At 66.6% G+C, this 56,530-nt stretch carries 55 protein-coding genes, 1 tRNA gene and 2 pseudogenes (2 of these 58 only partly in view); 35 read left to right on the plus strand and 23 right to left on the minus strand.

The window, feature by feature from the left end; all coding sequences use genetic code 11:
• Positions 1–937, plus strand: the 3' portion of a protein-coding gene (locus NA10_RS08480) for an LLM class flavin-dependent oxidoreductase (RefSeq protein ID WP_067565597.1). The gene continues 209 nt to the left of window position 1, outside the view; 937 of the gene's 1,146 nt are visible here — the last part of the coding sequence; its start codon lies off the left edge, out of view; the stop codon is at positions 935–937.
• Here NA10_RS08480 and NA10_RS08485 read toward each other — a convergent pair.
• Positions 934–2,214: an oxygenase MpaB family protein gene (locus NA10_RS08485; RefSeq protein WP_067565600.1), complete on the minus strand. Its 1,281-nt coding sequence runs from the start codon at positions 2,212–2,214 to the stop codon at positions 934–936. The two genes, NA10_RS08480 and NA10_RS08485, sit on opposite strands and share 4 nt — an antisense overlap.
• Before the next feature lie 61 nt (positions 2,215–2,275).
• Here NA10_RS08485 and NA10_RS08490 point away from each other — a divergent pair, with 61 nt between their 5' ends.
• The 3 genes from NA10_RS08490 (at position 2,276) to NA10_RS08500 (ending at position 4,214) form a co-directional block, all read left to right on the plus strand.
• On the plus strand, positions 2,276–2,890 hold the full coding sequence (locus NA10_RS08490; RefSeq protein ID WP_067565603.1) for a TetR/AcrR family transcriptional regulator: 615 nt from the start codon (positions 2,276–2,278) through the stop codon (positions 2,888–2,890).
• Between the two features lie 32 nt (positions 2,891–2,922).
• The gene (locus NA10_RS08495) at positions 2,923–3,831 is read left to right on the plus strand and encodes a LysR family transcriptional regulator (RefSeq protein WP_067565605.1); all 909 of its coding nucleotides are present in this window, start codon (positions 2,923–2,925) and stop codon (positions 3,829–3,831) included.
• A gap of 98 nt (positions 3,832–3,929) precedes the next feature.
• Entirely contained in the window at positions 3,930–4,214 is a 285-nt protein-coding gene (locus NA10_RS08500; protein ID WP_157556223.1) for a hypothetical protein, read from the plus strand.
• Between the two features lie 20 nt (positions 4,215–4,234).
• On the opposite strand, the gene NA10_RS08505 is transcribed toward NA10_RS08500, so the two are convergent.
• Positions 4,235–4,804, minus strand: a complete 570-nt coding sequence (locus tag NA10_RS08505) for a hypothetical protein (protein WP_169812549.1) — start codon at positions 4,802–4,804, stop codon at positions 4,235–4,237.
• 340 nt (positions 4,805–5,144) lie between these two features.
• Here NA10_RS08505 and NA10_RS08510 point away from each other — a divergent pair, with 340 nt between their 5' ends.
• From NA10_RS08510 to NA10_RS08520, 3 genes are all read left to right on the plus strand, one after another.
• Positions 5,145–5,555, plus strand: a complete 411-nt coding sequence (locus tag NA10_RS08510) for a hypothetical protein (RefSeq protein ID WP_067565611.1) — start codon at positions 5,145–5,147, stop codon at positions 5,553–5,555.
• Between the two features lie 143 nt (positions 5,556–5,698).
• Positions 5,699–6,472, plus strand: coding sequence for an ANTAR domain-containing protein (locus NA10_RS08515; RefSeq protein WP_067565614.1), 774 nt, complete (start codon positions 5,699–5,701; stop codon positions 6,470–6,472).
• A 59-nt stretch (positions 6,473–6,531) separates the two neighbouring features.
• A complete protein-coding gene (locus NA10_RS08520) occupies positions 6,532–7,269 on the plus strand; it encodes a GAF and ANTAR domain-containing protein (protein WP_067565617.1) in 738 nt (245 codons plus the stop codon).
• A gap of 224 nt (positions 7,270–7,493) precedes the next feature.
• Here NA10_RS08520 and NA10_RS08525 read toward each other — a convergent pair whose 3' ends face one another.
• The gene (locus tag NA10_RS08525; RefSeq protein WP_157556225.1) at positions 7,494–7,847 is read right to left on the minus strand and encodes a hypothetical protein; all 354 of its coding nucleotides are present in this window, start codon (positions 7,845–7,847) and stop codon (positions 7,494–7,496) included.
• A gap of 363 nt (positions 7,848–8,210) precedes the next feature.
• Here NA10_RS08525 and NA10_RS08530 point away from each other — a divergent pair, with 363 nt between their 5' ends.
• Together NA10_RS08530 and NA10_RS08535 are read left to right on the plus strand one after the other, a co-directional pair.
• On the plus strand, positions 8,211–8,618 hold the full coding sequence (locus NA10_RS08530) for a hypothetical protein (RefSeq protein WP_067565624.1): 408 nt from the start codon (positions 8,211–8,213) through the stop codon (positions 8,616–8,618).
• A 75-nt stretch (positions 8,619–8,693) separates the two neighbouring features.
• Positions 8,694–9,350 (plus strand): TetR/AcrR family transcriptional regulator, encoded by a 657-nt coding sequence (locus NA10_RS08535; protein ID WP_245677099.1) that lies wholly within the window; start codon positions 8,694–8,696, stop codon positions 9,348–9,350.
• Here the strand turns inward: NA10_RS08535 and NA10_RS08540 are convergent.
• Positions 9,347–9,928, minus strand: coding sequence for a TetR/AcrR family transcriptional regulator (locus NA10_RS08540; RefSeq protein WP_067565627.1), 582 nt, complete (start codon positions 9,926–9,928; stop codon positions 9,347–9,349). The genes NA10_RS08535 and NA10_RS08540 overlap by 4 nt on opposite strands.
• Positions 9,929–10,013: 85 nt before the next feature.
• Between NA10_RS08540 and NA10_RS08545 the strand changes: the two genes are divergently transcribed.
• The 9 genes and pseudogenes from NA10_RS08545 (at position 10,014) to NA10_RS08580 (ending at position 18,020) form a co-directional block, all read left to right on the plus strand.
• Positions 10,014–11,057 (plus strand): beta-ketoacyl-ACP synthase III, encoded by a 1,044-nt coding sequence (locus NA10_RS08545; RefSeq protein ID WP_067565629.1) that lies wholly within the window; start codon positions 10,014–10,016, stop codon positions 11,055–11,057.
• Positions 11,058–11,070: 13 nt separating this feature from the next.
• On the plus strand, positions 11,071–11,613 hold the full coding sequence (locus tag NA10_RS08550; protein ID WP_067565632.1) for a YaeQ family protein: 543 nt from the start codon (positions 11,071–11,073) through the stop codon (positions 11,611–11,613).
• A gap of 367 nt (positions 11,614–11,980) precedes the next feature.
• Positions 11,981–12,694 carry a GntR family transcriptional regulator gene (locus NA10_RS08555; RefSeq protein WP_067565635.1) on the plus strand — a complete coding sequence of 238 codons (714 nt, stop codon included), beginning with the start codon at positions 11,981–11,983 and terminating at the stop codon, positions 12,692–12,694.
• Between the two features lie 3 nt (positions 12,695–12,697).
• Positions 12,698–13,210 (plus strand): annotated as a pseudogene (locus NA10_RS08560) (biotin carboxylase N-terminal domain-containing protein); the annotation flags it as partial.
• 65 nt (positions 13,211–13,275) lie between these two features.
• Positions 13,276–13,392 carry a biotin/lipoyl-containing protein gene (locus NA10_RS38550; RefSeq protein ID WP_245677100.1) on the plus strand — a complete coding sequence of 39 codons (117 nt, stop codon included), beginning with the start codon at positions 13,276–13,278 and terminating at the stop codon, positions 13,390–13,392.
• Positions 13,393–15,120, plus strand: coding sequence for an allophanate hydrolase (gene atzF / locus NA10_RS08565; protein WP_067565641.1), 1,728 nt, complete (start codon positions 13,393–13,395; stop codon positions 15,118–15,120). It begins immediately after the preceding gene.
• Positions 15,121–15,187: 67 nt separating this feature from the next.
• The gene (locus tag NA10_RS08570; protein WP_084514434.1) at positions 15,188–16,243 is read left to right on the plus strand and encodes an ABC transporter substrate-binding protein; all 1,056 of its coding nucleotides are present in this window, start codon (positions 15,188–15,190) and stop codon (positions 16,241–16,243) included.
• Positions 16,240–17,262 carry a FecCD family ABC transporter permease gene (locus NA10_RS08575; protein ID WP_067565644.1) on the plus strand — a complete coding sequence of 341 codons (1,023 nt, stop codon included), beginning with the start codon at positions 16,240–16,242 and terminating at the stop codon, positions 17,260–17,262. The genes NA10_RS08570 and NA10_RS08575 overlap by 4 nt, the downstream gene beginning before the upstream one ends.
• The gene (locus NA10_RS08580; RefSeq protein WP_067565647.1) at positions 17,259–18,020 is read left to right on the plus strand and encodes an ABC transporter ATP-binding protein; all 762 of its coding nucleotides are present in this window, start codon (positions 17,259–17,261) and stop codon (positions 18,018–18,020) included. The genes NA10_RS08575 and NA10_RS08580 overlap by 4 nt, the downstream gene beginning before the upstream one ends.
• Positions 18,021–18,104: 84 nt before the next feature.
• On the opposite strand, the gene NA10_RS08585 is transcribed toward NA10_RS08580, so the two are convergent.
• From NA10_RS08585 to metG, 8 genes are all read right to left on the minus strand, one after another.
• Positions 18,105–18,458 carry a hypothetical protein gene (locus NA10_RS08585; protein WP_157556229.1) on the minus strand — a complete coding sequence of 118 codons (354 nt, stop codon included), beginning with the start codon at positions 18,456–18,458 and terminating at the stop codon, positions 18,105–18,107.
• 356 nt (positions 18,459–18,814) lie between these two features.
• Positions 18,815–19,105, minus strand: coding sequence for a hypothetical protein (locus NA10_RS08590; protein WP_067565653.1), 291 nt, complete (start codon positions 19,103–19,105; stop codon positions 18,815–18,817).
• Between the two features lie 206 nt (positions 19,106–19,311).
• Complete coding sequence (locus NA10_RS08595; protein WP_218021483.1) at positions 19,312–20,262, minus strand: CPBP family intramembrane glutamic endopeptidase; 951 nt, start codon at positions 20,260–20,262, stop codon at positions 19,312–19,314.
• Between the two features lie 486 nt (positions 20,263–20,748).
• Positions 20,749–20,994 carry a hypothetical protein gene (locus NA10_RS38125; RefSeq protein WP_218021484.1) on the minus strand — a complete coding sequence of 82 codons (246 nt, stop codon included), beginning with the start codon at positions 20,992–20,994 and terminating at the stop codon, positions 20,749–20,751.
• Positions 20,933–21,574, minus strand: coding sequence for an alpha/beta fold hydrolase (locus NA10_RS08600; protein ID WP_218021485.1), 642 nt, complete (start codon positions 21,572–21,574; stop codon positions 20,933–20,935). Before NA10_RS08600 ends, NA10_RS38125 begins: the two co-directional genes overlap by 62 nt.
• A 1,041-nt stretch (positions 21,575–22,615) precedes the next feature.
• The gene (locus tag NA10_RS08605; RefSeq protein WP_157556231.1) at positions 22,616–23,131 is read right to left on the minus strand and encodes a hypothetical protein; all 516 of its coding nucleotides are present in this window, start codon (positions 23,129–23,131) and stop codon (positions 22,616–22,618) included.
• A 720-nt stretch (positions 23,132–23,851) separates the two neighbouring features.
• On the minus strand, positions 23,852–24,481 hold the full coding sequence (locus NA10_RS08610; protein ID WP_067565658.1) for a helix-turn-helix domain-containing protein: 630 nt from the start codon (positions 24,479–24,481) through the stop codon (positions 23,852–23,854).
• 145 nt (positions 24,482–24,626) lie between these two features.
• Positions 24,627–26,345: a methionine--tRNA ligase gene (gene metG, locus NA10_RS08615; protein WP_067565661.1), complete on the minus strand. Its 1,719-nt coding sequence runs from the start codon at positions 26,343–26,345 to the stop codon at positions 24,627–24,629.
• A gap of 331 nt (positions 26,346–26,676) precedes the next feature.
• Between metG and NA10_RS39450 the strand changes: the two are divergent.
• A pseudogene (locus NA10_RS39450) lies at positions 26,677–27,081 on the plus strand (pyridoxal-dependent decarboxylase); the annotation flags it as partial.
• A gap of 129 nt (positions 27,082–27,210) precedes the next feature.
• Here the strand turns inward: NA10_RS39450 and NA10_RS08625 are convergent.
• Together NA10_RS08625 and NA10_RS08635 are read right to left on the minus strand one after the other, a co-directional pair.
• A protein-coding gene (locus NA10_RS08625; protein ID WP_157556234.1) for an IS3 family transposase occupies positions 27,211–28,478 on the minus strand; the annotation gives its coding sequence in 2 pieces (ribosomal slippage) (positions 27,211–28,205 and positions 28,205–28,478; 1,269 coding nt in all).
• A 231-nt stretch (positions 28,479–28,709) separates the two neighbouring features.
• Positions 28,710–28,786: transfer RNA gene (locus NA10_RS08635), tRNA-Arg, on the minus strand.
• Between the two features lie 204 nt (positions 28,787–28,990).
• On the opposite strand from NA10_RS08635, the gene NA10_RS08640 reads away from it, so the two are divergent.
• The 8 genes from NA10_RS08640 to NA10_RS08675 all read left to right on the plus strand — a co-directional run bounded on the left by NA10_RS08640 (position 28,991) and on the right by NA10_RS08675 (position 41,465).
• Positions 28,991–31,030 (plus strand): bifunctional copper resistance protein CopD/cytochrome c oxidase assembly protein, encoded by a 2,040-nt coding sequence (locus NA10_RS08640; RefSeq protein WP_067565668.1) that lies wholly within the window; start codon positions 28,991–28,993, stop codon positions 31,028–31,030.
• A complete protein-coding gene (locus tag NA10_RS08645; protein ID WP_067565671.1) occupies positions 31,027–31,986 on the plus strand; it encodes a threonine/serine dehydratase in 960 nt (319 codons plus the stop codon). The genes NA10_RS08640 and NA10_RS08645 overlap by 4 nt, the downstream gene beginning before the upstream one ends.
• Positions 31,987–32,115: 129 nt before the next feature.
• Complete coding sequence (locus tag NA10_RS08650; RefSeq protein ID WP_067565675.1) at positions 32,116–32,562, plus strand: single-stranded DNA-binding protein; 447 nt, start codon at positions 32,116–32,118, stop codon at positions 32,560–32,562.
• Between the two features lie 10 nt (positions 32,563–32,572).
• On the plus strand, positions 32,573–34,249 hold the full coding sequence (gene ettA / locus NA10_RS08655; RefSeq protein WP_067565678.1) for an energy-dependent translational throttle protein EttA: 1,677 nt from the start codon (positions 32,573–32,575) through the stop codon (positions 34,247–34,249).
• 361 nt (positions 34,250–34,610) lie between these two features.
• Positions 34,611–39,512 (plus strand): NAD-glutamate dehydrogenase, encoded by a 4,902-nt coding sequence (locus tag NA10_RS08660; protein WP_067565681.1) that lies wholly within the window; start codon positions 34,611–34,613, stop codon positions 39,510–39,512.
• Positions 39,509–39,958 (plus strand): acyl-CoA thioesterase, encoded by a 450-nt coding sequence (locus tag NA10_RS08665; RefSeq protein WP_281180158.1) that lies wholly within the window; start codon positions 39,509–39,511, stop codon positions 39,956–39,958. Before NA10_RS08660 ends, NA10_RS08665 begins: the two co-directional genes overlap by 4 nt.
• A gap of 13 nt (positions 39,959–39,971) precedes the next feature.
• The gene (locus NA10_RS08670) at positions 39,972–40,649 is read left to right on the plus strand and encodes a DUF8185 domain-containing protein (RefSeq protein WP_084514435.1); all 678 of its coding nucleotides are present in this window, start codon (positions 39,972–39,974) and stop codon (positions 40,647–40,649) included.
• An 84-nt stretch (positions 40,650–40,733) separates the two neighbouring features.
• Positions 40,734–41,465, plus strand: coding sequence for a dienelactone hydrolase family protein (locus NA10_RS08675; RefSeq protein WP_067565684.1), 732 nt, complete (start codon positions 40,734–40,736; stop codon positions 41,463–41,465).
• Positions 41,466–41,518: 53 nt separating this feature from the next.
• Here NA10_RS08675 and NA10_RS08680 read toward each other — a convergent pair whose 3' ends face one another.
• Together NA10_RS08680 and NA10_RS08685 are read right to left on the minus strand one after the other, a co-directional pair.
• The gene (locus tag NA10_RS08680) at positions 41,519–41,836 is read right to left on the minus strand and encodes an AzlD domain-containing protein (RefSeq protein WP_067565687.1); all 318 of its coding nucleotides are present in this window, start codon (positions 41,834–41,836) and stop codon (positions 41,519–41,521) included.
• A gap of 83 nt (positions 41,837–41,919) precedes the next feature.
• Positions 41,920–42,891, minus strand: a complete 972-nt coding sequence (locus NA10_RS08685) for an AzlC family ABC transporter permease (protein WP_084514436.1) — start codon at positions 42,889–42,891, stop codon at positions 41,920–41,922.
• 176 nt (positions 42,892–43,067) lie between these two features.
• On the opposite strand from NA10_RS08685, the gene NA10_RS08690 reads away from it, so the two are divergent.
• Entirely contained in the window at positions 43,068–43,640 is a 573-nt protein-coding gene (locus NA10_RS08690) for a helix-turn-helix domain-containing protein (protein ID WP_067565690.1), read from the plus strand.
• A 26-nt stretch (positions 43,641–43,666) separates the two neighbouring features.
• Here the strand turns inward: NA10_RS08690 and NA10_RS08695 are convergent, their stop codons facing one another.
• Complete coding sequence (locus NA10_RS08695) at positions 43,667–44,362, minus strand: HNH endonuclease (RefSeq protein WP_174562489.1); 696 nt, start codon at positions 44,360–44,362, stop codon at positions 43,667–43,669.
• Between the two features lie 326 nt (positions 44,363–44,688).
• Here NA10_RS08695 and NA10_RS08700 point away from each other — a divergent pair, with 326 nt between their 5' ends.
• The 5 genes from NA10_RS08700 to NA10_RS08720 all read left to right on the plus strand — a co-directional run bounded on the left by NA10_RS08700 (position 44,689) and on the right by NA10_RS08720 (position 48,359).
• Positions 44,689–45,102 carry a globin gene (locus tag NA10_RS08700; protein ID WP_067565693.1) on the plus strand — a complete coding sequence of 138 codons (414 nt, stop codon included), beginning with the start codon at positions 44,689–44,691 and terminating at the stop codon, positions 45,100–45,102.
• A 157-nt stretch (positions 45,103–45,259) separates the two neighbouring features.
• Positions 45,260–46,867, plus strand: coding sequence for a glycoside hydrolase family 13 protein (locus NA10_RS08705; protein ID WP_067566119.1), 1,608 nt, complete (start codon positions 45,260–45,262; stop codon positions 46,865–46,867).
• 77 nt (positions 46,868–46,944) lie between these two features.
• Positions 46,945–47,226: an aa3-type cytochrome oxidase subunit CtaJ gene (gene ctaJ, locus NA10_RS08710; RefSeq protein ID WP_067565696.1), complete on the plus strand. Its 282-nt coding sequence runs from the start codon at positions 46,945–46,947 to the stop codon at positions 47,224–47,226.
• Positions 47,213–47,680 carry a DUF5130 family protein gene (locus NA10_RS08715; RefSeq protein ID WP_067565700.1) on the plus strand — a complete coding sequence of 156 codons (468 nt, stop codon included), beginning with the start codon at positions 47,213–47,215 and terminating at the stop codon, positions 47,678–47,680. The genes ctaJ and NA10_RS08715 overlap by 14 nt, the downstream gene beginning before the upstream one ends.
• Positions 47,681–47,897: 217 nt before the next feature.
• Positions 47,898–48,359, plus strand: coding sequence for a helix-turn-helix domain-containing protein (locus tag NA10_RS08720; protein WP_084514437.1), 462 nt, complete (start codon positions 47,898–47,900; stop codon positions 48,357–48,359).
• Positions 48,360–48,372: 13 nt separating this feature from the next.
• On the opposite strand, the gene NA10_RS08725 is transcribed toward NA10_RS08720, so the two are convergent.
• From NA10_RS08725 to pepN, 3 genes are all read right to left on the minus strand, one after another.
• On the minus strand, positions 48,373–48,963 hold the full coding sequence (locus NA10_RS08725) for a ClpP family protease (protein ID WP_067565703.1): 591 nt from the start codon (positions 48,961–48,963) through the stop codon (positions 48,373–48,375).
• Entirely contained in the window at positions 48,960–49,565 is a 606-nt protein-coding gene (locus NA10_RS08730) for a ClpP family protease (protein WP_067565707.1), read from the minus strand. The genes NA10_RS08725 and NA10_RS08730 overlap by 4 nt, the downstream gene beginning before the upstream one ends.
• A 165-nt stretch (positions 49,566–49,730) precedes the next feature.
• Positions 49,731–52,319: an aminopeptidase N gene (pepN, locus tag NA10_RS08735; RefSeq protein ID WP_067565710.1), complete on the minus strand. Its 2,589-nt coding sequence runs from the start codon at positions 52,317–52,319 to the stop codon at positions 49,731–49,733.
• A 128-nt stretch (positions 52,320–52,447) separates the two neighbouring features.
• Here pepN and NA10_RS08740 point away from each other — a divergent pair, with 128 nt between their 5' ends.
• Positions 52,448–53,320 carry a phosphoribosylaminoimidazolesuccinocarboxamide synthase gene (locus tag NA10_RS08740; RefSeq protein ID WP_084514438.1) on the plus strand — a complete coding sequence of 291 codons (873 nt, stop codon included), beginning with the start codon at positions 52,448–52,450 and terminating at the stop codon, positions 53,318–53,320.
• A gap of 199 nt (positions 53,321–53,519) precedes the next feature.
• Here NA10_RS08740 and NA10_RS08745 read toward each other — a convergent pair whose 3' ends face one another.
• Positions 53,520–54,194, minus strand: coding sequence for an NAD(P)H oxidoreductase (locus NA10_RS08745; protein WP_067565713.1), 675 nt, complete (start codon positions 54,192–54,194; stop codon positions 53,520–53,522).
• 117 nt (positions 54,195–54,311) lie between these two features.
• Between NA10_RS08745 and NA10_RS08750 the strand changes: the two genes are divergently transcribed.
• On the plus strand, positions 54,312–55,235 hold the full coding sequence (locus NA10_RS08750) for an AraC family transcriptional regulator (RefSeq protein WP_067565716.1): 924 nt from the start codon (positions 54,312–54,314) through the stop codon (positions 55,233–55,235).
• A gap of 1 nt (position 55,236) precedes the next feature.
• Here the strand turns inward: NA10_RS08750 and NA10_RS08755 are convergent, their stop codons facing one another.
• Together NA10_RS08755 and NA10_RS08760 are read right to left on the minus strand one after the other, a co-directional pair.
• Entirely contained in the window at positions 55,237–56,496 is a 1,260-nt protein-coding gene (locus tag NA10_RS08755; RefSeq protein WP_067565719.1) for an RNA polymerase sigma factor, read from the minus strand.
• Positions 56,497–56,504: 8 nt separating this feature from the next.
• On the minus strand, positions 56,505–56,530 hold the 3' end of the coding sequence (locus NA10_RS08760; RefSeq protein WP_174562490.1) for a YciI family protein. 376 nt of this gene lie beyond the right edge of the window; only the last 26 of its 402 coding nucleotides appear in the window; its start codon lies beyond the right edge, outside the window; it ends in the stop codon at positions 56,505–56,507.

A 56,530-nucleotide genomic window follows, 5' to 3' on the forward strand; every position in this document is an offset into this window, starting at 1 on the left:
GCTGGCGGGGACCACCGAATCGCTGAAATTCCTTGTCGCGCTGCGGCCCGGACTGATGAGCCCCACCCTGGCCGCGCAGATGGCGGGCACCTTCCAGCGGCATTCGCGGGGACGACTGCTCCTGAATGTGGTGACCGGCGGCGAACCGGCCGAACAGGCGGCCTTCGGCGACTTCGCGGACAAGGAGGCCCGGTACGCGCGCACCGGGGAATTCCTGCACGTGGTCAAATCGCTGTGGCAGTCACACGAACCGTTCTCCTTCGCGGGCGAACACCTCCGGGTCGAGAACGCACTGCTGTCCAATCATCCCGATCCGATTCCGCCGATCTTCTTCGGCGGCTCCTCCGCACCGGCCGGACCGGTCGCCGCGCAGTACGCCGACACCTATCTCACCTGGGGTGAGCCGGTGCTGGCGGTGAGCCGCAAACTGGAGTGGATTCGCGGGCTCGCGGTGGATTACGGCCGAAAGCTGGACTACGGCTTGCGGATTCATGTCATCACCCGCGATACCTCGGAGGAGGCGTGGGCGGTCGCGGACAAGCTGCTCGCCGGTATCGACCCCGCCGATATCGAACGCGTGCAGGCCGCGCTGGGACGCAGCGAATCCGAGGGCCAGCGCCGTATGTCGGAGTTGCACGGCGGCAGCGTAGATCGCCTCGAGATCGCCCCCAACCTGTGGGCGGGCGTCGGTCTGGTGCGCGGCGGCGCGGGCACGGCACTGGTCGGCTCGCACGAAGAGGTCGCCGAACGACTGCTCGAATACGCCAAGGTCGGCATCAAGCACTTCGTGCTCTCGGGCTACCCGCACCTGGAGGAGGCGTACTGGTTCGGTGAGGGCGTGCTGCCCATCCTGGAGCGAAAGGGCCTGTGGCAGCATCCCACTCGCCGTCCGTCCGCACCCGCCTCGATTCCGTTCGCGGGCGCGTCCAGCAGCTAACGCCGGAACTCCTGCACCGGCTCGAACTCCGCGTCCCGGTCGCCGACCTCATTGCGATACCAGCGCTCCCGGCGATGGCGTTGCACCCGGTCGGCGACCGTGTCCAGACCGGGGACGGTGCGGCGCAGGGTTTCCGCGCCGAAGACCAGGGGTGCCTGCGCGATCGGATGCAGCACCCAGGGGAATCTGCGCGGCATCCGGTGCCGGGCATAGGTCGCCGGTGGCAGCCAGAATCCGGTGTAGCCGATCTGGATCCGGTAGTTGAATTCGTCCCGAACACGTTTGGGCCACGGGGTATTCGGCTTCGGTGCGAAGGCGGGCAGATAGGACTCCACCAACTCCTCGCCATCCGCGCCCGCCGTGTGGGCGCGCTTGACGAAGGCTGCGAACATGAGCCGCACCGACTCCCGGAAATCGCGCGGATACCACGGCGGCTGCACACCCAGCAGGTGACCGACGTAGCGCCAGAAGTGCAGCGTCGCTTCGATTTCCCGGATCGTGGTCTGATGGCCCACGCTCCACAGCGCCAGTCCCGGCACCACACTGCCGCCCATCAGGGTGAGGGTGGCGTCGCCGACGCTGATCGGCACACCCCAGGCGGCGGTATCCCATTCGGGCCGCCGCATGAGTTTGCGGCGAATGAAGACGTGCATGATGCGCACCCGCATGGCGGTCTGCCTGCCGCGCGCGCCGGGTTCCAGACCGCCCGGATCCGATACGTCGATCCAGAAGCGCACGGTCTCCAACTGCCGTTTATGCGCCTTGTCCCCGGCGTAACCGCCGGCGTACGACAGCGGTTTGGCGATCGAGCTCTCCGAGTACATCTCCAGGGTGCTGGTGGTGGCGAAGCTGAAAACCGAAGTGCCCCAGCGGCGGAACACCCGGGCGCCGGTGGTGACCAGTTCCGGGTCCAGCCACGGCGGGGGCGTCTCGAACTCCTGGAACAGCCGGATCAGGGTGGGCGGTGCTTCCGGAACCGAGTCGATGCCGTGCGCCAGTGCCCGATCCAACATGGCCCGGCCCGCCTTCGGCCCGAGTGCGCCCAGGTACACCTCGTCGACGAAGGCTTCGGCGACGGGGTCGGCCTCGTAGTAGGCGGCGGCGAAGCGGCGCACCAGATCGTCGTCGGGTTGGGGATCGAAGCCGAACACGCCGCGCCAGATCCGCCGCAGGCGCTGTACCCGGGGATCGTCGCGGCGCTCCCAGTATCGGAATTCGGTCGGAATTCGGTCCGGCGCACCGGTTTCGATGGCCGCCGGAACCTTCTCGCGAGTCATGTCCCGAGCGTAAAGTGAGCTGGTGCTCGCTTACTACTCACTTCCGCGGTAGGGATCGACGATGCCTGAAACACGCGCTGCCCAGCGACATAAGCCGAGCCAGGCGCGGGCCAGGGAGACCCGGGAGCGGATTCTCGACTCCGCCGCTCAGCTTTTCAGTGCGCACGGCATGGCCGAGGTCTCCACGAATCGTATTGCCGCGCACGCGCATATGAGCATCGGAGCGCTCTACCGGTACTTCGACGACAAGGCCGCCATCGCCGAGGTCCTGCGTGCCCGCCTGCTCGCCGAACTCGAGGAGTGTTTCACCGCCGCGGTGATCGGCAGCCTCGGCCTACCGGTCCGCGAATCGGTAGCCACCAGCTTGCGGATCATTATGGGCGCACTGGTCGACCGCCGGCATCTGGTGCGCGCGCTGGCCGCCGACGCCACCGTCGAGGGAATCGGATTCGGCGGCCTGGAGCGCAGACTGCTGCTGTTGACCCGTGCCTATCTGCTGCAACAGCTGGGTCCGCTGCCCGATGACGAGCTCGATATCAAGGCGTTCGTCATGGTCAATGCCGGGTTGGCCGCCAGTCTGCGGATCGCGCTGCAACCACCGGCGGGCCTGGATGTCGACGGGGTGATCTCCGAGACCGCGACCATGCTGGGGGAGTGGCTCGGTGCCCGTTCGTAGCGGTGGATTAGCCGCAGGCATAGGGTGGGTCTATGCCACTGTCCCCCCGGGTGCCCGACCTCGCCGCGCTGGACCTGCTGCTGTCGGTGATCGAGTTGGGCAGTCTGGGCCGCGCGGCCAAGGCGCACGGGATCAGCCAGCCATCGGCCAGTTCGCGGATTCGATACCTGGAGCAGCTGGTCGGGGTGCCGGTACTGGAGCGGACCACCCTGGGATCCCGGGCCACGGCGGCGGGGGCATTGATCGCGGAGTGGGCGCGCGATGTGGTGGAGGCGGCCGCGCGCCTGGACGCGGGCATCGAGACCCTGCGCGAGCAGCGGGATTCGCGATTGCGGGTGGCCGCCAGCCAGACAGTCGCGGAGTATCTGTTCCCGAAATGGCTGATGGCGCTGCGAACCCGGATGCCGGAGATGGCCCTGGCCCTCGAGTCCGGGAATTCCGCGGAGGTGGCCCGGGCGGTGCTGGACGGGCGCGCGGGCATCGGATTCGTGGAGAGTCCGGTGGTGCCCGGGGAGTTGGAGACCCATATCGTGGCGCGGGACCGCCTGGTCGTGGTGGTGCCGCCGGGGCACCGCTGGGCACGCGGGCGGGCCATCACCGCCGAGGAGCTGGCGCGCACCCCGCTGATCTATCGCGAACCCGGCTCGGGCACCCGAATCTCCTTCGAACGGGCTATGACTCGCGTTGTGCCGGAGTGGCGGCCGAGCGTGGTGCTCGAGCTGTCCTCCACCACCGCCATCAAGACCGCGGTGGCCGAGGGCGTCGGACCGGCGGTGCTGAGTTCGCTCGCGGTGGCGGGTGAGCTCGCCGAGGGCACGCTGGTGTCCCCCGAAGTGACCGGTCTGGATCTCGAGCGGGATCTGCGCGCGGTCTGGCCCAAGGGGCAGCGCCTCACCGGACCGGCTCGAGACCTCTACAGCATCGCTGGTCGCCCCGCGTAACACCGGTTCTCCTACCGGGCGTTCCCCTCCGGCGTGCCGCGAAGGCTCAAGTGCGCCAACGCCTCACACGCCACGCGGGAACGGGTTATGGTCACGACATGGTGCGATCAGCCGTCGCCGCCGACCCGGATGAGCCAGATGATCCGGCGTCTGCTCAGCGTCCTCATCTCGAGGTGGTGCCCGGGGAGCCCGGGGCGGAGTCACCTCCCGCGGCGGACGCCGAGCCGCCGCAACCGCCGCTGGGTGAGAATCCCCTGAAAGCGGCCGATATCGCGCGACTACCGGCGGCGGCAAGGCATCGCATTGCCGCCTTCATTCACCTGCAGATCGCCGCGCTCGAGGAGATGCCGGAACCGCTGCCCGGCAGCGATCCGAATCCCTAACCGGCGCAGCGACGTTCGAACTAGGCGCAGAAGTAGCAGATCCCGTTCGCGGGCAACTGGATGAAACACTCCTGACACAGCGCCTCACGCACCGGTTCCGGCTTGGGCTCGGACTGCGGTGTGGCGATTGTCATTCGACGCTTGGCCGCCACCTTCGGAGTGAGCGGCGGCACACCGCCATCGGCCGGAATCGCGGCCCCGTAGAACTGGTAGCACTGCCAACGGGCATAGGCGGCGTGCAATTCCAGATCCTCCGGAATCGGCAGCCCCGCCAATTCGAGCACATATTTATAGGCATCGCCCACGGTGTGGTTCTGCCGCACGCACAGCGCCGACAGCGGCGGTTCGCCCGCGCCGTGACAGCGCCGCGCCACCTTGCGCAGAATGGCGTCCATCCAGGTGCGCGTCGGGGCCTTGGTGTGCACGCCGGACACTTCCTGCACGCGTTCGGCCAGCTCGTTCACGGTGACGAAATGTCCATACCCGGTTGCGGTTTCGGCCAACTCGGCATGCGCTGCCAGCGCCCACGCCACGGTTGCCTCCCGGAACGGCACCGCGGTGCCGTCACCCGCCCGCCATGCTCCTGCCATCGTGGTTACGGAATCCTTCATCACCTGTCCAAGTTATCGCGTCGACTGCCGAACAATCCAATGGCCTCCCGGGCCGCGGCCGGATCGGTCGTGGTGTATCGACCGCGATTCGGATGCGCGCGGCGGCGGTCTGCGATATCTCAGCGCATACCGACCGGTGTGGGGTGAGTTTGTTTGTGCGGCAACGAGTTTTACGTCGGCCCACATACTACCGCGATAGACTGGTTTCGGTTCGGTCCGACCCGACCCGTGGAATACCAACGGCTCCGGTGCCCGGACTGTACCGCTCCAGACCCCGGCGGTTCGACATGCTTGATCGAGCCTGCCCTGAGGGGGCGTGATGCACGGCACCGCGAATTCCGGTGATTCGAATTCCGAGAACGCCGGGGGAGACGATTTCCGGCAGTGGACCGTGGTGGCCGTCGTCCTCGATGCCGACCGCGTCGGTCTGCTGCCCATCGGCATGGTGATGGCCGCCGATCTGGACCTGGCCGCCGCGCAGGTCCGTGATCGGCTGCCCGCACCCGATGGCAGACCCGGCGCGCATTACCTGGTCGCGTCGCCGTGCACGCTGGAGGTGGATATGCGCGTCGGTCGGGTGATCACCGTGCCGCAGCTGACCTGGGTCAATCGCATGCACTGGGGCGAGGACGTCTGGAACGCCACCGAATGGGTGCCCGCCGAGGGCGGTCTGCGCCTGCTCGACCCGCAACGCTGGCACGCCACCCAGCGCCGTAGGGCGGGGCTCTGAGCGGCGTCCGCCCGAACGTCCCCGATGGTTCGCCGCGACTGACCTAAAGTGGCGCGAGTACACCACGGTTCAGCCGCTGTGATGCGGGAACGCGGACGGGAGCGGGCGATGGTAGACAGCGGGCGTGTCCCCGGTGAGTCCGCGTGAACCCGACGCACACCGCCGTCTCCCGATTCTTGGCCACCCTGCGCGAACTCGGCTCGGATGCCGATTCCGCGCCCGTGCACGGAGAGCGCCTGTGCGCCGCTGTCATTCGGGTACTGCCGGTCGACGAGGCAGCACTCACTCTCGCCATGCCGGACAACCGGTGGGAGGTGCTCGGTGCGGTGGGCGGCGCTGCCATCCGGCTCGCCGATGCCGAGGCCGTGGTGGGCGAGGGTCCCGGCCCGGAGGCGCATGGGGCGGGCAGTCCGGTGCGCGTACCGGACTTCGGGCGTGCCGTGGCCGGTGGTCGCTGGCCGCTGCTGGCACAGTGGGATCGGCTGCCCGAGTCACTCGGATCCATCTGCTCGGTTCCCCTGCGCCTGGGCGCGATCCGAGTCGGGTTCCTCGACCTGATCGATGCGGACGCCCTTCTCGACGATGTCCAGTCCTATACCGATGCCGTCCGCATCGCCGATGTGATCACCACCGTGCTGCTGGCCGCCCTGACCCCGTCCCCGCGCAATGGCATCCACGACCTCAATGGGCTCGCGCTGGGACCGTGGTGGGAGCAGTCCGTTTCCGCGCGCCAGATCCACCAGGCGACCGGAATGGTTGCCGTACAACTGGATTCGACCGCGGCCGTCGCCTATGCGAGGCTGGTCGGACATGCCTTCGCCACCGGAGCGACCCTCGCCGAGATCGCCGCCGCCGTTGTCGCGCGCCGATTGCGCTTTCCGTCCGAACACGACCCCGACCCGGAACCGGTGTCCTAGCGCCGACGCGTGCGGACGAATCGGCCCATAGGATCGAAGAGAGAAGAGGTGAGTGCAGGATGGCAGGTCGAGACCGAGCGCTGACCACCGCGCTGGTGCGGATGGTGGACACCCTGGTCGTGGACTACGACCCGGTCGAGCTGACCCAGGAGCTCGTCGACACCAGCGTCGATCTGCTGCCCGCCGATGCCGCCGGCCTGCTGCTGGCGGACGCGCACGGCGAACTCCAGGTCTTCGCCTCGACTTCCGAGGAGACCCGGCTGCTGGAGTTGCTCCAGGTGGAGTCCGCCGCCGGACCCTGTCTCGAGGCGTACCGGACCGGGGAGCAGGTGCTGGTCGCTGATCTCGAGCGCGGTACGCAGCGCTGGCCCGCATTCGCCGAGCGCGCTGCCCAGGAGGGTTTCCACGGTGTCTGCGCGCTGCCGCTGCGGCTGCGCAACGATCGCATCGGGGCCTTGAATCTGTTCACCACGCGCGCGGACGCGCTCGGTATGGACGATGTGCGCATCGGGCAGGCGCTGGCGGACTTCGCGACCATCGGCATCGTGCACGCCCGCATCCTGGCCGATTCGATGACCGTGAACGATCAGCTCAATGCCGCGCTGAACAGCCGCGTCGTCATCGAACAGGCGAAGGGCATGCTCGCCGAACGCGCCCGGCTCGATATGGATGCTGCGTTCGGGGCGATGCGCAAATACGCCCGCGATACCAATCAGCGGCTGGCCGATGTCTCGCGTGCGCTGGTGGACCGGGAGATCCAACTCGAGACCATCCTCGCGCACCGGGTCCGCAAGTGAGCTCCGGCTCGCGCCGAGGGTTCATTGTGGATGCCTCGCGGGAGCGCCGGGGGTAGAATGCGAACAGCACGTCGATACGCTCCGGACCCCGGTGGTCGATCTGCGCACGGCAGGAAATCCCCTGCTGTTGACGCGAAACTCGGAGCGGCGCAATGTACTTCCGAAATTGCAATCGTGCTTGCCTGTGTACGAACAGAACCCGGGGCGCGGCTTCGAGCGGTGCGTCAGTGCAGGCGTTTCCGCGATGCGGTGTGGCTGATCCGCAGTTCGGTCCCCACGAACCGGTCCCCGGCGATCGCGAGCATGACGCGGCTGGCGTCATGGATGAGCAGATCCAGCTCCACGATAGCCTCGGACACCGCGACTCCGGCGGCACGTACCTGAGCCGGACTCGATTCTCTGCGGTGGAAAACCGCCCGCAGCTCGCGCAACTCCACGCCGATGTCGAACAACTGGCGCACCAGTCGCTCGCTGGATTCGGCGAAAGTTGCCGTCCCCGTGGGGAAATTTGTCTTCGAATCGGTTCCGGTGGGCGGCGGCTCCGGCGCACCCGGGTGGGACACTCCAGGGTCGGACATTTCGATCTCCTGGGTTGATCGCGCGAAATCCCGAGCGACGCTAAGGAACTCGGCGCGAAAGTAATTCCGAGTCTACGCCTGCTCGAGCCTCGCGTTCGGAGTCGTACAGGCTTTCACTACTCCATTATCGAATGGGAGTTCACCCAATGGTGGGTATAGGGCTGGAGCAGGCCGTGATCGCGGCGACGGCGCGGTCGATGGCGCGGGATGTTTCCGTATCGCGAGCATCGAATACCGACCGGTGGGAAGTTGGCTGGAATTCCATGAGTTTACTTGTGCGGCAAAGAATTTTACATTGCACGACGTACTGTCGCTATAAGATCGGAGCTGCCCGGTTCGGTTCGGATCCGCCCAGGGGTCGTGATGAACAGTAGCGAAAACACCGGCGGCAGTACGAGATCGGATCGTCTGCTCATCGAGGACGACATCGGTGACCCCTACCGGCAGTGGACGGTGGTCGCGGTCGCCGTCGAGGCGGACCGCGTCGGACTGCTACCCATCGGCACGGTGGTGGCCGCGGACCTGGAACTCGCCGCGGGCCAACTCTGCGACCGGGTGCCCGAACCCGATTCGGTCACCGGCGCGCCCTATCTGGTCGCCTCGTCCAGCGTGCTGGAGATGGATCGGGATGCGGGCAGGGCGGTCCCGGTCCCGCAGGCCAGCTGGGTGAATCGCGTGCAGTGGGCCGGGAACGGCTGGTCGCCGGGGCGATGGGTGCCCGCCGCCGGCGGATTGGGCAGGCTCGAACCGCGGCGATGGCGCACCGCATAGCACGCGGAGTGCCCCATCCTCTATACAGGTGGAGGCCGCGCTCCGGCGGCATCGCAGAGGAAGGGGCACCGCGCGATGGCACGTGGCACCGGCGCGGGAAGTCCGGGCGTGCAGCCGACCGCCGCCCTTGACAAGTCCGGGCGGCGCGCGGCGATCTGCGGGGCGGCGCTGGATCTGGCGGCGGCGGGCGGTAATCGGGCCATTACCCATCACGCCATCGACGACCTGCTCGGCATCGCACGGGGATCGACCTCGTACTACTACCGGACTCGGCAGGAGCTGTTGCGGGCGGCGGTGATTCATCTCGCGGCCACCTCGCGGGCGGCCTTCCGGGTCGCGCTGGACTCGGGTGATCGGCGGGCTTGGGCCCCACCGTCGATCGATGCCGCGGCCGAGCTGATGGCCGGGCAGGTGGATCTGCTGCTGGGCGCGCGCCGGCGGGACGCGCTCGCGCGCTATGCCCTGGCCGCCGATACCGCCGGGGACCAGACGCTCCGGACCGAGCTCGCGGTCTGCCTCTTCTCGCTGCCCGCCGCGACCGCGCTGATGGCGGACCTCGGCGCCGCCGATCCCGGGCAGGCCGCACACGATGTGATCAGTCTGCTCGAGGGCCTGCTCTTCGATCGCCTGCACGGTCATCGCGCACTGCTCGGCCTCGAGGCCGGGACGCCCGCCAGTCTGGCGGATCTGCGTGGCCCGCTGCGTCTTTGGCTGGCGCGGGCGGTCCGCTAATCCGCCTTCAGATGATGGCGTAGCAGCACCGCGAGTTGAATGCGCGCGTCATCGAAGGGATGACCGGATTTGAGCGCGCGGCTCTGCACGATCGCGCCCTCGATCACCGACAGCAACAGTCCGGAGAGCGAAGACGCCGTGGCGCGTTCGATGCCCGCCGCGACGAGTCCGTCCGCGAGCCGGGCCGTCCATTCGGCGAAGGCCTGCCCGGCCGTGGACTGCACCGACGGATCGAGTTCGTCCAGCGCCGCGGCCATCATGAAGGATCCGGCGCGGTAATCGCTGGTCTCCAGTCCCACGCGCCAGAAGGCGAGCAGATCGTCCAGCCACCGTTCAGCCGAGGGTGCGCCGGGCAGGGCATCGGCCATCCGGCTGACGTGCTGGTACACCACCCGGGACACGATTTTCGCCGCCGTCTCCACCAGTTCGCCCTTGCCCGAGGGGAAGTGCTGATAGAGCGAATTGCGTGAGGCATTGCTGCGCTTGAGCAGTTCACTCAGTCCCGCCGCGTGCACGCCGTGTTCCTGCACCGTCGCGATGGTGCTCGCGATCAATCGAGCACGCGGTCCCGCCGTCATGGAACTCCTCCGACCCTTGCTTGAACCGATCGGTCCATGTTAAACCTATCCATGTGAACCGATCGGTTCATGTCGAGAGGAAGTCATGCCCGCGCAGATCGCCACCGCACCGCCGGTAACCCACGCCACCACCCTTGGCCTCGGCGTATACCGCCCCCGTCGGATCGTCCCCAATGCCGAGATCGTCGACCGCATCGACTCCTCGGACGAATGGATTCGCACCCGCTCCGGAATCGAGGCGCGCCGCTGGGCGCAGGACGACGAGACCATCGTCGCCATGAGCACCGCCGCGGCCCGCGAGGCGCTCACCGCCGCGAACATCCCGGCCGAGCAGATCGACGCCGTCATCCTGGCGACCTCGTCGCAGATGGTGCTCGGCCCGTCGGCGGGCGCGGTCGTCGCCACCGAACTGGGCATGCACGACACCGCGGCCTTCGACGTCTCCGCGGGCTGTGCGGGCTTCTGCTACGCGCTGGCCAATGCCGCGAATCTGGTGCGCGCCGGACAGGCGCGGCATGTGCTGGTCATCGGCGTGGAGCGGCTCTCGGATCTGCTCGATCCCACCGATCGCACCTGTGCGTTCATCTTCGCGGACGGTGCGGGCGCGGTGGTCGTGGGACCGTCCGAGGTCGAGGGCATCGGCCCGGTCGCCTGGGGTTCGGACGGCAGCCAGACCTCGGCCATCAAGCAGGACAAGGACTTCGCGCAGTACTTCGCCGAGGTCGCTGCGGCCGAGGCCAGCGGCGGCAGCACCGAGCGACCCTATATCCGGATGAACGGCACCGCCGTATTCCGCTGGGCCGTAACGTTTTTGGAGAAGGCGTGCCGCGATGCCCTGGACCGCTCCGGGGTGTCGGTCGACCAGCTGGACGCGTTCGTTCCGCATCAGGCCAACAGTCGCATCACCGACGCTCTCACCCGCGCGCTGCATATGCCCGATTCGGTCGCCATCGCCCGCGATATCGCCGAGAGCGGCAATACCAGTGCGGCCTCCATCCCCATGGCCATGGAGCAGCTGTTGCGCTCGGGCGCGGCCAAGCCGGGCGATACCGCCCTGCTGCTGGGCTTCGGCGCGGGTCTGGCCTACGCCGGTCAGGTGGTGACGCTCCCGGCCATCACCGCCGGTTAAGCTGCTCCCCACTATGGCCCTCAGCGCAACCATGCACACCTTCGCCATCCAGCTCGCCGATATCGATCGCGGGGTCTACCAGGATCTGGAATTGCGGGTGGCCCGGCATCCGTCGGAGTCGGCCGAATTCATGGTGACCCGGCTGCTGGCGTATCTGCTCGAATATGAGGAGGGCATCACCTTCAGCGAGGGCGGGGTCTCGGCCACCGATGAACCCGCGGTGCTGGTGCGCGATCTCACCGGGCGGATCACCGCCTGGATCGAGATCGGCGCACCCGATGCCGAGCGGGTGCATCGCGGCAGCAAGCTGGCCGGGCGCGCCGCCATCTACACGCACCGCGATCCGGTGAAGGTGCTGGCGCAGTTGGCGGGCAAGAAGATTCACCGGGCCGAGGCCATCCCGCTCTACAGCTTCGACCGGGAATTCATCGATTCGGTTGTGGCGGTGCTGGATCGGCGCAATACCGCCTCACTCTCGATCACCGAGCGGGTGCTGTACCTCGATATCAATGACGCCAGTCTGCGCGGATCGGTGGCGGAGCAGCCGATCGGATAGGCGATCCGGTCGGCGAGACCGCGGAAATGCCCAGATCGTAGGCGGATTCGGCATGTTCGGCCTCATCGATGCCGGTCACCTCGGCCTCATGGTCGACGCGGAATCCGATGGTCGTGTGGACGAGCCGCGCCGGGAGTGCCGGATTCGGTTGTCGGCGTGGAGTAGTCGAAGCGCAGTACGCCCACCCGGTTGTTCAGCGGAATGTCCGCGAGTGCCTTAGCGGTCGGAATAGTCGCCGGACCCAGCCTTTTCTCGCACAGGGCAATCCGGCCCGCCGCGGCCGGAGGGGGCGGCGGTGAGGTCTTGCTAACCCAGTGGTTACGTACTGTGATCGCGTGGAAATGGCTGGTCCATAGCGTATTCAGGCATGTCGACACCCTTGGGTACACGGTCGGACACCGGGGGCGGGCATTTGCGCGACACGGTGTACGGCATCCTGCGTGACGAGCTCATGAACGGGCAGATCAAGTTCGGGCAGCGGCTCACCGAGCCGAAAGTGTCCGGGCGGTTCGGGATTTCGCGGACCCCGGCGCGGGAGGCGCTGGCCATGCTGTGCTCGGACGGGCTGCTGCGGCGCGAGGACATCGGGTTCAGTCCGGTGCGGCCCAGCATTCCGATGATCCGCGATCTGTACGAGCTGCGAATCACCTTGGAGCTGGCCGGAATTCAGCGAGTGATGGACAATCCCGAGCTGCGGCATGATCACGAACTGCTGCGACTGGAGCGGGACCGGTGGCTCGCGCTGCGCGATGATCCACCCGCGCAGGAGCCCGGATTCGTGGTGGTGGACGAGGAGTTCCATATCGCGCTGCTGTCGGCCTCGGGCAATGGTGAGCTGGTGCGGACGCTGGCCTCGATCAATGCCCGGATCCGGCATGTGCGGATGTACGACTTCATGGTCAACAACCGGGTCGAGGTGACCATCGAGGAACACCTCGCGATTCTGGAAGCCGTGCTCGCCGAGGATCTGCCGCGCGCACTCGTACTGCTGCACCGGCATATCGGCGAATCCCTCGATGTCGTGCTCGATCGGGTCACCCGGGCGATTGTCGCCATGTCCATGGCAAGCGAACAGGAGTAGCCGGTGAGCTCGAACTTCGACACCGTGCTGATCGCCAATCGCGGTGAGATCGCCTGCCGGATCATGCGCAGTGCACAGGCCCTCGGCTTGAAAACCGTTGCGGTGTACTCCGATGCGGACCTGGGCGCGGCACATGTGCGCATGGCCGATGCCGCGATCCGCCTGGGTCCGGGACCGGCGGCGCAGTCCTATCTGCGCGCGGACCTGGTGATCCAGGCCGCCCTGGCCTCGGGTGCGGGCGCCATTCATCCCGGCTACGGATTCCTTTCCGAGAACGCCGATTTCGCGGAGTCGGTGGCGGCGGCCGGACTGGCATTCGTCGGCCCGCGCCCGGAGCAACTGCGGGTATTCGGTGACAAGCACACCGCGCGAGAGGCGGCCCGCGCCGTGGGCGTCCCACTGGTGCCGGGCAGCGGAATCCTGGAATCGGTCGACCACGCGATCGCCGAGGCCGAGCTGATCGGCTACCCGGTCATGGTGAAAGCCGTTGGCGGCGGCGGTGGTATCGGTATGCAGGGCGCATCGACATCACCCCCGGCGCCAGACTCACCGAGGGAGACCCCGTTGCCGTCCTGGAAGCCATGAAACTCGAACTGCCCGTGCCCAGTCCGGCCACCGGCACCGTCCTGAAGGTGCTCGCCGCACCCGGTGCCACCGTGGAACCCGGAACCCCTCTCGCCGTGATCGGAGTCGACTGAATGAATGCCCACCAGACCGATAGCGGTGCGAGCCCCTCACCCTCCGCGCGCGTCGCGGCCGCCTACGCGCGGATCGCCGAGACCGATCGGCCGGAAGTGTGGATCACCCTGCGGGATGAGGCCGAGGTGCTGGCCGAGGCCGCCGCACTCGAAGAACGCCTTGCCGGTGGAGCGGAGTTGCCGCTGGCCGGACTGCTGGTCGCGGTCAAGGACAATATCGATGTCGCCGGACTGCCCACGACGGCGGCGTGTCCCGAATTCGCTTACATGCCACAGGAAACCGCGTCCGCGATAGCGCGGCTGGTCGACGCCGGGGCCATTGTGCTCGGTAAGACCAATCTCGATCAGTTCGCCACCGGGCTGGTCGGCACCCGCAGCCCCTACGGCGCGGTCCGCAATGCGCTCCATCCCGAGCTCATCTCGGGTGGCTCCTCCTCCGGCTCGGCGGTCGCCGTCGCGCTGGGTATCGCTGATATCGGAATCGGCACGGACACAGCGGGTTCCGGGCGCGTACCCGCCGCCTTCAACGGGCTGGTCGGGATCAAGGCCACCCTGGGAATCATCCCCGCGCACGGCGTGGTGCCCGCCTGCGCCGACTATGACGCGGTGACCGTCTTCGGCGCGGATCTCGATCTCGCCACCCGGGCGGCCGCCATCATGGCCGGACCCGAACCGCGCGATCCACGCAGCCGCACCTGGCCCGCGACTGTGCGGTTCGCCGCCGCGCAGTCGCCGCGACTGGCGATTCCCGTGCCCGCCAACCTGACTCCGCTCAGCCCGGCCTATCGGGAGGCGTTCGACAAGACCGTCGCCGCGACGCTGGAGGCCGGATTCAAGATCGATAACGTGGATATCGCCCCGCTGCTCGACGCCGCGCTGCTGCTCTACGACGGTGCGATCGTCGCCGAGCGGTACGCGGCCGTCGGGGCGTTCCTGGACGGTCGGCCCGCCGGGGCCGATCCCACTGTGACAGCGATTATCTCGGCCGCCGAGCTGCCCAGCGGGCATGCCTTCGCCGCGGATCTCACCACGCTGGCGCGGGCTCGATCGGCCGCGCTGCGCCTGCTCGAATCCATCGACGCGCTGCTGCTGCCCACCACCACCGAGCACCCGACTCTCGCCGCGGTGCAAGCGGATCCGATCGGGATCAACCGGCGGCTGGGCACCTACACCAATTTCTGCAATCTGCTCGATCTCGCGGCCGTGGCGATTCCCGGTGCGACCACCGCCGGCGGCGCGCCCTTCGGCGTCATGCTCGTCGTGCCCGCCTTCGGCGACCAGGTGGCCATCGATCTCGCGGCGCGGCTCCAAAGTGACTCCGCCACACCGCTACTCGTCGAGTCCGGGGTCGAATTGGCGGTCTTCGGGGCGCACCTGCGTGACCAGCCGCTGCACTGGCAGCTGGAGGAGCTCGGGGCGCGCTTCGCGGGATCCATCCGCACCACCGACACCTACCGCCTGACCGCCATGGACACCACGCCGCCCAAGCCGGGCCTGGTGCGCACCGCGCCGGGGCAGGGTGCGCCGATCGTCGGCGAACTGTTCCGGCTCTCCGAAGCGGGGCTCGGCCGGTTCCTGGCCGCCCTGCCCGCGCCGATGGCATTGACCGCCGTCGAACTCGAGGACGGGCGCACGGTGGTCGGCTTCACCGCGACCCATGACGCGACCGCCGCCGCGGTGGACATCACCGAATACGGTGGCTGGAAGGCATATCTGAGCGCCCGTTGAGCCGGTGGAGAGAGCGGCGTCGGCTTGCTGCGGCGTCGCTATCCTTCCGATTGGTACGGTTCTGGGCATGACGACGAAGCTCTCGATGCGGCTGCTCTCCGCGTTCGGACTGGTTTGCTGCCTCGTCGCCGGTCTCACCGCCTGCGGCAAGTCCTCCTCCACGACCGAGGTGGGCGACGGTGGCGCCTCGGATCGGCCCGGGCGCACCGCCTATCCGTTCACGCTCGACAACTGCGGCGTCAAGGTCACCTTCGACAAAGCGCCCACCCGCGCGGTGTCGCTGTACCAGGCTTCCACCGAGATCCTGCTGTCGCTGGGTCTGGCCGATCGCATGGTGGGCACCTCGACCTGGTTCGATCCGGTGCTGCCGAACCTGGCGGCCGACAATGCCAAGGTGCCGCGGCTGGCCGACAATGATCCCTCGTTCGAGGCGGTGCTGGCCACCGAACCGGATCTCGTGAGCTCGGCCAGCGCGCACACCTTCACCTCCGCCGTCGTCGCGGAACGCTCGCGGTTCGCGCAGCTCGGCATCGCGACGTATCAGTCGCCGTCGGTCTGCACCGGGGCCACCGTCGAGGGCGAAACCGTCACTCGCACAGCGCCGCTGGCGGTCGACACGCTGTTTCAGGAGATCACCGAGCTGGCTCGGATCTTCGATGTGCAGGAGCGCGGTGCACAGGTGGTCGCCGATCTGAAGGGGCGTTTGGCGGCGGCGAAGAAGGATGCGCACCGCACACCCGAACCGACGGTCGCCTTCTGGTTCTCCGGTGTCAAGACGCCATACCTGGCCGGATGCTGTTCTGCACCGGGGATGTACGCGCGCGAGGCGGGGGCTCGCAATGTCTTCGCCGGACAGCGGGAGGACTGGCCCGAGATCAGCTGGGAGGCCGTCATCGCCGGTGATCCGGATGTGCTGGTGCTGGCCGACCTCAGCCGCCAGCGCATCGACGGGGATGCGCTCACCACGAAGATCCAGTTCCTGGAATCGAATCCGGCGACCAAGCAGATGCGCGCCGTGCAGGGGAAGCGCTATGTCGTCATGACCGGTTCGGAGTTGGATCCCGGTATTCGCGAGATCGACGCCATCGAGAAGCTGTCGGCCGGTCTCACCGCGGCGCGTTGACCGTCTCCCGGCGTGCGGTCCTGCCGATTTGCGTGGGCTGCGCTGTGCTGCTGGTCATTTCGATCGCGATCACGGTGTCCATCGGCCCCGCGAACATCTCCCTGCGCGATGTCTACGGCGTGATCGGCGGTCACCTCGGCCTGGGAACCGCCCCGGCCGGACGCCTGGCCGACGGCATCGTCTGGCAACTGCGGCTGCCGCGGGCGGTACTGGCCGCGATCTGCGGCGCGGGGCTCGCACTGTGCGGCGCGATTCTGCAATCGCTGCTTCGCAATCCGCTCGCCGACCCCTTCGTGCTGGGCGTCTCCTCCGGGGCCTCCGCCGGGGCGGTATCGGTCGCGGTGCTGGGCGTCGGAGCCGGAGCCGTGACCCTGTCCGGCGGCGCGTTCGCGGGCGCGGTCCTGTCCTTCGCCCTCACGCTCGCCCTCGCGTACGGCGCGGGCGGCACCCCCGACCGGGTAATCCTCGCGGGCGTGGCCTGCACCCAGTTGTTCTCCGCCGCAACCTCTTTGATTGTGCTGTGGTCCGCCAACGCCGAACAAACCCGCGGCGTTCTGTTCTGGCTGTTGGGCTCCCTGGCCGGTGCCACCTGGAGCGATGTCACCGCCTGCGGCCTGGTCTTCGCTCTCGGAGGCGTGATCTGCCTCTGGTACGCACCGACTCTCGACGCCTTCGCCTTCGGTCCCGACGCCGCCGCGGGGCTGGGCATGGCGGTCACCCGTACCCGCGTCATCCTCCTCCTGATCACCGCCCTGGTGACCGCGGCCCTTGTAAGCGCCGCCGGCGCAATCGGTTTCGTCGGCCTCGTGCTGCCCCACGCCGCCCGCTTCCTGGTCGGCCCCGCCCACGCCCGGCTCCTGCCCGTCACGGTCCTGATCGGCGCGGTCTTCATGGTCTGGGCGGATACCATTGCCCGCAGTGCGTTCGGAGCCAGAGAAGTCCCGGTCGGTGTCGTCACCGCTCTCCTGGGCGTCCCCGCCTTCGCCCTGCTGTTGGCCCGCCGCAGGCGGCTCGCATGACCCTGCGCGCCCTCGACATCTCCTGGACCCGCTCCGGCCGCCTGGTCCTGGACGGCGTAACCCTCACCCCCGCACCGGGATCCACGGTGGGTCTGCTGGGCCCCAACGGTTCCGGCAAGTCCTCCCTGCTCCGTCTCATGGCCGGTCTCGACCATCCCGACTCCGGCCGAATCCTGCTGGACGACACCAATATCCACGACATCCGCCGCAGGCGGGTGGCACGCCGCATAGCCCTGGTAGGCCAACACGCCGACACCGACCTGGACCTCACCGTCCACGACGTGGTCCACCTCGGCCGTATCCCGCACCGCACCCTCTTCGGCACCGACCCCACCGCCGACACCTCTGCCATCACTCAGGCCCTCACCGCAACCGGCCTCTCCCACAAGGCATCCGCCCCCTGGCACACCCTCTCCGGCGGCGAACGCCAGCGCACCCTCATAGCCGGCGCCCTGGCCCAACAACCCCGAGAACTCCTCCTGGACGAGCCGACCAATCACCTCGACATAGCCCACCAACTCGAAATCCTCACCCTCGTCCACTCCCTCCCGGTCACCGCGATCCTGGCCCTGCACGACCTGAACCTCGCCGCCATGTTCTGCGACACCCTCCTGGTCCTCCACGAAGGCCGAGTAGTGGCAACGGGCACCCCCGCCCAAGTCCTCACCGAATCCCTGATCTCCGAGGTCTACAAAGTCCGCAGCCAGGTAACCACCACCCCCGCGGGGCACCCCTCAGTCCTCTTTCTCCGCAACTGATTTCAGCTTCGGCTGTGGACTGCTTATCGGCCGAACGGCAGGCCGCCCACCCGGGTAAGAAGTGCCTCCGGGGTGGGCGGCCTCCTACTTCAGAGTCGCTGCCACAAGGCCGGAGTGAGCGGCGGAGTCCAGTTTGGTGCGCAGGCGGTGTGAGCCCGTCAGTGGTCGATGAACTTCTTGTGTCCGAACAGGCACGTGCCGGTAGTCGAAGCCGTAGTCGAAGACCGCGTTCAGGTTCCAGTGGGATCGGCAATAGGAGCGGTCACAGGTCGCGCGGTAATACGGAGCGTATTCCTTGTCGAGTGCGTAGAGCACCGATGCGACGCGGTACCCCGCGGCATGCACCAAGGCCACGACCGCTTCATATCGAGCGACATGGGTGGAGAAACCCGTGAAGGGGAGGAACCCGCTGAGTCCGAAGGTGCCATGCTCGGACATACCGGGGATATTCAGCTCGTGCCGGAGGTCCTTGTGCCCGTCGGCGTACGTCGCTCCCCGCGGATCAATTCGACGACCGCCGCGACGTCTCCGCACCCTTCGAATTCGCACGGAATCTCGGCCCGTGCCCGCGCCGGCCGCTCACCTGTCATCGGCCATCCCGGTGTTGGTCCCGCCCGGGTGTGGGTACCACTGAGCCTGGCGACTAAGTCGCAAGGGTCAGGGTGGAAGCGCCCCCGGCAGGAATCGAACCTGCGACCTAGGGATTAGAACAAGAGTCGGCTACTCGACGCTACGTTCTGCTGTCAATAGCATTCGAAATCGGTTGTCCGCCTGTCGATCTGCCGGTCTGATGACTACGCGGCGTGATCGAACACATTCGGAAAACGCTGACGGACAACGAATTTAGTGGGAGTTTGTTGGGTGTGACCCGCCCTGAACATCGCAGCATTGGCAGGCGCCAGCTCCAGATCTTGCGCCTGAGCGACAGCCAAGCAGTCCAATAGCATCGACCCGATGAGGAACGGACAAGCAACGAACCTTTTGAGTATGAAAACTCTTCTTTCAGTGGACAAATGCGCGCCGATAGTGTCCCGGATGGCGTCGTAGGTCCGGTGCGGCAGCGCGGTCCTCTTGCGATCGAGCACCGGAATGCCCTTCTTATGGAACGCGTTTCGCAACCGGCCACGCAAGGTCTATGGCGGCCTAGGGCCGGGGCACGTTCGCTGTCCTAAGCGGTGGTGAGTCGAATCTGATTCCACTACCAGGTGATTCACCTGCAGGCTCATTATACGCGCGCTGGTCGCCGTCTGGAGTCGACAGGTCAGTAGCGGTGGCGGTGTGCGGTTTTCGTTCAGGCGATCTGTCGTTGGTCCTCGCTCTCGTCGACCGGGTGGAGAGCGCCTGGACGCAGGCGACCGGTGAGCACGATCCATGTCGCCACGCCGCTCAGTGGTAGGGCGATGACGGCGATGAGCACCATGTCTCCGAGCTTGGTGGCAAGGAGTTGGCCCGCCAGGAGCGACAGCACCATGTTGTTCCCGGCGTGGGCCAGGCTCGCGGTCCAGATGCTGCGGCTGTGTATGTAGAGCCAGGCGAGGATGGTTTCCTGGCTTAGGAATGAAAAGGTCCAGATCGCCAGGCCCAGTGCGACATTGCTGAAGTTGATGTAGCCGAGGAACGCTAGCGGGTAGTGCCAGATCGCCCAGACGAGGCCTGTGACCAGAACCGAGTTCAGCGGACGATCCGGGTACACGCGGGGCCTCAGATAGCTGGTCCAGCCGAATTCCTCACCCCAGTAAAGCGGCGTGAGCACCACGACCACGACCAGCAGGATCGGAATTTCCGCTAGTAGGGACGGGCTCGAATCCGATCCGGGCGCAGCGGAACCCGGCCGCCACAGGCCGGTGACCACTGCCACCGCGACGGTGGCGGCGGCCAGCCCCAACGGCGCGAGCCACGCGACCAGATACCACCTCCAATTCCGCCGCACTCGCGGTCGCAGCCCGGCATCCCCGAAGCCCTCGCGAGTGATCCAGCGCCGCACGATCACCGCTGCCGCACCCGGTGCGAGAGCGAACGGTAGCTGCACCGCCGGATTGGTGGCCGAGTATCCGAGCATCACCACCGCCAGCAACAGCCACAGCCACGCGACTCCGAAAGATATCAGCACGAACGCCACCACCCCGCGCTTGTTCGCGACTACGGTCCGATCCAGCCTATTGTTCTTCTTCACGGCCCAATTGCACTGGAAGACAACAACTGTGGTCAGCAGTGACAGCACCCGAACCCATGGTGTTGCCACCTACACCGGGCTCGTTCCGAGGATCCCACCGGAGAAGTCGATCCCCATCACGTAACCGGTCACATACCTACCGGCTCCTGCTCCTCGACGGTGCTTCCAGACGCAACGGTCCTGCTCCCACTTGCCGTTGCACCCACCCCGGATCGCCTCGGCCGCGGGCTGTTCACCCGCTACCCGACCGCGTATAGCCTGGCGCACAGCTACTTTCGGACGCGAAAGCGCACGCATCGGCACCAAATGTCCTAGTGTTTTGTGCTGCGGGTAACAGATGTCCGGGTATTCGCCTAGCAGCGTCACGGTTGCATCTGGATGTCCGCTCATGGCTCCCATACCGCGCCTACTAAACCGGCCACGCCGCGGTAGTCGAAGATCAACGGGCCAGCCGATCCGAGGCGGGCGGAACGTCCGCTCCTGCCGAATCCAGGATGTTTGCGGCGGTCCGATATCCAAGGCGGCTCCGTTCGAAGGCAGGCTGAATCGCGATGGTCATCTCCGGTCTTGAAGGAACGGGGGGATGTCGGCGCGGGTCGGATAGTTCGGCAGGGGTGCGGGCGTGTCCTGCAGGAATGCGTCGACGGCGGCGTAGGCATGCTCGTCGTTGTCGTCGAGGCCGTTCCACATGTGGTGTCCGACGGCGGGCATGTACGGGGTGCGCTCAATGGCGGGATCGTCAGCCAGGATGGTGGTCGCCCACTGACGGATCTGCGAGGAACATTCGGCGATCATCAGCATCGCGGGTGTGTCGGAGCGTTGTAGTCGCGCGGCGATCGAGGGGGAGCCTGACCGTCTGCTGGATCTGCATGCTCGCAGCGGGGCTGAAGGAGAAGTTCTCCGCCGTGTCCTCGGCGGGGATGCGGTGGCCGTCTCGAGGGCGGTAGGCAGACGCGGTATCGCTGCCGAGGTCCGCGGCGGTGAAGGCGTTGTCGCCTTCGGCCTGCCCGATCAGCCCGCTGTCGGGTCGGAGGAGCCCGAATCGCATGAGGCCGAACGCGACTGCGTATCTGGGGATGCTCGTGGAACGCGGTCCGCGCGCGGCCGGAGCGCGGTCGCGCGCATTCGGCCGGCCCCGGTGTCCGGTGATCTGCGCGGTGGGGCCGTCCATCGGGCCGGGCTCGGCGATGATCGCTTTGTGTATCCGGGCTGCGACGTCCGGCTCGGCCAGGGACTGGGCGAGTACGGCTGCTCCTGCAGAGAACCCGATGATATCGACCCGGCCCTTGTCCAAATGGTCGATGAACGCGGCGAGCTCGCGCACCGACCTGGCGATCGAATCCGCACGGAATCTCGGCCCGCGCCCGCGCCGGCCGCTCACCTGTCATCGGCCATCCCGGTGTTGGTCCCGCCCGGGTGTGGGTACCACTGAGCCTGGCGACTAAGTCGCAAGGGTCAGGGTGGAAGCGCCCCCGGCGGGGCACTATATAGATGGGAACAGTACTGACCAGCATCTTCTCGCTGGCCGACTGGTCATCGAAGCCGAATTTGCCCTTGATCGCTGTAAGCGGTAGTTGATCCTGTGTCGGCCTGGTCCGAATATGGGGCACAGGCCGACTGCTCGTGGGTGAGTGGCCGGAGCCTTTGGCTGTCCGGGTACCGGAGGGTGGCCAGCCCGGACAGCCCCGCTCACGCTGCGTGTAGGTCGTCCGCGCCGACCGGTGCCAGCAATCGCATCGCAGCTGCCGTCCGCAGCAGCCGCCATACGTGACATCGCTGCCACATGTGGCCTCCAGCCGGGGTCGCTACCCCCTCGGAGTTGAGGACATCGCTGATCGTCGAATCTGATAACCCGCCACGGTGCAACGCCACCACTCGTACCAGGACCGGTGTTGGGCACAACATCGGTCGCCCCCTCACCGGTCGCCTCCTCGCCTCAGCGTGTTCAGCACCTGCCGCAACGCGCTCAGTAAGTCGCCCAGGATCAGCCTCGCCCATCTTGCGCGCTCGCGACCGGCGAACAGCGCCACTAGGGTGGCCAAACCCACCAATATTACAAGCCCCATGACCGGCGCTGCCAGCACGCCGAACACGGTGATACTCAGATTGGGGCCAACTACAGCCGACCCCGTCACATAACTAGACACGAACCCTCCTGCGCGGAAAGCGCGGGAATGTACGCGAGAAGTATTCAGCCGCGCACGAGTCCCGCAGTTCGACAATCGATCTGGGTCGAACTGCGGGCATCTGGGCCACGTGTAGGGCGACGGCGGGCAATGAACTGTCGGCTCGGTGGTGCGGTCACACTCGCATGCTGGTGAATCAGTAGCACTCGAACCTGTTCACGTGCATGGACATCGACATCGCGGCATCGGTAGTGATCAACTGGCAGATTCTCGACCAGCCCGTGCACGACCAGCGGCTAGAACCAGTCCACATAGTCTGGAAACCAACCACTCAGCACCATGCTGGGCCGCGCCGCCGCAAGCGCGGAATGCGCCGCAAGCACGGCAGCGTGAAACGCCTTCGAAGACCGTGACGAGACTCTACTTCCAGTGCCGAGCCCGTAGACCCCCTCTACTGCCTCCCGGATCGAGCGCAGCCGGAAGTTCTTGACAGCTTTCCCGATTGCTTCCTGTTGCCCGTATGGCTGTAGCAGATCCACCACTGGGGCATCGTGATCGGACTCGGTGTCTACCGCGGCCCACTCCCGCTGCCGGTTCAGCCGATCAACGTCGATCCACCGGGTTGGGGCCTCGATCCGAATCCAATCCCAGCTTCGCTGTTCGGCGGCCAGTGCTGCCGTCAACGCCTCGTCCAGCTCGAAACGGAATTCGACATAGTGCCAGACGACGGCATCGAGCTGGTACTCGGCGATGGTGGTACCCGCAGGAGGATCGCCCAATACCACCGCAGGCACCAGGCCCTCCGTCTCCATGAACCACACAGTAGGCCGAGCTGTGCAGCGTTCGTATATTCCATCCCCGATCCGGAACCGTACGAAATACCTTGAGCTGCCGCGACACCGAGCCTTCGAGAATGTAAACGTGGCTGGCGAGGCCAAGCATCCAGGTCCAACTCTTGGACGAGCCGAAGGTGTTTCGGTGCCACTGTTGGGCTGTTCGTTGATGCCGGCCGTCTCACCCCGAGATCGTGTAGCTGGTCGCGCCTGCACTCGAATCTCGATCATTCCCCGGGCCAGCGATTTCACCGCCTCGAGTACTACTTCGTGAACTACGACCGTGAGGTCGCTGTCGAGACGGTGACCGGTGGGCTGGTGTTGACTGCGCAAGCAGGACATCGCTGACTACGACCGGGTCGTCGACCTGCTCACCGCCCGCGCGGTCTCCGGCACCGCCGCCGCTGATCTGGTCACCCAAGCGATCACCTTTCTCGCCCCGCGAGAATGACCGGCGCTGCCCATCCTGCGATGGGCGACCGCGCCGAATGCCCGGCGTTCTCCGCGATCATGCCCGAATTCTCTGCGGTGCAAGGCCGCAGAAACATGCGGTCGTGGGATGTGAGCGTGCGTCGAGACCCTTGTCTTGCGACGATGAGCATGATTCAGGACGGCAGGGGAGGCCGTACGGATGGGCCCGGCCACTACCGCAAAAGTTGTCATACATGTCGATTTCGGTACACGGAGTCCGGCCATGGCTTACACCGCCGCTGCTGACGTGGTAGTGCGCTTCGCGGCCCTCCGAGGCGGGCGGGGTGTGCGGCAACCAGAATCGCGTCGGCGGAAGTTGTTGTTGGACCGGTTCGTGGTCTGACCGCCGAGCAGTAGAACGGCGTTTCCTAAGTCGGTTTCGCTCGAACGCATCGCGTCGGTGCCGCCGAACGTGTTCTCCGAGGCCGCCGCTCGCCGGGTCGCCGCCCTGACTGCGACGATGTCGTGTTGCCCGACATTGCCGACTGGTTTGTGGTCTCGACAGCGCAAGCCCAGATAGTCGGCTGGATCGGCGATGGGCTGGATTGCGGTGACGAAACCGAGCATTGATGCGGAAACGGCCTCAGGCAACGGTTTCTGCGGACCATGCTCCAGAGCCCCTGCCAACCGAACGAGTTCGCCGTCGCTGTGGAGTGTGCGGTCAAGGCGGTGGACCAGGTCCAATCTCGGGTGGCGTTGAGCCTTCTCAATTTTACCCAGCAGGTCGCCGCTGACGTGAACCAAGTGCCCCAGTGCCGTCAGCGAGAAACCTTGCGCTGTCCGGCGGTTGCGCAGCTCAACACCGAACCGCGCTGCGGGCGAGGCTCTCGGATCGAGCTCCTTCGGAAGCTGCGCCATCGGCTGATTATTTATCACCCGACAGCAACCGTGCCAACTGTTACCCCGCTGCCACCGTTGGCATTCCGACGCAACCAGCACCCAGGACCACAAGCCGCACTGAATGCGCCACTGGCACAGCGCATTCAGTGCAACGTTGGGTGGGTTAGCTATCCGTGCCGAAGCGGTCCCGCCACGCGGCGACGTCATCCTCTGAGATCTTGGCGAAAAGCACCGGCGGGAGGGTGAATTCGGTTCCGGCGCTCAACCAGTCCAAGGTCTGAACATCACGGTGCTCGGGCCACGTGATGTCGGTCAGGTCGCGTTGCGTTCCGGACCAGAGCCCCCGCAGCGTCTGTGCGGTTGCGGGGATCAACGGTTCGGAGATGATTCCGAACAGGAAGATCAGGTTCGCGGCGATCCGCAGTGTGAGTGCGGCGGCGTCGGGGTCGGTCTTGATCTGGGTCCAGGGGGCTTTCTCGTTGATGTATTCGTTTCCGACGCTCCACATCGCGCGCAGTGTGGCGGTCGCCTTGCGCAGCTCGATCCCGTCGAGGTGACGCTCGTAATCTTCGAGGAGCCCCGACAATTGGAGGCCAAGCTCATGTTCGGCCGGTCCCGACGCGGCACCTGCGGGCAGGTGATCGCCGAATCTCTTGGCACTGAAGGTCAGTACCCGGTGAACGAAGTTGCCGAGAACGTCGGCGAGGTCTTTGTTGGTTTGGGCGGCGAACAGCTCCCAGGTGAAACTGACGTCATCGGACTCGGGAGCGTTGGTGATCAAGAAGTAACGCCAGTAGTCGGCGGGCAGCAAGCTCAACGCGTCGTCGGTGAAAACCCCACGATGCTGCGAGGTGGAGAACTTGCCGCCGTAGTAGTTCAACCAGCTGAACGACTTGATGTAATCGACCATCTTCCACGGTTCGCGAACACCGAACTCGGTGGCAGGGAACATGACCGTGTGAAAGGGGACGTTGTCCTTGCCCATGAACTCGGTGTAGCGGACGTCGGTCGTGTCATACCACCACGTTTTCCAGTCGACGCGCTCCGGGTCGGCGTCCGACCATTCTTTGGTGGCCGCCAGGTATCCGAGTGGAGCGTCGAACCACACATAGAACACTTTGCCGTCCTCAGCCAGAGCCGGCCAGGTATCGGCCGGCACCGGGACACCCCAGTCGAGGTCACGGGTGATCGCCCGGTCGTGAAGTCCCTCGGCGAGCCATTTTCGGGCGATGGACGACGCCAGCTGCGGCCATGTGCCCGCGACTTCATCGATCCAGCCTTCGACTTCGCCTTGCAGTTTGGATTGCAGCAGGAACAGGTGACTGGTCTCGCGGACCTCGAGATCGGTCGACCCGCTGATGGCCGAGCGTGGCTCGATGAGGTCAGTGGGATCGAGCAGGCGGGTGCAGTTCTCGCATTGATCGCCGCGGGCGCGGTCGTAACCACAGTGTGGGCAGGTTCCCTCGACGTACCGGTCCGGGAGGAAACGCCCGTCGGTGGCGGAGTACACCTGCCGCACCGCCCGCTCCTCGATGAAACCGTTGTCGTTGAGTTTGCGGGCGAAGTGCTGTGTTATCTCGATGTTCTGCGGGGACGACGTGCGCCCGAAGTAATCGAACGACAGCCCGAATCCGTCATAGATTGACTTTTGGGTGGCGTGCGCTTGCGCGCAGAACTCCGCGACCGTCAATCCGGCTGCGGCTGCGGCCAATTCAGCAGGGGTGCCGTGCTCATCAGTCGCACAGATGAACAGCACCTCATGCCCACGAGCGCGCATATATCGTGCGTAAACGTCCGCCGGAAGCATCGACCCGACCAGGTTGCCCAAGTGTTTGATTCCGTTGATATAGGGCAGGGCGCTGGTGATGAGATGCCTCGGCATCGTGATGTTCCCCTCGGCTTGGTGGTTCGACGGCAGACCGCCACAAGTTGGCGGCTATCTGCGCAATCGTACTGACCCGGTGACGGCGGCTGTCCGGTGCGGCCAGGCTCACCATGCGGACAAACCGTTTGTCCGCATGCATCCACTATCAGTCGCCCTGCTGTGATGGCCTACTCGAAACATGACCGTCTCACATGAGCTAGAACCAAAACGAATGTCGTTGGGAGCCAATGCTTTCCTCGGCCCCGGCGGATTGGGGTACGACCACGCTCGGGAGCTGCTGGGACGGGTAGTCGACGTCGGGTTGAGCTTTAAGTACCGCAAACGGTTCATGGCACCCCGTGACGATCAGGCACTCGACACCATCGCCACTGAGCCTCTGCCGTTGACCGGCTGCGACCTCCCGGAACTGCTCTCCGACCTTGAGCACCACTATCTGCCGAACATGCCGAACTTTGCCTCGCCGATGTTCGCGGGGTTCCCCGACGCCGGAAACAACATCACCGCTGTCGCAGGGGCCGTTCTCGGCGAGCTGATCGACGTCAACCTCATCAACGCCGACTTCTGCTCGCGTGGCGCGACCGAAATGGAGATCGCGCTCATCCGCTGGCTACGCGCACTGGTCGGGTTCAATGTCGACCCCGCGCCACCCGACACGGCGCTCCAGGTTGGCGGTATCCCTACCACCGGCGGCACCGGCGCTAACTTCGCCGCCGTGCTAATGGCGCGCGAACGGGCCTTCCCCGGCAGCCGCGTTACCGGCATCCCGCAGGGATCGCGGCCCCTCATCCTCCTACCGGAAGGCATCGGTCACTACACCGTCGCAGCGGCAGCCGTGAATCCCCCCGGGTCCCTGCGCACCTGTTTATCTGTCACCGGCCGGTTGTCCGGCGCGGTGTGCATAGTAGTCGGCCTCGTACTCGACCGGTGGTTTGCGACCGAGCCGGTGCATCAGCCGGGAATTATTGAACCACCCGACCCAGTCCGCGGTGAGCAGCTCGACATCGGCCAGTCGGGTCAACGGGCCACGCCGAAACGGCGAATCGTCGCGGATCGCTTCGGTCTTGTAGAGCCCAATTGTGGTCTCGGCCAACGCATTATCGTATGCGTCGCCCACGGACCCGATCGAGGGAACCATCCCCGACAACAACAATGTCTCACCCAGGCGCACCGACGTGTATTGCGAACCGGCATCGGAATGATGAATCGTGCTACCTGCCAACGGATTTCCCTCACGCTCACGCACGGCGGCTGCTTGGCGGATCGCGGAGTTCACGAACGCGGTCGCCTTGCTCGTCGAGCATTCCCAGCCCAGGATCCGCCCTGCGAAGGCGTCGATCACGAACGCGGTATAGACGAACGATCCCGTCGCCGAACGGACATAGGTGAAGTCCGCGACCAACAGCAGATTCGGTGCCGGCACCCGGAACTGACGATCGACCAGATCCGGTGCCCGCGTGGCGGCGGGGTCGGGTTCGGTGGTGCGGATCTTCTTGCGCCGCACCACACCTCGCCACCCATTGACGCGCATCAACCGCTCGATCGTGCAGCGGGCCACCGGGATGCCTTGGCGTTGCAGATACGCCCAGGTCTTCTCGGCGCCATACAGCGATTCCGGTGCCCGTCGGCCCGTGTTGTCGGGTTCGTAGATCCCGGCCAGGATCTCAGTGACCGCGGTGTCCCACAGGGTTCGTTTCGACGGTGGCCGCGACAGCCACGCATAGAACGTTCTCGGGGCGATCTTGCATCCGTGCGCGGTCAGCGCACGGCAGATCGGAGCGACCCCGAACCGAGCCCGATGCTCGGCGATGAACGCACAGATCACCGCTGTCGCGGGTCGCTCTCCCGCGCGAAGAAACTCGTTGCGGCCTTGAGGATTTCGATCGTCTGTTCGAGCTCGGCGATCTTGCGTTTCTGCTCGCGGATCACCTTCGCCGACTCCGAGGTCACACCCTCGACCTCACCGGCGTCCACAGCGCCTTGGCGGATCCATTTGCGCAGGGTCTCCGCGGTCATGCCCAGCCGGGCCGAGACCGCCTTGATCGCGGCCCACTCGCTGTCGTAGTCGACACGGTGGTCGACGACCAGCCGGACAGCCTTGGCCTTGGTCGCTTCGTCGTACTTCGATGGCATGATCTGCCCATCCTTCCCAAAGAAGAAGGTGAGCACCAAACCCGGGGCGATTCAACAAGACCCACCACCGGGTGACTTACCGAATCACGCTAGTCGGCCACACCGCCGCTGCCGCATATCGGGCAGCCAGGCAGGCATTTGCGGCAACGCCACAGGGCATCGGCGCCACTGGTCGCAGTGGTGCCGGGCTATCGCTTGCAACAGAACGGGACCATGGTGGTCCCATCTGCGTGGCGCCCCCGGCAGGAATCGAACCTGCGACCTAGGGATTAGAAGGCCCTTGCTCTATCCAACTGAGCTACGGAGGCAGTGCGGGGCATCGTGGGCGATGCGGCCACCAAACACCTTGACCCATATTGATCTCGGTGTCCAGCGCGTTAAGTATAGCGAGCGTCCAGGAGGGGATTGGGTGCTCGCCTAGCAACCGTTCGGCGCGTCGGGCGCGGTGTGCGGACCGGAGGTCGGGAAACCCCCGGGAAGTTCGGACCGCTACACCGAACTACCCTGGGCGTATGTCGTCGCCGCAGGATTCGCCCACCGCTACAGCTGTTCAGGCGAATCGGTCGGGTTCGGGCGGGACGTTCACGGTGGTCGCGGCGATGAGCGGGGCCGTTGCCGCCATGGTGGCGGCGCTGGTGGTCGGGTTGTCGGCCTCGCAGGCGCTGAGTCTGCTGGGGATTCCGGATCCGGGGCCGCTGACCACCTACGGACTGCCCGCAATGCGGGCGATCGCCGATCTCGCCGCCGCTGTAACGGTCGGATCGCTGCTGTTCGCGGCGTTCCTCGCACCCCCGCAGGCGAACGGACTGCTCGATGTGGGTGGGTATCGGGCGCTGCGGCGCGCCGGGAACGCGGCGCTGGTGTGGGCGGCGGCCGCGGCGCTGCTGGTACCGCTGACCCTGTCGGACACCACCGGGCAACCCTTCATGGACTCGCTGCGCCCGGAGTCGGTGTGGCGCGCCGCCGACCAGGTCGATGTGGCCGGGTCCTGGCGATTCACCGTCTTCTTCGTGCTCGCCCTCGCGGTCGGCTGCCGACTCGCACTGCGCTGGGGCTGGACGCCGGTACTGCTGTTGCTCTCGGTGGTCTCCCTGCTGCCCGTCGCGCTGACCGGGCACTCCTCGGCGGGCGGCGCTCATGACATCGCCACCAATAGCCTGATCCTGCACCTGCTTTCGGCGTGTTTCTGGGTGGGCGGCCTGTTCGCGGTGCTCGCGTACGCGCTGCGCGACGGCAAATACACCGCGCTCGCCACCCGCAGGTTCTCCCTGATCGCGACCATCTCCTATGTGGTGATCGCGATCAGCGGCGTGATCAACGCGTGGATCCGGGTGCCGTGGGCCGATCTGTTCAGTACTACCTACGGTCGACTGATCCTGGCCAAGGCGACGGCGCTGATCGTGCTCGGAATCATCGGATACCTGCAAAGGCAGCGGGCCATCCCCGTGCTGGCGAAGGACCCCTCCGATCGCGGCGCGCTCATCCGATTCGCGAGCGTCGAAGCGCTGATCTTCGCCGCCACCGTCGGCCTCGCGGTGGGCCTGGGCCGCACCCCGCCGCCCGAACTGCGCAGCGTGCCCACCCCGGCCGAGGTCGAGATCGGGTACAACCTGGCCGGTCCGCCGAACCTCGCACGCCTGGCCTTCGACTGGCGCTTCGATCTGATCTTCGGCACCCTCGCCATCGTGCTGGCCGTGCTCTACCTGCGCGGTGTGGCGCGCCTGCGCAAGCGCGGCGATGCCTGGCCGCTCGGCCGCACCATCTCGTGGATCGCCGGGTGCGCGGTCCTGCTCATCGCGACCAGCTCCGGCGTCGGCCGCTACGCCCCGGCCATGTTCAGCGTGCATATGGCCCAGCACATGATGCTGTCCATGCTCGCGCCGATCCTGTTCGCCCTCGGCGGCCCGGTGCTGCTGGCCCTGCGCGCGCTGCCGCCCGCCGGTCGCGACGCCCCGCCCGGACCGCGCGAGTGGATTCTGGCCGCGGTGCACAATCCGGTGTCGCGCTTCATGACCCAGCCCGTGGTGGCGGCGGTCTTCTTCGTCTCCGGGTTCTACGCCCTCTATCTGGGCGGCATCTTCGACAAGGCGGTCGGTTCGCACGGCGCGCATCTGCTGATGAACGCGCACTTCCTGCTCAGCGGCTACCTCTTCTATTGGGTGGTCATCGGCATCGATCCCAAGCCCCGGCAGGTCGAGCCGATGACCAAGCTGGGCATGGTCTTCGGTTCACTCCCGTTCCACGCCTTCTTCGGCATCGCGCTGATGAGTATGAACACCGTGCTCGGCGGTTGGTTCTACCGCGGCCTGGGCCTGGGCTGGAACAACGATCTGCTCGACGATCAGCACACCGGAGGTAGCCTCGCCTGGGCCAGCGGTGAGATCCCGCTGGTGGTGGTGATGCTGGCCCTGCTCATCCAATGGTCGCGCAGCGACAAGAAACTGGCCACCAGGCTCGATCGCGCCGCCGACCGGGACGACGACGCGGAACTCGCCTCGTACAACGCCATGTACGCCGAGCTCGCTCGGCGTGATCGAGAGGTACGCAAGTGAGTGACGTCGCCCAGGCGACCCGGAACAACAAGCGGCTCTATCGATCCGATGTGCGGCGCGCGCGCCGCCTGCTGCACGGCCAGACCCGCAAGACGCCGGTTTTCCACACCGAGATCGTGGGTCCGCGCGGTCCGGTACCGGTCAGTTTGAAGCTCGAACATCTGCAGCACGGCGGCACCTTCAAGGTACGCGGCTGCCTGAACGCGCTGATCCAGGCGGACACCGGGGTCAAGCATGTGGTGATCGCCTCCGGTGGCAATGCGGGGATCGCCGCGGCGCTGGCCAGTGCGGTGCGCGGACTCCCCTGCACGGTGGTGGTGCCCGAATCCGCACCGCACACCAAGGTCGCGGCCATGTGGTCGCACGGGGCCGAAGTGCTGTGGCACGGAACGACTTACGCGGAGGCACAGCGCTACGCCGGTCAGCTCGCCCGCGAGCGCGGGGCGATGCAGCTGCACGCCTATGACCTGCCCGCCATCGTGGCCGGTGCGGGTGTGGTCGGACTGGAGATCGAGGAGCAGGTGCGCGGTCGCCCGCCGGTGCTGGGGGCGGTCGGCGGCGGTGGACTGGTTGCCGGCATCGCGGTGGCGCTGGGGCTGCGCGGCCGGGTGATCGGGGTGGAGCCGCACGGTGCGCCGACGCTGAATCGGGCGATCGCGGCGGGCCGCCCGGTGGATGTCGAGGTGTCGAGTGTGGCCTCGGATGCGCTGGGGGCCAATCGGATCGGTGATATCGCCATGGAGATCGCGCAGCGGTACGCGGTGCGATCACTGCTGGTCAGCGATGATGCGATCGTCATGGCGCGGGAGTATCTGTGGCGTGAGTTCCGGATCGTGGTGGAGCCCGCCGGTGCGACGGCGCTGGCCGCGATTCAGAGCGGGGTCTATGTTCCGGCGGCGGGGGAGCGGCCGGTCATCGTATTGTGCGGTGCGAACACCGATCTCGCGACGCTGTAACCGGTACGCCGAAGTTATCCACAGTGCCGAGTTATCCACAATCGCGCACCTGCCCCTGTCGCCGCGCCCCGCACCGGTTCAAGCTGGAATCACCACAGCTCAGCACACGAATCGGTAAGGGGGACAGCGATGTACGAGGCGAATACCGCGGTGATCGGCAGGGTGGTCACCCATCCCAGTCGCCGGGCACTGCCCAACGGGGAACAGGTGCTCAGCTTCCGGCTGGCCAGCACCACCCGCCGATACGATGCCGCTAGCGGGGAGTGGGTCGATGGTGGCACGCTGTATTTGACGGTAACCTGCTGGCGCAAGCTCGTGGAGGGTGTCGAGGCGTCCCTGCAGCGCGGTGATCCGATCATCGCCTACGGTCAACTCCGCTCCAACGAGTACACCACCCGAGACGGTATGGAGCGCAACGATCTCGAGATGCGCGCCACAGCCCTCGGCCCCGACCTGGGCCGTTGCACCGCCCCGGTGCTGCGTAAACACTTCGGCCACAACGACCGCCCCGAGGCGTCGCCACAGCCGCCCACCGATGCCGACCGCGCCGGAGAACCGGCAACTCAACACAGTTAGGCTTGCCCATATGGCTGAGTTCATTTACCAGATGATTAAGGTTCGAAAGGCGCATGGCGACAAGGTCGTGCTCGATAATGTGACCTTGAACTTCCTTCCGGGCGCGAAGATCGGCGTGGTCGGCCCGAACGGTGCCGGTAAGTCGAGCGTTCTGAAGATCATGGCGGGACTGGACCAGCCGAACAACGGTGAGGCCTGGCTCGCGCCGGGGGCCACCGTGGGCATCCTCATGCAGGAGCCCGAGCTCAATGAGGCCAAGACCGTGCGCGGCAATGTCGAGGAGGGCCTCGGCGAGGTCAAGGTCAAGCTCGACCGCTACAACGAGGTCGCCGAACTCATGGGCGTCGAGTACACCGACGAGCTCATGGAGGAGATGGGCCAGCTGCAGGAGTACCTGGACCACGCCGATGCCTGGGATGTGGATTCCCAGCTCGAGCAGGCCATGGACGCGCTGCGCTGCCCGCCGCCGGACGAGCCGGTCACCAACCTCTCCGGTGGTGAGCGCCGTCGTGTCGCACTCTGCAAGCTGCTGCTGAGCAAGCCCGACCTGCTGCTGCTGGACGAGCCCACCAACCACCTCGACGCCGAATCGGTGCTGTGGCTGGAGCAGTTCCTGGCCAACTACCCGGGTGCAGTCCTGGCCGTCACCCACGACCGGTACTTCCTCGATAATGTCGCGGAGTGGATCCTCGAGCTCGACCGTGGCCGCACCTTCCCCTACGAGGGCAACTACTCCACCTACCTGGAGAAGAAGGCCGAGCGCCTCGAGGTGCAGGGCAAGAAGGATCAGAAGCTGCAGAAGCGCCTCAAGGACGAGCTGGCCTGGGTCCGCTCCGGCGCCAAGGCACGGCAGGCCAAGAACAAGGCGCGTCTGGGCCGCTACGAGGAAATGGCCGCCGAGGCCGATAAGCACCGCAAGTTGGACTTCGAGGAGATTCAGATCCCCGCGGGTCCGCGCCTGGGCAGCATCGTGGTCGAGGTCTCCAACCTGGACAAGGGCTTCGGCGATCGTCAGCTCATCAAGGATCTCTCGTTCACCCTGCCGCGCAACGGCATTGTCGGCGTCATCGGCCCCAACGGTGTCGGTAAATCGACGCTCTTCAAGACCATTGTGGGACTGGAGAATCCGGACAGCGGCACCGTGCGCGTCGGTGAGACGGTCAAGCTGAGCTACGTCGACCAGAACCGCGCGGGCATCGACCCGAACAAGAACGTCTGGCAGGTGGTCTCCGAGGGTCTGGACTTCATCCAGGTCGGCAATCAGGAGATGCCCTCCCGCGCATACGTTTCCGCATTCGGCTTCAAGGGCCCGGACCAGCAGAAGCCCGCGGGCGTGCTCTCCGGTGGTGAGCGCAACCGGCTGAACCTCGCGCTCACCCTCAAGCAGGGCGGCAACCTGATCCTGCTCGACGAGCCCACCAACGACCTCGATGTCGAGACCCTGGGCTCGCTGGAGAACGCGCTGGAGAACTTCCCGGGCTGCGCCGTGGTCATCTCCCACGATCGCTGGTTCCTGGACCGCACCTGCACGCACATCCTGGCCTGGGAAGGCAATGACGACAACGAGGCCGCGTGGTTCTGGTTCGAGGGCAACTTCGAAGCCTACGAGGCCAACAAGATCGAGCGCATGGGTCCGGAGGCGGCACGTCCGCACCGTGTCACCCACCGCAAGCTGACTCGCGACTGAGTCGGCTCACACGGCGCACGCGCGGGTGATTTCCATCGCCCGCGCGTCAGCCGCCGGCTGTTAACCAACGGCTCGCTGTTCACTCGGATGAGCACCGATATTGCTCTCGATGAACGGCTATCGAAGAGCGAACTCGACACTTTCGCGTACGCCTGATTGCGTGAAATGTCTTTTGGTGCAAGGTTTGTCGCGCACGACCTGGTGATTCCGGTCTGCTATGGCCAGTGCCGTACTGCCCGGTTTGCCTGAACCGTGCGACGCGGTGTGACATCGAGACGAATTCAGCCCGGCGCTACTCGCGTCCAGCTACTCTCGGACCGGCGTCACTTGGTTACGGAAACGAATCCCAGGAGTTGGCGAAATGACGGTCTCGTCCGAATTGTCCAGCGCGGCTTGGGCTGCGAGTTTGCCCGCGTCGTTGCGAGGCAACCTCGTATCCCTCGAGGAGGCGTATTTCCGTCACGTCGACGCGGGTGACGCGGACTGTGCGATCCCCGTGACCTCGACCCAGATCTTCCGCTGCCAGATCGATCTGGCCATGCAGCGCACCGTCGGCTCCGCCAGCCTGCGGGTCTACCATCCCGAGGACGATGCCGACTTGGGCGCGGCCGTGCAGATGGTCACCGACGATATGCCGCTGCTGGTCGAATCGGTCACCTCCTACCTGAGCCGGATGGGCGTCAGCGTCAGCGAGGTCGTGCACCCCATCTTCGAGGTCACCCGGGACGCCGCCGGCAACCTGAAAACCGCAGTGCCGCATGAGGTCGACGGCAATGGCGCGACCGATCTGCGCGAATCTTGGATGCATGTACAGCTGCACCCCTCTACCAGTCGCGAACAGCTCGAACAGGTGGCGCAGGGTCTGCCCGACGTACTCACCGATGTGCGCCAGGTGATCGGCGATACCGAGGCCATGCGCGAGGTGCAGAGCCGGGTCGCCGATGAGCTCGACGCGGCCGCCAAGGCGGGCACCTCTCATTTCGTGGCCACCGATCTCACCGACTGCGCCAATCTGCTGCGCTGGCTCGCGGACGGTCACTTCACCCCGCTCGGCTATGCCCGCTATGAGCGCAGCACCGTTGACGGACAGGCGAAGTCGGTCATGGCCTCGGGAACGGGCCTGGGCGTGCTGGGCTCACTGGACGGCACCGATTTCCGCGTGCCGGACAACAGCGGTGACCAGCCGCTGCTCATGCTCACCCAGGGCCTGGTCCCGGCCACCGTGCACCGCGCGGTCTACCCGTACTTCGTCGGCGTCGCCGAGATAGACGAATCCGGCAGTGTCACAGGCGAACACCTGTTCATCGGCGTCTTCACCGTCACCGCCCTGCACGAGAACGTGCTGGACATTCCCGTGATCGAACGCCGGGTGCGCTCGATCATCGAGGCCAGCGGTTTCGACCTGGACTCCTTCTCCGGGCAGCAGATGCTCGAGGTCATCCAGTCCTTCCCGCGCACCGAACTCTTCTCCTCGGACGGCGCCACCCTGCGCCGCACCGCCAGCGCCGTACTGAATGTCGGTATGCGCCGCCAGGTTCGGCTGTTCCTGCGCATGGACGGCTACGGCCGCTTCGTGGCCTGCATGGTCTACCTGCCGCGGGATCGCTACACCACCAGAGTGCGCCTGGAGATGCAGGACATCCTGGTCCGCGAACTCGGCGGCCAATCCATCGACTATTCGGCGCGCGTCTCCGAAAGCGACCTCGCCAGTGTGTATTTCACGGTGCGGCTGCCCGATGAGGGCGCGATCGCCGACACCTCCGAATCCAATCGGCTGCGCATCCAGCATCTGCTCGCCGAGGCCACCCGCACCTGGGAAGACCACCTGCGCGATGAGGTGGCCAACTCCACCGTGCTGGATCCGGCCGTGGTGCAGCGCTATGTCGACGCCCTCCCGGAGAGCTACAAGGAGGATTTCCACGCCGACCGCGCGGTCGCCGATATCCTTCGGCTGCAACGACTCTCCGAGGGCGGTATCGCCCAGTACCTGTACCGCAATGCCGATTCCGATCCGGGCTGCTGGCGATTCGCGCTGTACATCGGCGGCAGCGGCATCTCGCTGAGCCAGGTGCTGCCGGTGCTGCAGAGCCTCGGTGTCGAGGTGATCGACGAGCGCCCGCATCAGCTCGAATTCGACTCCGGTCCCGAGCAGTGGGTCTACGACTTCGGCCTGCTGGCCCGGCCCGAGCTCTTGCGCGCGGCGCTGGACCGCAATATGGACGCCGAACTGGTGGAATCCTCCGCCCGCCTCACCGCCTTGGACGATCAGGTGCGCGGTCTGCGCGAGCGTTTCACCACCGCGTTCGAAGCGCTCTGGTACGGCCGCGCCGAGGCGGACGGCCTCAATGAGCTGGTCTTGCGCGCCGAACTCGATTGGCGCACGGTCTCGATTCTGCGCGCTTACGCGAAATACCTGCAGCAGGCCGGATTCCCGTACAGCCAGGCCAATATCACCCGCGTTCTGCTGGCCTATCCGGATGCCTCGCGCATGTTCGTCGACCTGTTCGCCGCGCTCTTCGACCCCGACTCCGCGGACGAGAGCCATGCCCGCGATCTGGAAGGCGCGGTGCGGCACCGCATCGACGAGGTGGTGAGCCTGGACGCCGACCGCATCCTGCGCGCCATCCTCGGCCTGATCAAGGCCACCCTGCGCACCAACTACTACGTCACCGATGCCGAGGGCAACCCGCGGGAGTACCTGTCCTTCAAGGTGGAGCCGCGTGAGATCGCCGAATTGCCCAAGCCGCGACCTCAATTCGAGATCTTCGTGTACTCGCCCCGGGTCGAGGGCGTGCACCTGCGTTTCGGTCCGGTGGCGCGCGGCGGACTGCGCTGGTCCGACCGCCTGGAGGATTTCCGCACCGAGATCCTGGGCCTGGTCAAGGCGCAGGCGGTGAAGAACGCGGTCATCGTGCCCGTCGGCGCGAAGGGCGGCTTCGTGGTGAAGCAGCCACCGGCGGCCACCAACGATCCGGTCACCGATCGCCAGGCGCTGCAGACCGAGGGCATCGCCTGCTACCGCACCTTCATCTCCGGTCTGCTCGACGTCACCGACAATGTGGATCGGGCCACCGGACAGGTGATTCCGGCCGCGCGGGTGTTGCGCCGCGATGAGGATGACACCTATCTGGTGGTCGCCGCGGACAAGGGCACCGCCACCTTCTCCGATATCGCCAATGATGTCGCGCAGCAGTACGGTTTCTGGCTCGGTGACGCCTTCGCCTCCGGTGGTTCGGTGGGCTACGACCACAAAGCCATGGGCATTACCGCGCGCGGCGCCTGGGAGTCGGTGAAGCGGCATTTCGCCGAAATGGATATCGATACCCAGACAACGGATTTCACCGTCGTCGGCGTCGGCGATATGAGCGGTGACGTCTTCGGCAACGGCATGCTGCTGTCGAGGCATATCCGCCTGGTCGCCGCCTTCGACCATCGGCATATCTTCCTGGATCCGAATCCGGATGCGGAGAGGTCGTTCGTCGAGCGTGAGCGCCTGTTCGCGCTGCCGCGTTCGTCCTGGGCCGATTACGACCGCTCGCTCATCAGCGAGGGCGGTGGCGTCTACGACCGCACGGTGAAATCCATTCCGGTCAGCGAACAGGTGCGCGAGGTGCTCGGACTGGCCGCCGACATCAGCGCGCTGTCCCCGCCGGAATTGATTCGCGCCATTCTGAAATCGCCGGTCGGCCTGCTCTGGAACGGCGGTATCGGCACCTATATCAAGGCCAGTACCGAGACCAATGCCGAGGTGGGCGACAAGTCCAATGACGCGGTCCGGGTCAGCGCGAATGAATTGCGCGTCAAGGTGATCGGCGAGGGCGGCAATCTCGGCGCCACCGCCCTGGGCCGGATCGAATTCTGCCGGCTCGGCGGCAAGATGAACACCGACGCCCTGGACAACTCCGCGGGCGTGGACTGCTCGGACCACGAGGTCAATATCAAGGTCCTGCTCGACGGTGTGGTCTCGGGCGGTCAACTGCCCGCGGCCGAACGCAATCCACTGCTGGCCTCCATGACCGATGAGGTCGCGGCTCTGGTACTGCAGGACAACGTCTCGCAGAACTATCTGATGGGCATGTCCCGCGCCGAGGCGCCGCGCATGCTCAATGTGCACCATCGCGTCATCGCCGATCTGGAGGAGCGCCGCGGCCTGGATCGCGAGCTCGAGGCGCTGCCCAGCGATGCGGAGATGAAGATCCGCCAGGAGCACGGCGCGGGCCTCACCTCGCCCGAACTCTCGAATCTCATGGCGCACGTGAAGCTTTCGCTCAAGACCGACCTGCTCGCCGGGGATCTGCCGGACAGCGCCTACTTCTCGGCGCGCCTGCCGCACTACTTCCCGACCCCGCTGCGCACCCGTTTCGGCACGGCGATCAAGAAGCACCGGCTGCGCCGCGAAATCCTCACCACCATGCTGGTGAACGAGGTGGTGGATCTGGGCGGCATCACCTACGCGCACCGCCTCAACGAGGAGACCGGGGCCACCGCATCGGATGCGGTGCGGGCCTTCACCGCCGCCACCCAGATCTTCGATCTGCATTCGGTCTGGGATCGCATTCGCGCCGCCGAGATCTCCACGAGCATGAAGGACGCGCTCGAACTCGAGACCAAGCGCACCCTGGATCGCGCCTCGCGCTGGCTGCTCAACAATCGGCCGCAGCCCATCGCGGTCGGTGCGGAGATCCATCGGTACGCTCGCGAGGTGGGTCAGCTCGCGCCCAAGGTGCCGGGCTGGTTGCGCGGACACCATATCGACACGCTCAATGAGCAGTCGCAGGCCATTGTCGACCGGGGCGCGCCCTCGGACCTGGCGACCGAGGTGTTCGGGCTGCTGAATCTCTTCCCGCTGCTCGATGTGATCGATATCGCCGATATCACCGATCGCGGGGGTGAGGAGGTAGGCGCGCTGTACTACGCGCTCAATGATCACCTCAAGATCGATTGGTTGTTGCAGGCGGTCAGCCACCTGGAACGCGGTGATCGCTGGCATGCCCTCGCCCGGCTCGCCCTGCGCGACGATATGTACGGCTCACTGCGCTCGCTGACCCTGGATGTGCTCTCCGCGGGTGACCCGGAAGAGACGGCCGAGGAGAAAATTGCATACTGGGAGTCGAAAAATCAGTCTCGACTGGGTCGCGCCCGCGCCGCCCTCTCGGAGCTGTTCGAGTCCGGAACCCACGACCTGGCCACGCTGTCGGTTGCGGCGCGGCAGGTGCGCAGCATGGTGAGCGGGGTGGGTGCGCAATCGGAGGTACCGCGTTGACGAGTGTCGATTCACTGAATGGCAAGACGGAGGTGCGTTTTCACACCAAAGTCGAGGTGCGCTGGTCCGATATGGACGCCTTCCAGCACATCAACCATGCCCGCATGGTGACGCTGCTGGAGGAGGCGCGCATTCCGTGGCTCTTCACCGATGACCGCCCCACCGTGCGACTGCGCTCCGGCTGCGTGCTGGCGGATCTGCGGGTGCAGTACAAGGGTCAGCTGCGGCATGAGGATTCCCCGCTGGATGTCTCCATGTGGATCGACCGGCTGCGCGCCGTCGACTTCACCGTCGGCTACGAGGTGCGCGCCGGCGGCGCGGATCCCGACTCCCCACCCGCGGTGATCGCCTCCACCCAGCTCGCCGCCTTCGATATCGACACCCAGCGACTACGCCGCCTGGACGCCGCGGAGCGGGACTACCTGTCGCTGTGGCTGGCCGACTGAGCCGTCGACCACAGTGACGTTCGGCGAACTCACCCTGCACATTCCCGACCCCGCGGAGCGCGAGAACCTCTCGGCCTTCATCACCCATGCGGTGCGGTTGGATCCGGGCGCGGTCATCCGGCTGCGCCGCCGCGGGGATCGTTACGTATCCGCCTGGGCCGGAACCGGTTTCGAGGCGCTCGCGGTGCGCACCGTGGTGGCGGCGCTTGGCACCGACGATGTGACCGTCAGCGGGGATACGGTGCTCGCCGGGCTGCACGGCCCGGACAGCGCCGAACCCTTCCCGCTCGGCTACGCCATGGATTCGGCCTGGCGCTCCGCGCTGCCGCCGGAGTCGGGCTTCGTGCACATCGACGATGTGCCCGCCCGCATGCTCGTCGAATTGGCCGAGCGCGGAGCCGAATTGGCGCAGGAGCACGGCTCGAGTCACGGCCCGCCCGCCTCGCTCCTGGATCAGACGGTGCTGACCGTATCCGGGCCGGGTGAACAGGTCGAAGTGCCCATGCGCGTCGTCTTCGCCCTGGCCGCAATGGATTTCATCCCGCACGGTGGGGAGAAGACCGATTCCCGGCGCATCCCGGCCGATGAGATCGTCCGGGTGCGCGCCGCCCGTACCTGGCTGCGGCTGGATGCCCGCTACGGTTCGGTCGCCCGGCGGCGCGGACCCGCGATTCCACTGCTCTCGCACTGATATCCCGCCCCGCCATCGAATCGCCGATGGCAGGAATCATCGGTCCGATTGGTGGAGCCCGGACGCCCTGGCTACCTTGAGCTCATGAGCGAGAGGGCCATCGTGACCGAGTGGATCGATGTCGAGGTCGGCGGCGCGGTAATGAGCACGTACCTGGCGCGACCGGAGGCTCCCGGCGCGTATCCGGGAGTCATTGTCGGCCATGAGATCTACGGTCAGCATGAATCGGCGCTCGCCGCGGCCGAGCGGCTGGCGGCCTTGGGCGTCACGGTGCTGGTCCCGGACCTGTTCCACCGCACCGAATCCCGCGCCCGCCTCGACTGGACCGCCGAGGGCCGCGAACGCGGACTCGAACTGCTGCGCACCCTGGGTCGAGCCGATGTCGTCGCAGATATCTCGGCGTGCATCGAGGAACTGAACCGCCGCAATGCCACCGCGGTGGGCATGGTCGGCTTCAGCGCGGGCGGCCACGTCGCCTACTACGCCGCCACCCAACTCCCGCTGAACGTGGTGGCCGCCTTCTACCCCGGCTGGCTCACCAATACCGAAATCCCGCTCTCCACACCGGAACCCACCATAGAATTCACCTCCGGGATCACCGGACGGGTCCTGCTCTTCTTCGGCGGCCTGGATCCCCTCATCGATGCGCAGGCCCGCGCCGAACTCGGAAAGGCCTTCTCGGACAACGGTATCGACCACGAACTCGTCGTTTACGAGGACGCCCCACACGGTTTCGTCTACCCCGGCCGCGACTGGTACCGCCCGGAGGATGCCGAAGACGCCTGGGCGCGCCTGGTGAACCTACTGCGCGGCTGAATTCTCACCCCTGTCCACGCCGACCCCGCACAAGCGCGGGTGCGCGGATGGCGTCAGCGCACGCCGATCGCGCGCAGGCCCCCGGTGAGCACGGCTGCGGTCAGGATCACGACCAGTAGCGGTGCTCGTCGCCACGCCAGTACGGCGGCGACGAGCACCCCGGCGGGCAGCGCGAGCCCGAATTCGCCACTGCGCGAGGGTATGAGCGTGGTGACCGCCAGCGCCGCCAGCAGTACGACCGACGCGATCTCCAGCAGCTTGACCGTGCGCGGGGAGATCTTCACCCGACTGCGCAGCGCGGGCCCCGCGAAACGGAATGCGAAGGTGCCCACCGCAAGTGCGCAGACTCCGGCGATCAGTGTGCTCGTCATGGCGGCACCTCCTTCAGGGTTGGAATGCGGCGGCCGCTCGGGCCGCGGTGGCTGGGCTGGGATTCGTGTTGTGGGGCCGAAAGTTACGCGGCCGCGGCGGCCTTCGCGGTAGCGGTCGCCGCGACAGATTCGACGCTGGCCGTAGGAGTCCGCCGGTTGTCCACGAGCAGTTCCTGGCTGTCTACGAGAGGCTCCCCGCTGTCCGCGAGAGGCTTCCGGTTGCCCGAGAGAGGCTCCCCGCTGTCCGAGAGAGGCTCCCCGCTGCCCGGGAGAGGCTTCCGGTTGTCTACGAGCAACTCCCGACTGCCCGCGAGAGGCTTACCGATGTCCGCGAGAGGCTTGCCCGTGTCCGCGGGCGAAGTCCCCGCGCCCGTATCGGTTGTGGCGCTGCCCGCGCGGCGGACGACCAGCAGCACCGCGGTCAGGGCGAGCAGCACCGGCAGGCCCGCGCCCAGGAAAGGCGTGGAGATCGCCGCGACCACCGCACCAGCCAGCGCGGCGGTGCGAGTGAGCGGGTCGCGCAGCGCCGGGAGCACCAGGCTGATCAGAACGGCCGGGAATACGGTGTCCAAGCCGAAGGCGTTCGGATCGGGGACCACCGAGCCCAGTACCGCGCCGACGGCCGCGCCCAGTGGCCAGGCGGCCAGTACCGCCAATCCGCAGAGCCAGTAGGCCGCGCGGCGGCGGGGCCGGTCGGGCTGGGACAGGGCCATGGCGACCGATTCATCGTTCATGACATGCGTGCCGAGCAGTCGCCGCCAGCCGGTGCCCACCACATCCGGTACGGACAGCCCGTACGGCAGATGCCTGGCATTGACCAGCAAACCCGCCAGCACGGCGGCGACGAGGCTGCCGCCCGCGGTGAGAATGCCCAGGAAGACGAATTCTGATCCGCCCGCGACCACGGCCACGCTCATCAGCATGGGCAGCCAGGCGGGGAATCCGGCGGTGACGGCGGTGGCGCCGTAGGAGACGCCGATCATGGCGACTGCCAGGCAGATCGCCGCGATCCCCGTGAGTACACCCCGATCGAGTGTTCGCCATATCGAACGCATGCCGTCTATATTGAACGAAGTTCGTTCGATAAGTCAAAGACTTTCACAGGCCGCCGAGCGGCCATTTCGGCATGCCCGAATCAGCGTCCAGGATAGTTCCGGTAACTCCGCGGCTACTCCGCTCGGGCGCGCACTCGTGGTGTACGGCGCGGGGCCGGGTACTGTGTGAAGCCGATATGACCCAGTCCGACAGCCCCGCGTCCGCGTCTCCGCAGGAGGCGATCGCCGCTGCGCTGCGCCGGGAGCGAGCCCGGGCGGGGCTTTCGCTCACCGAGGTCGCGCGCAAGGCGGGAATCGCGAAATCCACTCTCTCGCAACTGGAGTCAGGTTCGGGCAATCCGAGTATCGAGACGCTGTGGGCGCTGTGTGTCGCCCTGGATATCCCGTTCTCGCGACTGCTGGATCCGCCACGGCCGATGGTTCAGGTGATTCGTCTGGGTGAGGGCGCCATGCTCGCCTCGTCCCAGTCGGAATATCGAACGACTCTGCTCGCGGCCTCACCGCCCACCGCGCGCCGCGATATCTACCGCATTACCGCCGAACCCGGACATTCTCGCGATTCGGATCCGCACAGCCACGGTGTGGTCGAACACATTGTGCTGGGCGGTGGCCGGGCCAAGGTCGGTCCCGCGGAGGCCCCGGTGGAACTGGGTCCGGGTGATTACATCTGCTATCCCGGTGACTCGCCACACGTCTTCGAGGCGCTCGAACCGGGCACCTGGGCACTACTGGTCAGCGAATACAGCTGATCGGAGGATGGGCTGGGCGGTCTGGGTCAGGCCGCGCCTTCGCCGAGGTACTGCAACCAGGCCGGGTCCAATTCGGAGCTGGCGGTGAGCAGTCGCCAGTGCGGGCCCTTGGGCGCCACCATCTGATGGTGCAGGGTCCAACCCAATTCGCTGAGCAGTTTGTCGGCCTTGCGGTGATTGCAGGGGGCGCAGGAGGCAACGCAGTTCTCCCACGAGTGCGCACCACCGCGGCTGCGGGGGACCACATGGTCGATGGTTTCGGCCTTACCGCCGCAGTAGGCGCAGCGATAGCGGTCGCGGTGCATGAGCGCGGCGCGCGTCATGGGCACGCGGGCGCGATAGGGGACATGCACGTAGGTGCGTAGTCGGATGACCGAGGGGAGCGCCACCGAGGTGCCGGCGGAGTGCACGACCGGACCTTCGGGATTGTCGTGAACGGTATGCGCCTTATCGCAGATGAGCAGTACGACGGCGCGGCGCGCGGAGAGCGCGGTGAGCGGCTCGTAGGTGGCGTTCAGGAGCAGAACGCGACTCTTACTCCAGCTCAGGCCGGGAGTGACATCGGCCGGGCGATGCGCGGAATGGTCATGATGCGCATCCGGATAGGAATGTTCGGACAAGATGTGCAGCGGAGTAGCCCCCGAGCCACGATTGTGGACGTCGGCGGGCTGGAGTTGTCGGTGCGTGCGCGCCTCATGCCGGGCGCCGTGCCGCTGCTTCATGGTGCAATACCCCGAATCCGTATTCGTCCGATGGTGTGGTATTCGGCAGACTGCCACCCAGTTGACCATGGAACGCCGCACATTGCACGGTGATTTCGCACATTGTCGGGCACAAACGGATGAACGACTTATGACGGTGCCGTCTCGCCCCTCCGCTGCGCTCCGGGGCGGAGTTCGCGGCCCCGAAGTCCCGGTTCTTCCCTCCCGCCGCTCCCTCCCGCCGCTCCCTCCCGCCGCTCCCTCCCGCCGCTCGGTCCAGAACCGGGACGGCCGCGAACTTGGGTGGGTTCGTACCCGGGACATGTGTTTCGGATCCGGCGGGCACAATGGTTGGCGTGACTTCGGGCGAGCAGACAGCGACCTCCTTCTACGAAGCCGTGGGCGGGGCGGAGACCTTCGAGCGGATCGTCGCCGCCTTCTATCGGGAGGTGGCGGGCGATGAGGTGTTGCGCCCGCTGTACCCGGAGGAGGATCTCGGTCCCGCCGAACGCCGGTTGCGGATGTTCCTGGAGCAGTACTGGGGCGGGCCGCGCACCTACGGTGACGAGCGCGGACATCCGCGCCTGCGGATGCGGCACCACCCCTTCAAGATCGGCCCGATCGAGCGGGACGCCTGGTTGCGGGCCATGCACATCGCCGTGGCCGAGATCGAGCCCGCACTGCTCGACGACGCTCATCGCAAGCAGCTGCTGGACTACTTCGAGATGGCCGCCAATTCGCTCATGAACTCGCCCATCTGAACTCGTACCGCAGAAGGTGAAGGCCCCCAGAGCGTTTCCGGTGCGGGATCTCGTCCGCTGATCATTTGCTGAATCTGGACAAGTGTCGCCGTCGTGCCCTCGAGTGTCGGCGGGCTTTGGCACCATTACGGCTGTGACCGAGAACTCCGCCGCCGCCGTGCCCTCCGCCGCACCGGGTTTCGTGCCCGCGTCGGCACCCTGGTGGCGGTCCGCCGTCTTCTATCAGGTGTACCCCCGCTCGTTCGCGGACTCCGATGGTGACGGCGTCGGTGACCTGCGCGGATTACGGGACAAGCTGGGCTATTTGGAGCTGCTCGGGGTGGATGCGCTGTGGATCTGCCCGGTCATGCGCTCACCCATGGCGGACGGCGGCTACGACGTGGCCGACCCGCGCGATATCGATCCGCTCTTCGGTGGGCTGCGCGCGCTCGACGAGTTGATCGACGAGGCGCATCACCGGCAGATGCGGGTCACCATGGACCTGGTGCCCAATCACACCAGCGATCAGCATCCCTGGTTCGCCGCCGCGCTGGCCGCCGCTCCGGGGAGTGCGGAGCGTGCCCGCTATTGGTTCCGCGACGGTCGCGGCCCGGATGGCAGTGTGCCGCCGAACAATTGGCCGAGCATCTTCGGCGGCCCGGCCTGGACCCGGGTCACCGAGGCCGACGGCAGTCCGGGGCAGTGGTATCTGCATATCTTCGCTCCCGAACAGCCGGACCTGAATTGGGAGAATCCGGAGGTGGCGGCGGATTTCGAACAGACAATGCGGTTCTGGTTGCTGCGCGGGGTCGACGGATTCCGTATCGATGTCGCGCACGGAATGGCCAAACCCGCTGGTCTACCGGATATGGAGCTGCCGCAACGGACTCCGGACGACACCCATTTGGTGGTGCACGACGATAATGATCCGCGCTTCAACAATCCGGCCGTGCATGACATCCATCGCCGGTTGCGAAAGGTCATGGACGAGTTCCCGGACGCGGTTTCCATCGGCGAAGTCTGGGTGGACGACAACACTCGATTCGGTGATTATGTGCGCCCGGACGAGCTACACCTGGCATTCAACTTCCGATTAGCCGAGACGCCGTTCCATCCCGACAGAATCCGTGACGCCGTGGACAATTCGCTGCACGCGGTCGCGGCGGTCGGCGCCAGTCCCACCTGGACGCTGTCCAATCACGATGTGGAGCGCGAGGTCAGCCGCTATGGCGGCGGCGCGATCGGGCAGGCGCGGGCGCGGGCCATGATCATGCTGGAATTGGCGCTGCCGGGCAGCGTATTCATCTACAACGGTGCGGAATTGGGGTTGCCCAATATCGACGATCTGCCCGCGGACGCGCTGCGGGATCCGACCTGGGAGCGCTCGGGTCACACCCGCCGCGGCCGGGACGGCTGCCGGGTGCCGCTGCCGTGGGAGGGCGAGCAGCCGCCCTTCGGGTTCACCACCGGGACGCCGTGGCTGCCCATGCCGCCGCAGTGGTCAGGAGTGACGGTGGAGAAACAGTTGGAGCGTTTGGACTCCATGCTGTCGTTGTATCGGATGGCCATCGAATTGCGCGGCGTGCGACCGGAATTCGCCGGGCCCGGACTGGAGTGGTACGGAAGTCCGCCCGGCTGCCTGGCATTTCGCCGTGATGGCGGGTTGCTATGTGTGCTCAATGCCACCGATGCGCCGATAACGCTGCCGGCCGGAGATGTGCTGCTGTCGAGTGCTCCGATTAGCGTCAGAAAACTTCCGGCAAACTCTACGGCCTGGTTAATTTGAGCAAGATCACGACGACACGTAAGCGTGTGTACTCACCGGTCGGTGGCGCGGATCCGGGCATCCATTACCGTTGAGCGGTGAGCATTCTCCAGACTGTGCTGATCTACGTCGGCATCCCGCTTGCGATCTATTTGGTGATCGCCGGATTGTCGTTCCTCGGTAAGCCGCTGCCCGGCAAGAAGCCGGACCACTTCGAGCTCGGCGCGGAGTGGACCCAGCCCCCGGTGCTGTGGAGCGCGACGGACGAGGTGACCGGTTTCGGTCATCACGACAATGCTGAGTCATCGCATGGCAACCATGCTGCTATCGAATCCGCCGCGGCGGACCTGATCGGAGGCCGGGCAAGTGGCAAGTTCTAATTGGCCCGCGGTGAACGAGGCCGAGCTACCGCACGGCTACGCGGTCACCGTGAGCGGACGCGTCTCCGGTGTGCACGAGGCGGGTGACGTCTTCAGCGAGGTGCCGTTCACCGATCATGAGCGCCTGCTCATGGACAACGCCCTCACCGATGCCACCCGCGCCACCAAGGTGCGGTTCAACATCTTCATCGGTGATCTCGGCGCGGATTCCGCCGCCGGCGCGGACGCGGTCTTCCCCGGTACCCCCGAGGCGCGCCGTTCGGTGCTCATCGCGGTCGATCCCAATGCCAAGGCGGTCGAGGTGCGCTCGGGCATCGAGGTCGCCAAGCGCGCCAACGACAATGTCTGCCAGCTGGGCGCCACCGCCGCCCTGAGCTCCTTCCGCAAGGGTGAGCTGATCGACGGCCTGGTCTCCGCGGTGCGCGTCATGGCCGCCTCCATCGGCCGGGTCTGAGTCCCGCACCGGCGTCGCGAATCCGCGCGGCGCCGGGACACTTTCGCACCCCTTCCATCTCCGCGCCCCCGCTTCTCGACCGGGTACGCGCAGAGGGAAGGGGTGCGCTGTTTTCCTGTGCCCGGTATCGGCCCCCGGCCGCATCCACCGCCGCGATCCCTTCTGCTCAGAGCAGAACGGCGCGCACCGGCCGGTCGCGCCGACTTACGCTCGGACCATGTCCGAGCAGCCGCGTCTCCACTCCATCCCCGGCGGACTCGCCGAGCGGGCCGAAAGCCCGAACCCGCAGCCGGTGCCCGTGCTGCCGGGCGATGGCCCCGCCCGGAGCGTTGTGCTCCCGGAATCCCGTACCGATCGCCCCCGCGCGTTGCGCCCGGTGCGCGAGCCGCTGTGGCGCGAAGTCCTCGGTGCGCAACTGCGTGCACTGCGCCAGGAGCAGGGCGAGAAGCTCGTGGAAACCGCCGGGCGCGCCGGGATTTCCCCGCAGTACCTCTCCGAGGTCGAACGCGGGCGCAAGGAACCCTCCAGCGAGATGATCGCGGCCCTCGCGGGCGCACTGGGCACCGACCTCATCGGCCTCACCCAACTGGTCGCCACCGAACTCCGCCGCCAGCGCATGTCCGCCATCACCCGCCCCACCGCACAGGTGTTCAACGGCCCGGTCATGCTGGCTGCCTGATCCCCGGGGTGAATCAGTCTCGGGGGCCGAGGATTTGGTCCACGAGGCCGTAGTCGCGGGCGGCTTCGGCGGTGAGGACGCGGTCGCGGTCGGTGTCGCGGCGCAGTGCTTCGAGGGGTTGGCCGGTGTGTTCGGAGAGGATGGCCTCGACCTCGGCGCGCAGGCGGACCACCTCGTCGGCCTGGATGATCAGGTCGGGGATGGTGCCGCGGCCGCTGATGGCGGGCTGGTGCAGCACCACCCGGGCGTGCGGGAGCATGGTGCGGCGGCCCTTCGCGCCGCCCGCGAGCAGGACCGCGCCGACCGCGATGGCCTGGCCCACACAGGTGGTCGCCACCGGGGACGAGATGTGCTGCATGGTGTCGTAGACCGCGAGCATGGCGGACAGATCGCCGCCCTCGCAGTTGATATAGAGGTTGATCTCCTGCCCCGGACTGTCGGCGTCCAGGTGCAGGAGTTGGGCGATGAGCGCATTGGCGACACCGGAATCGATTGGTGTGCCCAGATATACGATCCGCTCGGCCAGCAGATGCGAGTACACGTCCATGATGCGCTCACCGCGCGGATGCTGGGCGATCACATTGGGAATGGTGTAGCTGGTCATGCCGAGATCCCCATCTTCGGTCGTTGCGGGATGATCTGCCAGAAGGATTCGACGATCCCGTCGATGAATCCGTAGTCCTTCGCCTGCGCCGCGGTGAACCAGCGATCGTGCAGGGAATCGTCGTAGACCTGGTCGAAGGGCTGCCCGGTGTCCTGTGCGATCAACCCGAGCACGGTCTGCACGGTGTACCGCAGATCATCGGCTTGGACCTCCACCTCGACCGCACTACCCCCGATTCCGGCCGACCCCTGATGCATGAGAATCCGGGCGTGCGGCAGCGCGAACCGCTTGCCCGGAGTCCCGGACGACAGCAGGAATTGCCCAGCGCTGCAAGCCAATCCGAGTGCCAGCGTGGAAACGTCACACGGCACCAACCGCATCACATCCCGAATGGCGAGCATGGCGGGCACCGACCCACCCGGCGAGTGAATCCACAGCGATATCCCCGCCTCGGAGTCCTCGGTCGCCAACTGCAGCATCTGCGTCATCAGCAGCGCCCCATTGTCATCGTCGAGCGCACCGTCCAACACCAGAATCCGCTTACCGAACAGCTGTTCCCGTGTGCGCCAATTGAACATCGGCGCCTTCTCATCCTGTGCCATGAACCCACCGTGCCGCACCCCCGGCCGAAATAGCCGCCCCCGCTGCCCACAGCAGATCCGCCCAGGGCAGCGCCATTCGGGAGTCTTGGCGCCGGAAGACGCGGGAGTCGGAAATGCCGCAGCCCCTCTCGCCTCGGGAGGCGAAAGGGGCTGCGGGGGTGGGGGTTAGGTGCGGTCGAAGGCTCGGGCTCGGAGGGAGCGTTCGATGCCTGCCTTGCCTTCTACGACCAGGCGGCGCAGGGCCGGGGGATGGTCGTTGGAGAGGAATTTGTCGGCTATCGCTACCGCCTCGTCGCTGATGGCCCAGTGGGGGTACAGGCCGACCACCACGGTTTGGGCTACTTCGCTGGAGCGGCGGTCCCAGACCGCGGGGATTTCGGCGAAGTAGCGTTCGACGTACGGGGTGAGCAGGTGGGCTTGGCCGACCGGGGCGAAGCCGGTGACAATGGCGCGGGCGGTGATGTTGGGGACCGAATCGTCTTCCATGACCGTGGCCCACGCCTTGGCCTTGACCGGGATCTGCGGGCGGGCCGTGGCCGCCGCGGCGGCTTGACGGCGACCGGCGGCGGTGTCGTCGCGCGCCAATTCGGCGTCGATGACGGGGGTTTCGATGCCATCGTTGTCGATATCACCGGCGGCGGCGAGCGCCTGGATGAGCCGCCAGCGCAGGTCGGTGTCGACCACGAGGCCGGGCAGGGCTGCCGCTGGATCGCCCTCGAGGACCTGGCGCAGCGCCTCGATATGGCGGACCGACAGGTGCGCTCCGGTGAGCGCATTGACGAAGGCCAGCTGGTGGTCCGAGCCGGGTTCGGCGGCGCGCGCCAGCGCGAGCAGGCGGTCCGCGAATTCGCCCCAGCCGGTGTCGGCGGCCCAGTTCGGGTCCGCGTAGGAGGAGATGGCGGTGTGCGCCTGCATCAGAAGGCGTTGCACCACACCAATTTCGGTCTCCGCGCCGACACCGCGCTGTACCAGGGCGACGAAATCGCGGGCCCGCATCTCGGCCTGCCGGGTCATCTCCCAGGCGGCCGACCAGGCCAGCGTGCGGGGCAGCGGTTCGGCGATATCGGCAATGCGATCCACCACGGTCTCGAGCGAATCGGCGTCCAGCCGCACCGAGCAGTAGGTCAGGTCGTCGTCATTGACCAGCACCAGTTTCCCGCGCGCGACACCGATCAGCTCCGGCACCTCGGTGCGCTCGGCCGGATCGATATCGAGCTCGATGCGCTTGGTGCGCACCAGCTTTCCATCCTGATCGTCATAGATGCCGATGGCAAGGCGATGCGTGCGCCGCTCACCCGCACCGGGTTCCGCGCCGTCCTGGATCACGGTGAACGAGCTGTACTTGCCCTCGGCGTCGACGGTGAACTCCGGGCGCAGGATGTTGAGCCCGGTGGTCTTGAGCCACTGCGCGCCCCAGTCGGACAGGTCGCGCCCGGACGCCTTCTCCAGCGCGCCCACCAGATCATCGAAAGTGGCGTTGCCGTAGGCGTGTTCGGTGAAGTAGTCGCGCAGCCCCGCCAGGAACGGCTCCTGCCCGACGTACGCCACCAGCTGCTTCAGCACGGAAGCGCCCTTGGCGTAGGTGATTCCGTCGAAGTTCACCTCGACCGCGTGCAGATCCGGGATGTCCGCGGCAATGGGGTGGGTGGAGGGCAGCTGATCCTGCCGGTACGCCCAGGACTTCTCCACATTGGCGAAAGTGGTCCAGGCATTGGTGTATTCGGTCGCGCCGACCTGGCACAGCACCGACGCGAAGGTGGCGAAGGATTCGTTCAACCACAGGTCGTCCCACCACTTCATGGTGACCAGATCGCCGAACCACATGTGCGCCATCTCGTGCAGCACGGTCTCGCAGCGGCGCTCATAGGAGGCGCGAGTCACCTTGGAGCGGAACACATAATCTTCCAGGAAGGTGACCGCGCCCGCGTTCTCCATTGCGCCCGCGTTGAATTCGGGGACGAACAGCTGGTCGTACTTGCCGAAGGCGTAGGGCACACCGAAATTGGTGTGGTAGAAGCCGAAGCCCTGTTTGGTTTCGGTGAAAAGCCTTTCGGCGTCCATGTATTCGGCGAGCGAGGCACGGCAGTAGATGCCGAGCGGGATCTCCCCGTGCGCATCGGAGTAGCTGTCGGTCCATTTGGCGTACGGACCGGCGATCAGCGCCACCAGATAGGTGCTCATGCGCGGGGTGGTCGCGAAGGTGTGCTCGACGACGGTGCCGATGGTGCGGCTCGACACCACCGCCCCGTTGGAGATGACCTCCCAGTCCTGCGGCGCGGTCACGATCATGTCGTAGGTGGCCTTGAGGTCCGGCTGGTCGAAGCAGGCGAACATGCGCTTGGCGTCGGCGGTCTCGAACTGCGAGTACAGGTACACCTTGTCATCGGTGGGGTCGACGAACCGGTGCAGGCCCTCACCGGTGTGCGAATACTCGGCATCGGCCTCGATGACCAGCTCATTGCGGGCGGCCAGATCGGTGAGGGTCAGCCCCTGTGATTCGTCATAACCGCTGACATCGATCGCGACACCGTTCAGGACGGCCGAGCGCAGCCCCGCGCCGACGAAGTCGATGAAGGTCCGCGCGCCCGGTGTCGCCGTGAATGTCACCGTGGAGCGCGAGAAGAAGAGGTCGCTGGTCGCCGCTTCGGCGCTGGTGGGCTGCCCGGTCAGGTCCAATTCGACGCGGTAGTTCTCCACCTGGACCGTCGCGGCGCGTTCGATCGCCTGCTCGCGGGTGAGATTCGGTGCGGACAAGGGTGCTCCTTCGCTCTCGGAACTCTGTGCCGTGTGGGGACGCGACTGTGCCAACAATGCCACGTCCGCCGGGTCCCGCGCTGCGGGTTATGGCGGGGTGCCGGACCGAATCGGCACGTCGGTAGGGTGTGCGGTGGCAGCGATCCCAGTCCGAGGAGGAGAAGTTGAAGCACATTCACGCCGGTAAGGTGCGCGACCTGTACGAGGACGGCGATTCGCTGATCCTGGTCGCATCCGACCGGGTGTCGGTGTTCGACGTGGTGCTGCCCACCCCGATTCCGGAGAAGGGGGCCATGCTCACCCAGTTGTCGAACTGGTGGTTCGGCTTCTTCGACGGGATTCCCAATCACATTCTCTCCACCACCGATGTCCCCGCGGAGTTCGGCGGACGCGGGGTGCGGGTCAAGCCGCTGAAGATGCTGAAGGTGGAGTGCGTTGCGCGCGGCTATCTCACCGGCGGTGGCCTGGCCGAGTACAAGCGCAGCGGCACCGTCTCGGGTATCGCGCTGCCGCCCGGCCTGCGCGACGGCGACAAGCTGCCCGAACCCCTCTTCACCCCGAGCACCAAGGCCGATGAGGGCCATGACGAGCCCATCTCGTTCGCCGAGGTGATCAACCAGGAGGGTGCGGAGGTCGCGAACAAGCTCCGCGATCTGACCCTGGAGATCTATTCGCGCGGCGCGGAGCACGCCGCCTCCCGCGGTGTGATCATCGCCGATACCAAGGTCGAATTCGGTTGGGACGGTGACGTTCTCACCCTCGGCGATGAGGTCCTCACCTCCGACTCCTCGCGTTTCTGGCCCGCCGACGACTATGCGCCCGGCCGCCCGCAGGCCTCGTTCGACAAGCAGTACGTGCGCGACTGGTCCGTGGGCACCGGCTGGAACAAGGAGTACCCCGGCCCGGAGCTCCCGGCCGAGGTCATCGACATCACCCGCCAGAAGTACATGCAGGCTTATGAACTCATCACCGGGACACCCTGGACCGGGAGCTCGATCTAGTCGCTCACCGTCGCGGGCGGATCGCCGACGCGCAGATCCGTGACCAGCCCCCGCGCGTTTGCATCCCGCGGGTGCAGCCGAACCGGTTCGCGCCCGCCGATTTTCGTGGAGTGGCTGTGCGCGCCGACATCGAGCTGACTGTGTAGTGTCGAGCGCGGCTGATCGGCCGCCAATTGCAGCGGAAATCGATCGGCGCTGCTCAGGCGGGGATGCCGACGGGGGTCAGGAAATCGGTGACATGCTGGGCCGCCGTGCGCTCGAAGGCGGCGAAATGCGCGTCGCGGGCCGCGCCGGTGACGGCCGCGCCGATCTCCAGATTGCCTACGGCATCGAGGCGTTGGGGGCGTTCCTCGGCGTCCGGCAGGACCACGGTGCGGGAATCGGAGAGGCCGCAGTAGTAGGCGATGGAGGCGCTGAGCTGGGTGTCGAGCATGGTCTTGATGGCGGGGATGATGCCGTCGTCGGCGGTCGCACCGGCCAGGCCGAGCCACAGCATGCGCTTGCCCGCGAGGCGGGGTTTGCTGCGGCCGTAGGCGAATCCGTAGTTCCAGACCCGGTCGATCCAGCCCTTGAGCAGGGCGGGGACATATGCCCAGTAGATGGGGAAGACGGCGATGATGACCTCGGCGGCCAGGACCCGGCGCATATGGTCCTCGACCTCGGGGGAGAAGACCTTGTCGCGGTCGTTCCAATCGGGTTGGTCCGCGGTGTTCATCCGCGGGTCGAAGCCCTCGCCATGCAGGTCGAGCAGGTCCACGGTGTAACCGGCGTCCTCGAGCTGGGTGACGGTGCGGCGCGCGATATGCGCGGTGAGCGAATCGGACCGATGATGCGAAAGCACCACCAGGGCGGTGCGGGTATCGTTGTGCGACAAGGGATTTCCTCCTGATCAAAGGGAGCGCGGCTGCGATATCCCCAGTCAACCCGGGATCGTGTGGACGATCCATGGGTGAAACGCTCCGGCGGATAGGAATTCGTCTACAGTCGAGGTGTGGATCCTCTGAGTCAGCTGCTGGGCGGTATACGGGCCGAAGGCTCGGTCGTCACGCACGCGGTATTGGCCGCGCCGTGGGCCATTCGCTTCGCGGACTGCGCGCCCATGACCATGGTCACCGTGCTGCGCGGCGGCGGCACCCTGGTGCTCGCGGACGGCACCCGAACGCCGCTGGTCACCAATGACACCGCGATCATTCGCGGCCCGGAACCCTTCCACTTCGCCGATCAGCCCGAGTCGGTGGGGGTGCCGCACACCGAGTACGAGATCGCCTGCTTCACCGAACCCGATTGCGCTGCAGCGGATTTGAGTGGAATCGCCTGGAACTCGGAATCGGATCAGGCGACCGCGCTGGTGGTCGGCGCATACCAGACCTCCGCGCGCCGCCATGAGCGTCTGGTGCGCGCGCTGCCGCCGGTGCTGGTCGTGCACGACGACACCGATATGTGCCCGTGGATGGAGGCGGCCGCCGCCGAAGCCGCCGGCCAGAGCGCGGGTTCGCAGGCCATGATGGACCGCCTGCTCGACTGGGGGCTGGTCTGCACCCTGCGCGGCTGGTTCGAGCGGGCCGGAACCGATGCGCCCGGCTGGTATCGCGGTGTCAACGATCCCCTGGTGGCGCCCGCACTACAGGCCATTCACACCCGCCCGGGCGTGCCGTGGACGGTGGCCTCGCTCGCCGCTGAGGCGGGGGTGTCCCGGGCGCTGTTCGCCAAGCGTTTCACCGGGGTGATGGGCACCCCGCCGCTGGCCTACCTCACCGAATTCCGCATGGAGGAGGCCGAAGAGCTTTTGGCCACAACGGATCTCACCGTCGCGCAGATCGCGAAGTCGCTCGGGTACGCCGATGCGTTCGGATTCAGCGCGGCCTTCAAACGGCACCGGGGTATGAGCCCCACCGGTTTTCGCGCGGCGGCTTAGGTCAGGAGTTGCGGAGCAGGGCCGCGCGGAGCATCAGGTAATCGCGTTCGGGCGTGCTGGTGGTGCGCCGGGCGGCGGCCGAATACGAGGTGACGGCCGCGGGGAAATCACCTGCCATTTCATAGAAGTGGCCGCGCACGGCCTCCAATCGATGGGATTCGCGCAACGCGTCCTCGACGGTGGCGGCCAACGCCAACCCGGCTTGCGGACCCTCCACCATCGCCAGGGCCACCGCACGATTGAGCGTCACCATCGGATTGGGCGCCAGCCGTTCGAGCCTGTTGTACAGCAATAGGATTCGATCCCATTCGGTGTCCTCGGCCCGCAGCGCCTGGGCGTGCAGCGCGGCAATGGCGGCCTGAATCTGATACGGCCCGGTGAGCCCGCCGGACAGCGTGCCGGTGACCAGTCGAACCCCCTCGGTAATGGTGCCGCGCTGCCACTTCCCGCGATCCTGTTCGGCCAGCGGGATGAGTTCACCGTGTGATCCGGTCCGCGCCGCGCGCCGAGAATCGGTGAGCAGCAACAGCGCCAGCAATCCGGTGACCTCGGAATCGTCCGGCAGTAGTCCGTGCAGCGCCCGGGCCAGCCGAATCGCCTCCGCGGACAGGTCATTGCGCCGCAACCGCGATCCGCTCGAGGTGTGCCCCTCGGTGAAGATCAGGTACAGCACCTGCAACACGGTGCCCACCCGCTCCCGCCACGCACCCGGATAGCCGGACTCGGCCACCGTGGCCTCGTCCGAGGCGAAGGGCCGGTCCACCGCCGCCAGCCGCTTCTTCGCGCGTGAAATACGCTGCGCCATGGTCGATTCCGGTAGCAGGAAGGCGCGGGCGATCTCCTCGGTGGAGAGCCCGCCCACCGCGCGCAGCGTCAAGGCGATGGCGCTCGCCGGTGACAGCACCGGATGGCAGCACAGGAAGAACAGCGTGAGCGTGTCGTCCCGCTCGTCCACCGCATCGGACAGTTCCGCCGCCGCGGGCACCTCGCGCAGCATGGTCGCGGTCTCGCGATTGCGCCGCGCCACCTCGGCGCGCACGGCGTCGACCAGTCGCCGCGCCGCGACCTGAATCAGCCAGCCGCGCGGATTATCCGGAATCCCCTCGGCGGGCCATCGGGTCGCCGCCGCGAGCATGGCTTCCTGGAGGGCGTCCTCGGCGGTGGCGAAATCCCCGTACCGCCGCACCAGCACCCCGAGTACCTGCGGCGCGAGTTCGCGCAGCAGGTCCGTTATCTCATAGGTGGTCGCTCCGCGTTCCATTCAAGGGTTCACAGATCGCTCGTGGGTGCGCCCA

Origin of the sequence: Nocardia acidivorans NBRC 108247 (genome assembly GCF_001625085.1) — a bacterium.
Lineage (GTDB): Bacteria > Actinomycetota > Actinomycetes > Mycobacteriales > Mycobacteriaceae > Nocardia > Nocardia acidivorans.

Excerpts from the sequence above, each read along its gene's own strand:
- NA10_RS08730 (WP_067565707.1), bottom strand. The coding sequence starts at position 49,565 with ATGGCACAGGATGAGAAGGCGCCGATGTTCAATTGGCGCACACGGGAA.
- NA10_RS08550 (WP_067565632.1), top strand. The coding sequence starts at position 11,071 with ATGGCCCTCAGCGCAACCATGCACACCTTCGCCATCCAGCTCGCCGAT.
- NA10_RS08520 (WP_067565617.1), top strand. The coding sequence starts at position 6,532 with ATGGCAGGTCGAGACCGAGCGCTGACCACCGCGCTGGTGCGGATGGTG.
- NA10_RS08725 (WP_067565703.1), bottom strand. The coding sequence starts at position 48,963 with ATGACCAGCTACACCATTCCCAATGTGATCGCCCAGCATCCGCGCGGT.
- NA10_RS08605 (WP_157556231.1), bottom strand. The coding sequence starts at position 23,131 with ATGGAGACGGAGGGCCTGGTGCCTGCGGTGGTATTGGGCGATCCTCCT.
- NA10_RS08500 (WP_157556223.1), top strand. The coding sequence starts at position 3,930 with ATGGTGCGATCAGCCGTCGCCGCCGACCCGGATGAGCCAGATGATCCG.
- NA10_RS08755 (WP_067565719.1), bottom strand. The coding sequence starts at position 56,496 with ATGGAACGCGGAGCGACCACCTATGAGATAACGGACCTGCTGCGCGAA.
- NA10_RS08700 (WP_067565693.1), top strand. The coding sequence starts at position 44,689 with ATGGTTGGCGTGACTTCGGGCGAGCAGACAGCGACCTCCTTCTACGAA.
- NA10_RS38125 (WP_218021484.1), bottom strand. The coding sequence starts at position 20,994 with ATGCTGATGATCGCCGAATGTTCCTCGCAGATCCGTCAGTGGGCGACC.
- NA10_RS08650 (WP_067565675.1), top strand. The coding sequence starts at position 32,116 with ATGTACGAGGCGAATACCGCGGTGATCGGCAGGGTGGTCACCCATCCC.
- NA10_RS08530 (WP_067565624.1), top strand. The coding sequence starts at position 8,211 with ATGAACAGTAGCGAAAACACCGGCGGCAGTACGAGATCGGATCGTCTG.
- metG (WP_067565661.1), bottom strand. The coding sequence starts at position 26,345 with ATGCCGAGGCATCTCATCACCAGCGCCCTGCCCTATATCAACGGAATC.
- NA10_RS08545 (WP_067565629.1), top strand. The coding sequence starts at position 10,014 with ATGCCCGCGCAGATCGCCACCGCACCGCCGGTAACCCACGCCACCACC.
- NA10_RS08495 (WP_067565605.1), top strand. The coding sequence starts at position 2,923 with ATGCCACTGTCCCCCCGGGTGCCCGACCTCGCCGCGCTGGACCTGCTG.
- ettA (WP_067565678.1), top strand. The coding sequence starts at position 32,573 with ATGGCTGAGTTCATTTACCAGATGATTAAGGTTCGAAAGGCGCATGGC.
- NA10_RS08610 (WP_067565658.1), bottom strand. The coding sequence starts at position 24,481 with ATGGCGCAGCTTCCGAAGGAGCTCGATCCGAGAGCCTCGCCCGCAGCG.
- NA10_RS08695 (WP_174562489.1), bottom strand. The coding sequence starts at position 44,362 with ATGAAGCAGCGGCACGGCGCCCGGCATGAGGCGCGCACGCACCGACAA.
- NA10_RS08540 (WP_067565627.1), bottom strand. The coding sequence starts at position 9,928 with ATGACGGCGGGACCGCGTGCTCGATTGATCGCGAGCACCATCGCGACG.
- NA10_RS08585 (WP_157556229.1), bottom strand. The coding sequence starts at position 18,458 with ATGTCCGAGCATGGCACCTTCGGACTCAGCGGGTTCCTCCCCTTCACG.
- NA10_RS08505 (WP_169812549.1), bottom strand. The coding sequence starts at position 4,804 with ATGGCAGGAGCATGGCGGGCGGGTGACGGCACCGCGGTGCCGTTCCGG.
- NA10_RS08535 (WP_245677099.1), top strand. The coding sequence starts at position 8,694 with ATGGCACGTGGCACCGGCGCGGGAAGTCCGGGCGTGCAGCCGACCGCC.
- NA10_RS08685 (WP_084514436.1), bottom strand. The coding sequence starts at position 42,891 with ATGCGTTCGATATGGCGAACACTCGATCGGGGTGTACTCACGGGGATC.
- NA10_RS08555 (WP_067565635.1), top strand. The coding sequence starts at position 11,981 with ATGTCGACACCCTTGGGTACACGGTCGGACACCGGGGGCGGGCATTTG.
- NA10_RS08690 (WP_067565690.1), top strand. The coding sequence starts at position 43,068 with ATGACCCAGTCCGACAGCCCCGCGTCCGCGTCTCCGCAGGAGGCGATC.
- atzF (WP_067565641.1), top strand. The coding sequence starts at position 13,393 with ATGAATGCCCACCAGACCGATAGCGGTGCGAGCCCCTCACCCTCCGCG.
- NA10_RS08485 (WP_067565600.1), bottom strand. The coding sequence starts at position 2,214 with ATGACTCGCGAGAAGGTTCCGGCGGCCATCGAAACCGGTGCGCCGGAC.
- NA10_RS08525 (WP_157556225.1), bottom strand. The coding sequence starts at position 7,847 with ATGTCCGACCCTGGAGTGTCCCACCCGGGTGCGCCGGAGCCGCCGCCC.
- NA10_RS08490 (WP_067565603.1), top strand. The coding sequence starts at position 2,276 with ATGCCTGAAACACGCGCTGCCCAGCGACATAAGCCGAGCCAGGCGCGG.
- NA10_RS08720 (WP_084514437.1), top strand. The coding sequence starts at position 47,898 with ATGTCCGAGCAGCCGCGTCTCCACTCCATCCCCGGCGGACTCGCCGAG.
- NA10_RS08570 (WP_084514434.1), top strand. The coding sequence starts at position 15,188 with ATGACGACGAAGCTCTCGATGCGGCTGCTCTCCGCGTTCGGACTGGTT.
- NA10_RS38550 (WP_245677100.1), top strand. The coding sequence starts at position 13,276 with ATGAAACTCGAACTGCCCGTGCCCAGTCCGGCCACCGGCACCGTCCTG.
- NA10_RS08640 (WP_067565668.1), top strand. The coding sequence starts at position 28,991 with ATGTCGTCGCCGCAGGATTCGCCCACCGCTACAGCTGTTCAGGCGAAT.
- NA10_RS08510 (WP_067565611.1), top strand. The coding sequence starts at position 5,145 with ATGCACGGCACCGCGAATTCCGGTGATTCGAATTCCGAGAACGCCGGG.
- NA10_RS08660 (WP_067565681.1), top strand. The coding sequence starts at position 34,611 with ATGACGGTCTCGTCCGAATTGTCCAGCGCGGCTTGGGCTGCGAGTTTG.
- NA10_RS08675 (WP_067565684.1), top strand. The coding sequence starts at position 40,734 with ATGAGCGAGAGGGCCATCGTGACCGAGTGGATCGATGTCGAGGTCGGC.
- NA10_RS08580 (WP_067565647.1), top strand. The coding sequence starts at position 17,259 with ATGACCCTGCGCGCCCTCGACATCTCCTGGACCCGCTCCGGCCGCCTG.
- NA10_RS08680 (WP_067565687.1), bottom strand. The coding sequence starts at position 41,836 with ATGACGAGCACACTGATCGCCGGAGTCTGCGCACTTGCGGTGGGCACC.